The organism is Prosthecobacter fluviatilis (assembly GCF_042655725.1).
In the GTDB taxonomy this organism is placed as follows: domain Bacteria; phylum Verrucomicrobiota; class Verrucomicrobiia; order Verrucomicrobiales; family Verrucomicrobiaceae; genus Prosthecobacter; species Prosthecobacter fluviatilis.
This window is the reverse complement of record NZ_JBHSMQ010000003.1, coordinates 57,106-114,776: the sequence shown is the minus strand read 5'-3', so window position 1 is coordinate 114,776 and position 57,671 is coordinate 57,106. Positions and strand designations below refer to the sequence as shown.

Below are 57,671 nucleotides of genomic sequence, written 5' to 3'. Positions count from 1 at the left end.
GATGTGTTCGGCCAGCAGCCGGTCAATGTCATCACCACCGAGCTGCGTGTCCCCGGCGGTGGAAAGCACCTGAAAGGTCCCCTCGCGCATCTCCAGCACCGAGATGTCAAAGGTGCCGCCACCGAGATCATACACCGCTATTTTTTGATGCTCCGCCAGCTTGTCCAGTCCATAGGCCAGCGCTGCGGCTGTGGGCTCGCTGAGGATGCGCACCACCTCCAGCCCGGCGAGCTCTCCCGCCCGTTTGGTGGCATTGCGCTGCGCGTCGTTGAAATACGCAGGGACAGTGACCACCGCCCGCGTCACCGGCTGCTCCAGCGCCCGTTCCGCCACGGCTTTGAGGTGCTTCAGGATCTCTGCCGAAACCTCGACCGGAGATGTTTTCAGCTCACTGAGCGTGTAAGGCGGCGTCCATCCCGCCTCGCCCGGCCGCCGTCCGATCAGGCGCTTCACCGAGGTGATCGTCCTTGCTGGGTTCAGGGCCCGCTGCCTCAGCGCCGTGGCACCGACCATGATGCTGCCATCCTGCGCCACGCTCACGGCGCTTGGCGTGCTGCGGCAGCCTTGCTCATCGGCCAGCAGGATGGGAAAGCCGCTGTCCACCACGCCGACGAGCGAGTTCGTGGTGCCGAGGTCGATGCCGAGGATGGGGGAGTTTGTATTCAACGTTTCGAGAGGTTCACACGGGTTGGCTTGCTAAACACTGCCCTCTGGTCAAAATCAAATCATGGAATCACTCACTCAAAGCTTGGCCCGGAAAACTCACCTCAGCAGCGCCCAGATCGCGGAAGCGACGGCCCTGCTCGTGGACCCCGAAGTCACCGCGGCGGCCAAAGCCGGTTTCCTACGCGCTCTGGCAAAAAAGGGTGAGACCCCGGCGGAGATCGCCCTGTTTGTGCAGGAGTTCCTCAAACTCGCGGTCGATCCCGGCATCGACCGCGCCAGGCTCCCCGGTCCGATGCTGGATGTCGTCGGCACCGGAGGCGACCAGTTGCACCTCTTCAATGTGTCCACCACCGCCATGTTCATTCTGGCCGCCGGCGGCGTCTGTGTGACCAAGCACGGCAACCGCGGCATCACCTCCAAGGCAGGTGGTGCCGACGTGCTCGAGGCCCTCGGCATCAAGATCGATCTCCCCAGGGAGAAAGTTGTCGCGGGTCTGGAAAGCACCGGCCTAGGCTTCTTCTTCGCGCCGCTCTACCACCCCACCTTCAAGGCCGTGGCCGAGGCCCGCAAGCTGCTCGCCGCAGAGGGGCAGCGCTCCATTTTCAATGTGCTCGGCCCGCTGCTCAATCCCGGCCGCCCCGACTACCAGCTCATCGGCGTGTTTGACCCCAGTCTCACGCGTGCCTTTGGCGAGATCCTCGTCCAGCTCGGGCGCAAAGGGGCCTGGGTCGTGCACGGCACCGCCGCAGGCGGCCAGGGCATGGACGAGCTCTCCACCCTCGGCGTCAATGATGTCTGCCAGCTGGCGGGAGGTACGCTTAGCGAAATCAAGATCGACCCCAGGGATCTCGGATTTGGCAAGGCTGCTCTGGCAGATCTCGTCGGTGGAGATGCCACGGAAAACGCGGGCATTCTCGAGGGCGTGCTCTCCGGAACCATCAAGGGGCCCAAGCGAGACATCGCAGTGTTGAACGCTGCGGCAGGTTTTGTCATCACAGGCAAAGCCCCCGATCTGGTCACAGGCCGGGATCAGGCCGAGGAGCTGCTCAGTCGAGGCGCGGCCCACGCCCGTCTGCGGGCCATGCAGGCCCTGATCTAGGAGCCATTTCCTGCAAGACAGGCAGGGGAAAGATGTTAAGCTGTCCTAATCATCTCTCTCCCCATCGTTTATGCCTCACCCGAGTGAAGTGCTCCAATACGCCCAGAAGGTGCCTCACAGCATGTGGGCCACCATCGCGATCGTGGGCTTCATCGCTTTCGCCGCCGGGCTGGCCTTTGCCAGAGGGGTGGTGCAGCAGATCATGAATGTGCTGACCCTCGCGGCATGTGCCTGGGCGGCTTGGTATGTCTTCATGCACCGGGTGCAGATTTTTGGCGCGGCCGGCATGCACATGACCACCAACCGCCTGATCGTCATGTCCGGGCTCGCTGCGGTGCTGATGTTTGGTGTGTGCAAGGTGGGGAAGTACTTTCTGGCGGCCTTTGGCCTCATGCGGATGCTGGGCGGGCTCACAGGCTGGAAAGGCCTGATCGTCAGCATCATCCCCTCAGGCGGTCTTCTCTGGCTCGGCAGCATGGTGCTGCGCGTCGTGGGCAGCCTGTATGGCATGGAAAACGCGGCGGACATTGTCAAAAAAGGCGGTGCCATCGAGAGCCAGGCAAAGTCCGTTTTTTACACCCTGAGCCAGAAGATCGACAACAGCATCATCGGCGGTCTCGCCAAAAAGCTGGACCCCTACGACATCAAGCCCACGGCCAACCTCGCCCGCTTGCTCATTCTCTGGCCCGAAGGCGCCATGTGGCAGCGCCTGGCGGAGCAAAGCCCAAGAATCGCCAACGCGTTGAACAATGATCAAATCGTCAAGCTTGGCTATGACCTTGAGGTCCGGGAGGCCATCAAGAACAGAGATTTTGCCGGACTCATGCAGATGCCCAAGATCGAAAAAGTGGCCAATCACCCCGATCTCCAGCCCATCCTCAGCGACATGTCTCTGGAAGCCGCCATGGACTCCGTGGTCTACCGCCAGCCCCCGCCCCCGCAGCCAGTGAGATTGAATTGATCAAAGCGCCATACTATGCTTTAAAAATGATCATGAGAAAACCGTCAGGAATTGTCTTTGTCCTCGCCCTTCTTTTGATCGCTGGCAGCGCAACTGCACAAACAACATCCATTCAGGAAGCGGCCGAGTTGCAGGCCAAATTTGAAGAGAAAGTGCGGCTTGAAGTTTTGCGCCCTCACGAACTTGCCGTGAAAGACCTGAATGCAAAGTTTGCCGCCGCATTGGAACGTGCTCAGGAGGCTGCGCAGTCGGCAGGAAATCTGGACGAGGCCTTTGCCGTCAAAGGGGAGAAAGAGGCCGCTCTGGCAGGAGGTTACACTCCGGCCTTGGATGACGCAAAGACTCCCGCCAGCCTTAAAACCATGCGTTCCACCTACCGTACTGCCCTGGCAAGGCTGGAGCTGGACCGTGACAAAAAGCTCCGCCCGCTGAAGGATGCCTATGCCAGATCGCTCGAAACTTTGATGGTGACCATGACGAAAGGCGGCCGCCTGGAGGAGGCGATGGCCTTGAAAAAAATGCGCGAAGATCTGCTCGCAAATGCAGCTTTGCCAAATGCCGCAGTGCCGGCCGGTGCAGGCGCGGCGATGGACCTGAGCGGCCAGTCCCTCACCAACAGCCTCGGAATGAAATTTGTGCCGGTGAAAGGCACCAAGGTGCTTTTTTGCATCCACGAGACACGCTGCAAAGACTATGCCGCCTACGCCTCTGATGCTCAAGACGTGGATGGCACATGGAAAGACCGGAAAAACGATGCGGGTTTGGTTCTGGACCGTCCGGAAGACCATCCTGTGTCGAGAATAAGCTGGGAAGATGCACAAAAATTCTGTTCCTGGCTGAGCAAAAAGGAGGGGAAAACCTATCGGCTGCCCACAGATCAGGAGTGGAGCTACGCGGTCGGTATCGGTCGTGACGAGAGATGGAACAAAGACACCACGCCTGCCACGGTCGTCCGGAATGAGACGGACTTTCCCTGGGGCAAAGACTGGCCGCCCCCCAAGGGTGCCGGAAATTACTCTGATCTGAGCCGCAAAAACAAGGCCCCCGCGAACAAATCCCAGTACTTCGAGGATTACGACGACGGCTTTCCCACCACCTCACCGGTGATGAGCTTCCCCCCCAACAAACTCGGAATCTATGATCTGGGCGGCAACGTCTGGGAATGGTGCGACGACTGGTTCGACAGCTCGAAAACCGACCGTGTTTTGAGAGGCAGTTCATGGACTCATTGGGAAAAGGAGAATTTGCGTTCTTCATTTCGCGATCATCACAAACCGGACGAGCGTCTTGGCCTCGGATTCCGGATCGTCTTGGTCCCGGCCTCGTAAATTGGAACCGTGAAGCCTTGCTTCTTGAAATGATCGCCGGGTTGATCCGCATGCCAAAGAATGAACCGGGGCGTATGCTGCGTTCACCGCTGAACCAGACAGGCCATTCACCCAGGCGCACACCTCTGCCCATCCTTCATGAATAAATCCTCTGCTTTCGCGATCATCATCATGGTGGGCATGTGTGCCTCTGCTTCCACGTCGGCCCAGGACGCAGACGTGGGAGATCCGGCGGCGCTGCAGAGTGCCTTTGAAGAGAAGGTGAACCTTGAGGTTCTCCGTCCTCATCGCTTGGCTGTGTCTGATCTGAACGCCAAGTTTGCAGCCGCACTCGACAGGCTGCAGCAGGCCGCCCAAAAATCAGGAAATCTGGAGCAGGCTCTGGCCATCAAAGCAGAGAGGGATGATCTTCTGGCCGGCAAATATGATCCGGACTCGGACGAAGCCCAAACAGCCGAAGTTTTAAAGCCGTTGCGTTCCACCTACCGGACTGCCCTGGGCCGCCTGGAGCTTGAAAGGGACAAAAAGCTGCGCCCGCTCAACGACGCTTTTGCCAGACAGCTCGAAACACAGCTGCTCGCTTTGACGAAGGCAGGCAGGCTGGAGCAGGCCGCGGCGGCTAAAAACATCCTGAAGGATCTGGCCGCCGCTTCTTCCCCCAAGGAAGGTGGTGCGGGGCAGGATTTCTCTGCAGTCAGGGCGTTCACCAACAGTCTCGGCATGAAGTTTGTGCCGGTGAAAGGCATCAAGGGGATGTTTTGCATCCACGAGACACGGCGGCAGGACTACAATGCCTATGCCAGTGACACATCGGCCACGGACAGCGGGTGGAAAAATGTCCGAAAAGAAGCGGTTCCCGTGGGCGCGGAGGAAAATCATCCGGTGGTCAGTGTCAGCTGGGAGGACGCGCAGAAGTTTTGTGCCTGGCTCAGTCGCAAAGAGGGCAGGACCTACCGGATGCCGACAGACGAGGAGTGGAGCATTGCGGTCGGGCTGGGCCGTTCCGAAAAACGTCCGAAAGGAACGACGCCGGAGATGCTGAACCAGAGAACGGGCAATGATTTCCCCTGGGGTGAGGGCTTTCCGCCCAAGACCAGCGACAAGGCCGGAAACTATGCAGACGTGGCGTGGCACGAGAAATTTCCATCCAATCCGTTCATCGAAGACTACCAGGACGGCTTCCCCACGACCGCGCCCGTCATGAGCTTTAAGCCGAACTCAGCAGGGCTTTTTGACATGGGCGGGAATGTCTGGGAGTGGTGCCAGGACTGGCTGAACGACGCGCAAAAAACGCACGTTTTGCGAGGTGGTTCCTGGCATTACTTTGATCGCGGGCACCTGCTCTCCGCCAGTCGGTACGCTCCGCCTCCTGGCATGAATTATGACTGCGGTTTTCGCTGTGTTCTGGAGTCCGGTTCATAGCACGCAGGGGTGAAAACGAGCGGCAGCTTCGCGCTTGCATCTGCCGGATATTTCGGCTTTGGCTTGCTGCATTCCGTCATGCCCAAATACATTGTCACCATCGGCCTCGAAGTTCATGCGCAGCTCACCACGCGCAGCAAGATGTTCTGTGCCTGCCCGGTGGAATATGGCGCGGAGCCCAACACCCACACCTGCCCCACCTGCCTCGGGCTGCCAGGTGCGCTCCCTGTGCTGAACCAGGACGCCATCGAAAAGACCATCCTCACCGGCCTCATGCTCGGTTGCACGACTCCGCCCGTCGTGAACTGGGACCGCAAAAACTACTTCTACCCGGACATGCCGAAGAACTACCAGATCACGCAGATGCCCTTCCCGCTCTGCCTCGGTGGTGGCGTCCCGCTGTATGACCTGGCTTATCCCAAGGACGCTCAGAAAAGCATCGCCAATCCTGGCAAGGTCGTGAAACTCACCCGCATTCACCTAGAGGAAGACGTCGGCAAGTCCACCCACTATGACAAGTTCAGCGCCCTCGACTTCAACCGCGCCGGCACCCCGCTGATGGAAATCGTCAGCGAGCCCGACATCGACAGCGCCGAGGAGGCCTTCGCCTACATCACCAGCCTGCGCCAGATCCTCATCTATGGCGGCGTCAGCGACGCCGACATGGAAAAGGGCAACCTCCGCTGCGACGTGAACATCTCCGTCCGCCCCGAAGGCCAGAAGGAGCTCGGCGTGAAGATCGAGCTCAAGAACATCAACTCCATGTCCGCCGTCCGTCGCGCCATCAAGGCCGAGACCGAGCGCCAGATTGATGTCCTTGAAGGCCGCAATCCCGAAAAGCTCGTCCAAAGCACCCGCCGCTGGGACGACGACCGTGGAGAGACCACCCTCATGCGCAGCAAGGAGGACGCGCACGACTACCGCTACTTCCCAGATCCCGACCTCCTGCCCGTGCGCACCGCCGCATTGGTGGAAAAGGTCCGCTCCCAGCTTCCCGAACTGCCGCATGAAAAGCGCGCCCGCTTTGAGAAAGACTACGGCTGCAGCGCCTACGACGCCGGAGTGCTCTCCAGCGAAAAAGAGCTCGCTTCCTGGTATGAGGCCGCCGTCGCCGCAGACACCAGGGTGCCCGCCAAGAAAATCGCCAACTGGGTCATCAACGACCTTCTGGGCGTCCTCAATGAGCGCTCCCTCACCATCACCGAATGCCCGGTAAGCCCGCAGGCGCTCAGCGCCCTCGTCGCCACCGTGGAGGCCGGCAGCATCTCCAACAACCAGGCCAAGGAAGTCTTTGCCGAGATGTTCGAGTCTGGCAAATCCGCCGCCGAAATCATCAAGGCCAAAGGCTTTGAGCAGGTCAGCGACACCGGTGCGCTCGAAGCCATCGTCGAACAAATTCTCGCAGCCAACCCCGACAAAGTCGCCGAAGTCAAAGGCGGCAACGAAAAGGCCATGAACTGGTTCACTGGCCAGGCCATGAAGGCCAGCCAGGGCAAGGCCAATCCCAAAATGGTCACCGAGATCGTGCGCCGGAAGGTGCTCGGTTGAGCTCCCCAATGTAAAACCCCTTGCATCCCACCCGCTGGCTGCTACCCTCTCCGCCCCTTTTCAGAACACTCAGCCCCTTTTAGAATCATGTCCCAGCATAGCAGCCTCAAGTCCTCCGGCTCCGTCGGCACCAAGCGCAGTGTCCTGAAGCGCGGCGAGCGCATCAAGCTCCTCCAGTCCCGTGGTCAGTGGAAGGAAGGCCGTCTGCCTCTCAATCTGCCCAAGACCAAGCCGGAATAAGGCTTCCCCGTGCGTCTTAACCGATATCTGAGCCAGTGCGGCGTGGCCTCCCGCCGCGGTGCGGAGGAGATCATCCTCGGCGGTCGTGTGTCCATCAACGGGCACATCGTCACTGAGCTCGCCACACAGGTCCAGCCCGAGGATAAAGTCGTCGTTGACGGCTCTCCAGTTCGCACTGAGACGCCCGTCGTTCTCGTCTTGAACAAGCCCAAGGGCTACATCTGTTCCCGTGGTGACAAGCATGAGCGCATGACGATCTACGATCTCCTGCCGCTCAAGTATCAGAATCTGCACCACGTTGGCCGTCTCGACAAAGACAGCGAAGGTCTCATTCTCCTCACCAATCGCGGAGATCTCTCCCACCGCCTCATCCACCCCAGCCAGGGTGCCGAAAAGGAATACGAAGTCGTCGTCGATCAGCCGCTGAACGCGGACGTCATGGCCAAGCTCGTCAAAGGCATGATGACCGAGGAAGGTTTCGCCCGTGCCGAGCGCACCTGGATGGACACCGACTACCGGGCGCATATCGTTCTCAAGATGGGCCTCAAGCGGCAGATCCGCATGATGCTCTACTACCTCGGTTACGAGGTCACACGCCTCACCCGCATCCGCATCGGCTGGCTCAAGCTCCACGGTCTTGCCAAAGGTGCCTACAAGGAGCTCACCCCCACGGAAATCGAGCGTTTCTTCAAGGAAGAGCCTGCAAAGCCCCGGCTGGAGCGCAAGTCCGCCGCCGAAGAAGATGGCGTCGAAGACCACCGTCCGGCGCGCAAGCGCAGCCCTGAGTCCCGTGAGCCGCGCAGTTTCAAGTCCGGTCCAGGCAAAAAAAGCGGTCCTTCCCGTCGCTTTTCCGAAGACAAGCCCTCCGGTTTCCGTCCCAAGTCCAAGTTCAGCCCACGCTCACGCTCAGGCGAAACGGAGCCGGGCGAAAGACCACGGGGGCGTTCAGGTCCGCCAGCTCGCCGTCCAGCTCCACGGGGGCCTCGGCGTGGTCCGTCGTCACGGTAAATTCCCGCGTCTGGATGTAGTCCAGGTATTCGCACTCCCGGTAGCCGTCCAGCAGCATGCCGCGCAGCAGCTGGATGAACTCCATCCCGCCTAGCCCGCGGAAAATCAGCAGATCCAGCATGCCATCTGTGTTGGAGGCATCCTTGAAGAGCGGGAAGGGGCCGCCATAATGCCTCCCATTCCCCACCAGCACCACCGTACCCAGCAGCGGTGCCTTGCCCTCGATGTGCACGCTCAGCGTCGGCGGCGTCCGCATCAGCACATTCACCGCGCTCATCACATAGCTCAGTGGGCCATACTTCTTTTTCGCCTCCCAGGAGGTCTCCTGCACGATCTGCGCGTCCAGTCCCACCCCAGCCAGCTGGGCAAAGTACATGTCGTTGGCCATCCACAGGTCCACCTCGCGCCGCTGGCCGCTGGTGATCTCCCGCCAGCAGCCCTCGATGTCACGCCCCGGCAGCTTCAGCTCCACGGAAAAGACATTCATCGTCCCCAGCGGCAGCACGCCCAGCGCCGTGTGCTTTTCGCCGGGCTTGCGCCGCGCATTGGCCCGGCAGATGCCCTGCAGCACCTCGTTCATCGTGCCGTCTCCTCCGGCGGCCACCACCAGTTCATGATTTTCCGCCAGTTCCTCGGCCATCGCCGTGGCATCTGCGGGTCCCTTGGTCAGGTGCAGTTCCGGCTCCGGGGACAGCTTGCGCAGCGCGTGTTCGAGAGAGGCCGCCTTCGTGCTGCGGGCGGCAGGGTTCAAAATGACCGGAATGGGCATGAGGGCGGCATTCATCGCACGTTGCGCGGACTTCGCAAAGCTTCATGGCCGGTCGCTTGTGAAACTTTTCACAAATTGCGGTTGCCCCTCTGCATGCGGCTCCGATAATCCGCTTCAGACCCTTTCCCCTTCGCTCATGCCTGCCCCCGCCGAAGCTCCCGCCCCTGCTGCCGCTCCTCCCCCGGTCGATCTTGTCAATGTCCAGATCGACGGCGTCTGGCACAAGTTCCCCAAAGGCACGCGCATGATCGAGGCCTGTAAGCAGGTGAAGAAGGAAGTCCCTCACTACTGCTACCACCCCAAGCTCTCTTCTCCCGGCAACTGCCGCATGTGCCTCGTGGAGATGGGCATGCCCCCGCGTCCCGCTCCTGGCACCGAGCCTGAGAAAGACGAGCACGGCATGCCCAAGATCGGCTGGATGCCCCGCCCCGTCATCGCCTGCGCCAACACCGTCGCTGAAGGCATGGGCATCCGCACAGACTCCGTTCTCACTCAAGAATGCCGCAAGGGCGTGATGGAGTTCCTCCTCATCAATCACCCCCTCGACTGCCCCATCTGCGACCAGGCCGGCGAGTGCCGCTTGCAGGAGTTCAGCGTCGAGCACGGCAAAGGCGAAAGCCGCTTCCGCGAAGACAAGGTCAAGAAGCCCAAGAACGTCGATATCGGCCCGCGCGTGCGTCTTGACGACGAGCGTTGCATCATGTGCAGCCGCTGCATCCGCTTCACTGCAGAGATCGCAGACGAGCCCGTCCTCGGCTTCACCGAACGCGGCAGCTTCACCACCCTCGCTGTGCATCCCGGCAAGCGCCTGGAGCACAACTATTCCCTCAACACTGTGGACATCTGTCCGGTGGGTGCCCTCACTTCCAACGACTTCCGCTTCCAGCAGCGCGTCTGGTTCCTCACGGAAACGGGCAGCATCTGCACCGGCTGCGGCCGCGGTTGCAACATGGACATCTCCGCCCGTGGCGACACCATCTACCGCCAGACCCCGCGCGACAACAACGACGTCAACTCCACCTGGATGTGTGACAGCGGCCGTCTCGACTTCCACTTCGTGAACAGCGAGTTCCGCCTGACCGATCCCATGATCAAATCCGGCGGCAAACACCAGATCGCCACCTGGAAGGCCGCGCTTTCCAGCATCGCCACCGCTCTTGCCGGCAAGAAGGGCGATGAGATCGCCATCATCGCCAGCGCCCGCATGACGAATGAAGAACTCTTCTTCGTGAAACATCTCGCCGCACTGCTCGGCACCACGAATGTCGATGTTATCCCCCGTTCCGGCGGTGCCGACAACTACCTCCGCGCCGACGACCTCAATCCGAACACCAACGGCGCCAAACTGATCCTTGGCATCGAGCCCGGTGCCAAGCTGGCAGAGATCACGGAAAAGATGAGCCGCGGCGGCCTGCGTGCCGTGCTCGCCTTGGGGGAAAACCTCCTCAAAGTCGGCTTCTCTCAGCGCGACCTCGAAAAGGTCCCCTTCATCGCCTCCCTGCACATCCTGGCCAACGCCAGTGCCGAACTCAGCGACGTCGTGCTCCCCGGCTCCGCCTATGCGGAAAAGCGCGGCAGCATGATCAACGTCACCGGCCGCCTCCAGCGCCTGAACAAGGCCGTCAAATCCCCCGGCAACGCCCACGACACCTGGGAAATCCTGCGCGATCTCATCGTCGCCTGCGGCGGCTCGAACGGCATCCACACTGTGGAAGACGTCTTCAAGCGCCTCAGTGCCGAAGTTCCCGCCCTCAATGGCCTGACCTTCTCCAAGATTGGTGACCTCGGCGTGCCAGTGCTGGAAACCGGTGAGAAGATCCCCCTCCTTGAGCGCGAGAAAGAGCGCAAGGCCAAGGGCATCATCGTCGGGTAGCAGCCTGAGCTGACCAAGCTCCCGAAGCATTCGTCGTGACACCCACCCCCATGCAGTCCATCCTTTTGGGGTCTGGTGGGATGATCCTGTTGCTCTCTCTCTTTGTTCTGGATGTTCTGGACCCGCCAGGGATGCTGACGGCGGCCAGTGTCAGGGTGGTCACCGGCAGACTCGTCAAGGCAACCGAGACTGGCGGCAAGAGCAAGGACCTGGATGTGTGGCTTGAGGGCCAGGAACTCCCCTTCCGCAGCTTTGACAGCGTCTATCCGCGCAGTTTTGACGGCCAGGTTTTGGCCACCCTGCGGCCGGGCATGGAGGTGCGGGTGAGCGTGAGGATCCGAGAAGCCAATTCTCCCCGGCGCAATCTGGCGCAGAACCAGTCGTTCTATCCTTTGGTGGCGCTGGAACTCGATGGCAAGCCCGCGCTGACATTGGCCGCGTATAACCAATGGTCCGTCGAGAACCAAAAGGTGGCGCAGTGGTTTCTGCCGCTGATGATGTGCCTATGTGGCTACTTGGTTTTTTCAGGGATCAGGCTAAGGCGGGCAGGTTCTTGACCAAGATGCTGGGGCAATTGCATTGATTCACTCGATGGCATTTTAAAAGAAAAATCGTGGATTCTTTCAGATGGTCTCTGACTGATTTCTGAAGGTTTGGCTGAGCAAAATTGGCTGGTTCAGAGGAGCCGCGAAGGTATTCGTTATGCCCCCCTTTTTTTTCGTGCTGCGGCACGAACGCAAAAAAACTTCCCCATCCCATCATGTCTGTGTTCTTCACGCAGGGCGTGCGCTTTGCCGTGCTCCTGTTTTCTCTCGTGGCCGTTGTCTCGTCCCCTGCTGCCACGCTCTATTGGGATGCCAATGGCACGGCTGTGTCTTCTGGCAATGCCGGAGGCGTCTGGGGCGTGGACAGCTTTTGGAGCACGGATGCACGTGGGCTTAGCAGCACCGGAGCCTATGTCACGGGCAGCGATGTGGTCTTTGCCGCAGGCGTTGACGGTACAGGCACTTACACAGTCACGCTCTCTCCTGGTCAGTCTGCCAGCAGTCTCAATTTCCAGGAAGGCCACGTCACCATCGCCCCCGGCACGGCTTTTGTTTCGTCCCCAAATAACTTCACTTCCGTCGAGATCCTCACTCTCACCGGCACCGCCCCCGTCGTGAACGTCCAGAACATGGACGTCACCATCACAGCCCGCATGAATTCCACCGGACTCACCAAAAACGGCCTCGGCAAACTCACGCTCGACTTCGGTGCCTCCGGCAACGCCAGCTTCTTCAATCTCGGCAGCACACCCATCACCATCAATGCCGGCACTTTCGAGCTCAAGGGCACAGGCGGCAGCGCCAATCAGCTCGCCACCTCGGGCATTGTCATCAACAGCGGCGGTACCTTCCTCTGGAACACCAACGCCAACAGCGTCGGCGACAGCGCCAAAATCACCGTCAACGTTGGCGGTGTCCTCAACACCAAGGTCTCCGACCAGGTCGGCACCATCGAAGGCGGCGGCCTCATTCTCATGCGCAATGCTTCCCTCAATCTTGCCCAGGGTGGCGTCAGCACCACCTTCTCCGGCATCATAGCAGGCAGCGGCACGCTGCAGGTGAATGGCGGCACAGGCTTCGTCACCCTCACAAATGCCAATACCTTCGCTGGCACGCTCAGTGCGCTCAATACCAGCACCGCCACCGGCGGTTTTGTTCTCGGGCACGCCCGTGCGGTCCAAAATGCCACCATCAATCTCGTCAACTTCGACGTGAACACCAAGAACATCAGCTTTGCCTCCGGCATCGGCACCTTCATCACCGGCGGTCTTCAGGGCACCAGCAACCTCACGCTCCAGGATGCTGGCGGCAGCGCCATCACCCTCCATACCGGCAACAACGACAGCACCACCACCTACCGTGGTGCCCTCAGCGGCAGCGGTGGCCTCACCAAGATCGGCACGGGAACCCTCACCCTCAGCGGCGAACAAATCACCGTCACCCGCACCACCACCTCCTCCGGCGCAGTCACCGCCACCTACGTTTCCAGCACCTCCAACACCTACACCGGGGACACCACCATCCTCGGCGGCTCTCACAACCCCGTGAATGGCGCCCTCACTCAGACCAACGCGAGCGGCATCAAGCTCGACTTCAACTCCACCGCCATTGCACCGGCCACCTCGGGTACCAACACCTACACTTACACCATCACCGCTCCCACTGCTGACATCATCAGCGCCTCCAGCCGGCTGGTTCTCGGGGGTGGCAAGCTCACCGTCGCCGGTCGCAACACCACCACAGGAGCAGCCCCCGTCTCTCAAACATTCAATGGCACCTACCTTCTCGCCGGGCGCAGCTACGTCACCGTCACTCAGGGCACGGCCAACACCGACACCGTCGTGAATCTCGGCAGCATCTCGCGTGATCGCGGCAGCATTCTGGAGTTCACGCCCGCCGCAGGCACGCAAAGCGCCACCAACGGCATCACCACCACCACGGCCAACGACGCCAGCGGTATCCTCGGCGGCTGGGCGCTCTTGGGCAATGACTGGGCCGTCAAAAGCACCGCAGGCCCAGCCCTCGGAAATGTCGTCGTCGCCACCACCCAATACAGCACCTATGCCGGTGGAGACATCGTCAGTTCTCCGGCCTCCAACTTGCTGATCAGCGACAGCAGCACCTCCATCACCACCGCTTCCGGGGTCACCACTCTCAACACCATCATGGTGCGCAATGACGCAGGCAACGGCAATGCCGCCCTCAACCGTCTCATCGACATTGCCGCAGGCGAGACGCTCCGTCTGGGTGCCACCGGCTCCATCTGGAACCAGGGCAGCCAGGTCACCTCGGGCGTCCCCACGCTCACCATCGGCTCTGCCAGCAGCGTTGGCACCCTCACCGCCGGTGGCGCGGACAACACCGCTGGCGAGCTCATCATCAACAATTCCGGCTCAGGCGAAATGCTCATCCGCTCCTCCATCACCGACAATGGAACCGGCGCCGTCACCCTCATCCGTACCGGCTCTGGCAATCAGGTCGTCTTCAGCGGGGTGAATACCTACACCGGAGGCACCATCATCACCCTGGGCCGCAACCGCTTCGACAGCGTCGGCAGCCTTGGCAGCGGCGCCGTCACCGTCACTGCCGGCGGTCAGCTATGGCTCAATGCCGGAGGCTCCTATGCCCAGACCTTCAACCTTGCAGGCACCGGTTATGGCGAAAACGGCATTCCCGGCGCCATACGCTTCAGCGGCGGCCAGACTCTCACCGGCCAGATCAATCTCACGGGCGATACCCGCCTCGGTGCCGTCAATGCCAGCAACGTCACCACCTTCACCGGAAAAATCACCGGCGACTACGCCCTCGATCTCTCCGGCGGCGCAGGCGGCACCAACATCATCCAGCTCAACAACACCGCCAATGACTTCACCGGCAACCTTTCCATCAACACCAATTTTGGCACCAGTCCCACCGCCTTCAACAGCGCCAATGTCACCGTTCGTCTCGGTGCCTCGGAGGTCATCCCCAACGGCCTCGGCAAGGGCAACGTCATTCTGAGTGGCAGCAGCAGCACCAGCCCCGTCACCCTTGACCTCAACGGCTTTAGCGAAACCATCAACTCCCTGATCTCCTATGGCACTCATGCCAACACCGCCATCACCAATGGCAAAGCAGGCACCACCTCCACCCTCACCATTGGGGATAACAACTCCAGCACCCTCGTCACGGACACAGCCGCAGCCACAACCTTCTTCGGCGGTGTCATCAAGGACACCGGCACCGGTATTATGGCGCTGACCAAGATTGGCGAAGGCACCCAGACCTTCACAGGCGCCAACACCTACAGCGGTGCGACGACAATCAGCAAGGGCATCCTCATGGCCGGTGCTGTTAACACCCTGTCCGCCAGCTCTGCGGTGACCCTCGCCAATGATCCCACCGCCATGCTGGCTTTGACCAATGGCCTCGCTGATTTTTCACAGACCATCCTGTCTCTTGCAGGCGGTGGCACCGTCAATCTGGGCACCATCGCCGCTGCCGACACCATGGCCACGCCGGGCACCCGGCTCACCACTGGCAGCAGCGCAGACACCACCTACTCCGGCACCATCGCCGGTGCCGGTGGTTTGGTGAAACAGGGCTCTGGCACCTTCACCCTCACCGGTGCCAACACCTATGTCGGCACCACCCAGGTGACCGCAGGCAATCTTCAGGTCGGTCAGGCGGGCACGGGGCAGAGCGGCAACGGAGCCGTGGTTGTCAGCAGCGGTGCCACCCTCTCCGGCTCCGGCACCGTGCAGGGTGCCACCGTCATCAATGGCCTGCTCAGCGCTGGAGACAGCGGCGGCACCGGAATCGGCCGGCTGACCTTCACCGATGTCACTACCGGCAGCCTCACCCTGTCTGGTGGTGGGAGTTCGCTCGCACCGCGGGTGCTGTTCACTCTCGCCGGAGCCACTGGAAACGATGCCAGCCCCGCCGATGGCATCCAGACCGCCGGACTTCTCAACGGCAGCTTTGGCAATCATGACGCCCTCGTCGTCCAGGGAACCCTCACCCTGGCCGCCGGTAGCACCATCAAAGTGGAGCTCGCCAGCGGTTATGATCCCACCTTTGGCGATGTCATCAACCTCATCGACTGGGGCACCGTCAATGGCGGCGCGTCCGCCATCGTCGCCGGCGGATTCAATGCGGCCAGCACCGGTGGAGACCTCGATCTCCAGCTCGGCGCTTCCATGATCGCCAACGGCTGGTTTTGGGATACCGACCAGTTTTTGACGGACGGCATCATCTACGTCGTGCCGGAGCCCGGCCGCGCCATGCTGCTGCTCCTGGGTTTGGGCCTGGGGTCCTTCCGTCGCCGCAGGCGCTGAAGGCGGCAAATGCTGAAGCATAATGCCTGCAAGGTCCGGAAATCAGGGTAATGTCTTCCCCCCTGCCGTGACTTACTCTCCCTCCATGCCCAAACCCGAACTTTTATCTCCTGCCGGAAACTGGGAGTGCGCCCGTGCGGCCGTGGCAAATGGGGCGGACGCGATCTTCTTTGGCATGCCGCGCTTCAATGCGCGCCTGCGCGCTGACAATTTCACCGAGGAGGATCTGCCGGAGCTCATGAAGTTCCTCCACGAGCACGGAGTGAAGGGCTACGTCGCCTTCAACACTCTCATCTTCACCCGGGAGCTGCCAGATGCCGAAAAGCAGCTCCGCTATCTCGAAGAGTGCGGCGTGGACGCCGTCATCGTCCAGGATCTCGGTCTCGCCCGCATGGTCAAGGAGCTGGCCCCGGGGCTGCGCCTGCATGCCAGCACGCAGATGACCATCACTTCTCCAGAAGGACTGGAGTTCGCCAAAAAGCTGAACATCGACCAGGCGGTCCTGGCGCGTGAACTTTCCCTGCGCGAACTGGAGCGCTTCAAGACGGCTCAGGTGCCTCTGGAAGTCTTCGTCCACGGCGCCCTTTGCGTGGCCTACTCCGGCCAGTGCCTCACCAGCGAATCCCTGGGCCGCCGCAGTGCCAACCGTGGCGAATGCGCCCAGGCCTGCCGCATGCCCTATGAAATGATTGTCGATGGCGAGCCGCGCGACCTTGAGGACAAACGCTACCTGCTTTCTCCGCAGGATCTCGCGGCAGTGGATGAAATTCCGCGCCTCATCACGCTGGGCATCAAAAGCTTCAAGATCGAAGGCCGCCTCAAGACGCCGGAATACGTCGCCGCAGTGACTCAGGTGTATCGCAAGGCCATTGACCGCGCCCTGGCGAACCAGCCTGCACCTGCGAGCGCGGAGGACCGCTACGCGCTGGAGATGACCTTTTCCCGCGGCCTCTTCACCGGCTGGATGCATGGTGTGAACCATCAGGAGCTGGTAGGCGCTTATTACGGCAAGAAACGCGGCCCTTACGTCGGGAAGATCACACGCATCCTCGGCGCGGACACGCTGGAGCTGGATGAGCTCAACATCGGCATCAAGCCGGGGGACGGCGTGGTCTTTGAAAACCTCGCCGACACCAATCAGGAGCAGGGCGGCAGCGTGTATGAGGTTCGTGGTCGTGTGCTCAGTTTCCGCCACGGCCACCTGCGCATGGAGAATCTGTCTCCGGGCACCCGTGTCTTCAAAACCAGCGATCCTGCGCTCAACCGCGCCCTGCGTCAGTCGTTTGAAGGAGACATCCCCATCCGCAAGCAGCGGAAGCTGGACATCCACGTCACAGGCAAAGTCGGCGAGCCCCTGTGCGTGCAGTCTGGCTCCCATGCGGTGACTTCCACCATGCCGCTGCAGGCCGCCATGAAGCGCCCGCTCACACCGGCAGCCTTCATCGAGCAGTTCAGCCGCCTCGGCGGCACCGAGTTCGAGCTTGGAGAAGTGCAGTTTGACGTGGCCGGCGAGGTCATGCTCCCGATCAGCGAACTGAACCGCATGCGGCGCGATCTGATCGCCTCATGCAGTGGCGAGAGTTCATCGCCAAAAGCCATCGCCAAAAGCACGGTAACTCTGGAGTCGCTGATGCCATCCCGTGGCCGGGTCGATGAAACGCTGCCCATGCAACTGCACGCGCTGTGCCGTACCCAGGCGCATGTGGATGCTGCATTGGTCCTCGGCGTGCCGCGCCTCTACCTCGACTTCGAAGACATCCGCCTCTATGCCGACATGGTGCGGCAGATCAAGGAACGCAGCGACACCGCCCAGGTCTGGCTGGCCACGCCCCGCATCCAGAAGTCCGGCGAGGCCGGCTTCTTCAAGCTCATCCAGCGCGCAGAGCCGCACGGCGTGCTCATCCGCAATCTCGGTGCCATGTCCTTCTTCCAGGACGCCGGCATCCCGATGACCGGAGACTTCTCGCTTAACGTCGCCAATCCCCTCACCGCTGAGATTCTGAAAAACGCCGGGTTGGAGCGTCTGACCATCAGCTACGACCTCAACATCGAGCAGGTCGTCGATCTCCTTGCCGCTGCGCCGCCTTCCTGGTTTGAGCTCACGCTGCACCAGCACATGCCCATGTTTCACATGGAGCACTGCGCCTTCGCCGCCTTCCTCAGCAACGGCACCGACTTTACCAACTGCGGCCGCCCCTGCGACCGGCACCGCGTGCACCTCCGCGACCGTGTGGGCATGATGCACCCCCTCAAAGCCGACGTCGGCTGCCGCAACACGCTTTTCAATGCCGTGGCGCAAACCGGCGCGCAGTTCTTTGATGAACTCCGCGAGCATGGCCTGCGCTGCTTCCGCGTCGAGCTGCTCGAAGAAAATGCCGACGAGGCCATGATCGTCCTGCGCACCTATCAGGAACTCCTGGCCGGCCAGCGCGATGGCGACGAAATCTGGCGCGACCTGAAGGCTCACAGCCAGCTCGGCGTCACCCGCGGCACCTGGGCGGAGCTCGCCTGAGGCAACGGGGGCGGACACGCTTGACCAGAGGAGCGCGGACACTCTTGTCCGCCTCATGCTTCCCTCTCCAAAAACTCAGCAGAACTTGTCATGAACAATCTTCTGGATCTCTGGCGATGCCGGCAACTGGTTCTGATAAAACGTGTATGAGTTGATGGCCGTGAGGTAGCCGTCGTTTTTCGTGGCGGAACCGACCCAGGCACCCTCCGGCAGCCTGCCGACGGACCTTTTGACAAAGTCCGCATGGGAGAGGGACACATTCGGGGTGAAGTGGGTCACTTGGCCATTCTGAACGATGATCAGGAAGTAGAGTCCCTCGCCGACGACGATTTTATCCTGTCCTCTTGCGGGCTCTGCCGATCTCATTCGCCAAGCTTGGAATCTCTGCAGGCTGGCGTCAACCAGTTGAGGCCATGGTTTGATGGACTTAGAGGAACTTCCTTGAACGCCGGCGGTTTAACCGCCAGATTCTCAACGCCATGTCCAGGCACGTCTTCGACGATTTTAGTTTCCTGCCGACCGTCGATTCGACGGATGGAGAGGTTATGGAGAATGAGTTGCCGAAATCCACGCCGGAGGTAAGCCAGCAGGAATGGACTGAGCCCCTGCATGAAGAGGCGGCCAGTCAGGCCTCTGCAGATGAGGCGGTGCATCAGGAGGTGACCAACGAAGAGCAATCCCTTGAGGCGGCGCCCCCGCCCCCGTCTGAACAACCGTTCTTTCTCCAGACACCGGAGATATCGCCTGCGGCTGAGCTGGGTGCCGTGCAGTCATTCTCTGAAGTAGAACAGGGCGTGCAGGGCCGGGAGATCGGACCGGAACTGCCCTCCACCAGGCTTCTGCCTCTGGAGCACAAGGAGGATCAAACCGGGCGAGACCGGCCTGAAGCAGTGCCAACACCCCGCCTACCTCAGGCAGCCTCGGAGGCCAGGACAAAGGTGGAGAAACAACCTGCGGACCATGCACCGCCTGAGGACGTGACCGCTAAGGGCGATGATGCTAAGCCGGCCCAAAATCCAAAGCCTTTCATCGCCCCCAAGCCACCCCCTGAAGAGCCTCTGGATCCTGATCAGGAGAAAAAACTGCGCTGGCAAAAGCTGGCGGACAAGATCGGCCTTCGCACGCTCGGCATGAGCTTCGGCGTGCACATGTTCCTGCTGCTCATCGCCGCTTTCATAGGTGTCAGTCAGGTCATGGACCCGCAGGTGGACTTTTTGCCCGGCGGCAGTTCACCACATTCACAGGCCGCTGCTGCGGAGCTGACCCACAAGATTCAGAACAAGAAAAACCCCTGGCTCAAGGCCAGGCCGGTCCAGCGCAAGATCACGGTGCAGACTCTGTCCTCTAACATCGTCATGCCTGAAATGGCGCCCATGGAGGTGCTGGACTTTGACAAAATCAACAACCGTATGGACCTCAGCAAGGCACCCGCTTCGGGATTAAGCCAGCCGATGGGCCTCGGAGGAGCGGGTGGCGGCCTTGGTGCCGGCATCGGGCGCGGCGGCAAATTTAGCTTTGTCGGCCAGACTGCTGTCGGGCGCCGCGTGATTTTTGTGGTGGATGTCTCCGGCTCCATGTCTCAGCCTCTCAAAGGAGATGGGCCTAGGATGACCCGCTTCGAACTGCTGAAAAAGGAGCTGATCAAGGCGGTGCGGCAGATCCCTTTTGGAACGGCATACCAAGTCCTCTACTTCTCCGACTTTGCCTGGCCTCACAACGAGGTAAGCAGCCAGAATGGGGAGGCATTTGCCAAATACACCTGGAACATCAGGCCGGATGACTACAAGGAGGTGAAAATTCCCACCTTCAAATACATCCAGGCCAGTCCGTTTACGATTCAGGAAAGTGTGGACCTCATTCAAAAGGCGGACAATCCCGGGCTCACCAACTGGGGATCCGGCCTGCTCATGGCTTTGAATGCGAACCCCAAACCGGACGTCATTTTCTTCATGACCGACGGCGAGCGCCAGGACGAGAACGGCTGGATCGACATCGTGACCGCCGTGAACAAAAGCAAGCTGCCCATGACCGTCATCCACACCAGCGTCATGGCCCAGGTGGATGCCGCACGCGAGATGGACGCTCTGGCCAAGCGTAACAACGGCAGTTTCTCCGTGGTCGCCGGAGAAGGCAAAGTCATCAAGGGCGAGGAATTCTTCAAAATGAAGTAGCCTCAGCTCTGCAGCTCACGCAGCGCCGCAGCCACCTCATCCACCGGCAGGCCGACGACGTTGGTGAATGACCCCGTCATGTGGTCGAGCAGCATCTCCGTGCACTCCTGAATGCCGTAGGCCCCCGCCTTGTCGAGCGGGTTCACCCGGGCGTGATAGGCGCGGATCAGCTCGTCCGTCAGCGGCTTGAAGGTGACATGCGTGATGACGTGCAGCTCTCGAACTACGGCGCCATCACAGGCAAACGCCACTCCGGTGCAGACTTCGTGGGTCCGGCCCGAGAGCCGGCGTACCATGCGGAGCGCTTCCTCCAGGTCTGCTGGCTTGCCCAGCGGATCGCCATCCACGTAAACCAAGGTGTCAGCACCGATCACAAGCGCACCGGGCTGTGTGCGGCTGACCGCAAGAGCTTTCCGTCGCGCATTCTCCACGGTCAGCTGCTCGGGGGTGAGTGAGGCATCATGGGCCTCATCGACCTGCGGCAGGATGACTTTGTGGCCAAATCCTGCCTGGCTCAGGAGTTCCACCCGGCGCGGTGAGGCGGACGCCAGAACGAGCGGCCTCCCGCTCACGCCCGCTTTTCCACGATGGTTGCCACATCATCCGCACGGATCACGGCGTCCCGCTTGTCCGGCGTGCGGTAGCGGTAGTAGCCGGTCTTTTCCTGATACTGCGGCGCGCCTTCACACGGCACCTCACGCCCGTCCTTGAGTTTGATTTTGTGGGGCGTGGTGGATGCAAACATGTCCGGCATGGAGCAGGAAACGAGGGAAATGGCTGGCAGGAGCAGCAGGAGACGGCACATGGCGTTCATGGCGGGGGAATGGGGAATTAACGATGATGTTAAGACACGACTTTCGGCGTTTTTGTTCATCCTTCAGACAGGTGACATTTTCAAGCGACACAATGATGTCAGTTGAAGCAGCCTTCATGCCTCCTACCCTGCCTGGATGACCCCCAATCTTCCTCCTGCCATCGGCATCATCGGTGGCTCCGGCCTGTACGACCTCGAAGGCTTTGAAAACCGCGAGGAAATCAGCGTGGAGACGCCTTATGGCCCCCCCTCGGATGCACTCGTGACGGGCACGCTGGCCGGGCGCCGCGTCTATTTCCTGCCACGCCATGCCAAAGGCCACCGCATTCTGCCCACAGAGCTGAATCATCGCGCCAATATCTGGGCGCTGCGCAGCCTGAATGTGCGCTGGATCATCGCCGTGACTGCCGTGGGCAGCCTGCAGGAGCAGTACCATCCGCGCGATATCGTGCTGCCGGACCAGTTTTTTGACCGCACCAGCCGCCGCGACCAGCACACCTTTTTCGGCAAAGGCATCGTGGCACATGTGGCGTTTGGAGATCCTATCTCGGCGGGGCTGCGGGGGCTGCTGCACGACGCCTGCGTGGCACAAGGGCGCAAGGTGCACAATGGCGGCACCTATGTGTGCATGGACGGCCCCGCTTTCTCCACCCGTGCGGAGTCGAATGCGCACCGGCAGCTGGGTTTTGACGTCATTGGCATGACGAACCTGCCGGAGGCCAAGCTGGCGCGGGAGGCCGAAATCGCGCTGGCGACGCTGGCGATGGTGACGGACTACGACTGCTGGAAGGTGGAGGAGGAGGCGGTGACGGCGGAGTCGGTCATCGGGCATCTGCATGCGAATGTGGCGGCATCCAAGGCCATCCTGGCGCAGGTGATTCCCAGCATTCCCACGGAGCCGTCCTGGCCGGAACACCGCTCGCTCGACAGCGCTCTTATGACGGATCGCAAGTTGTGGCCTGAGCAGACGGTGGAAAATCTGCTGCCAATCCTGCAGCGCTTTCTTTGAGCTGCGTCAGTCTTCCATCAGTTTCACTGCCAGGCGGCGCATGAACTGGCGTTCTGTCAGCAGGCCGAGGCGCTCATAGGCTTCATCCAGATTGCGCAGGATGCGCAGCAGTGTGGCTTCGGCGGTGGCGGGCTCGTGAATGAGGTCCTCCATGCCGGGATTGGCGGCGGGGTGGTGCTTGGCCACGTCTGCGGCCAGCATGAAGCGGCCGCGGTTGAAGCAGTCGACCAGCCAGGTCTTTTCGTGATGTTTGACGCGGGAGAGAAAGTGGCCGGGGAAGTTGCAGCCTTCGATTTCGAGGCCAAAGCGTTGACCCAGAAGGCGGTAGAGGCAGCAAAGGCTGATGGGATTGCCCAGACCGGTGTCGAGCACCCAGAAGAGGTTGCTGTTGGCGGGGGAGTAGTAGTCTTTGCTGTTGCCGCGGAAGCGGGTGACGCCGTTGTGCGAGGCGAAGAGCCATTGTGCGAGCTCATGCGCGTCCATGCGTCCTTTTTCCGCGAAGGCTTCCTCGGTGAGGGCATCGAGGCGCTTGGCGAGGTCTGAGGACTGGGTTTTCCAGCCGTTGAGGTAGGCGGAGAGCTGGCTGAGGCCTTCTTCGAGCTGGGCGTCGGGGCCCTCCATCCAGCGCCAGCGCATCCAGGTTTCCTCCAATTCGCCACGCCTTGCGGGTTCCAGCAGCTGGGCGACGAGTTTTTCCTCCTCTTGCGAGAGGGGTGTCTCCAGGGTCTCGATGTGGCGGGGGAGCTCGCGGCGCATGCCGGTGAGCTCCTGCCGGACTGCGTGGCGGACGACTTCGGAGTCGTCGTCGAGCAGCTTGATGAGATGGCTCAGATGAGCACTGGGAGGCATTTGGTGGTGATACCACGCAGGGCGTGGCAGTTGCAATCACGAAATGTGGAAACGAACTACAGGCGGATTTCCATGGCCTGGGCGGCGCGGTGGGCTTTGGCGCGGGCTTCGTTGATGGTTTCGGCGCGGGCGAGGGTGACGGCCATGCGGCGCTGGCCGCTGACGGTGGGCTTGCCGAAAAGGCGTACTTGTGTGTCGGATTCGGCAAGAACCTGGTCCAGGGAGCCAAATTGGACGTTGGCGGACTCGCCTTCGACCAATACGGCGCAGCTGGCGCTGGGGCCGTGCTGGCGGATGTTGGGGATGGGGAGGCCGAGGATGGCGCGGACGTGGAGGGCGAACTCGGAGAGGTCCTGGGAGATGAGGGTGACGAGGCCGGTGTCGTGGGGGCGGGGGGAGACTTCGCTGAAGATGACGTCGTCGCCTTTGACGAACATTTCGACGCCGAAGAGGCCGCGGCCGCCGAGGGCTTCGGTGATGGCGCCGGCCATGTGCTCGGCGGCGGCGAGGGCTTTGTGGGACATGGGGTGGGGCTGCCAGGATTCGCGGTAGTCGCCTTTGATCTGGGTGTGGCCGACGGGGGCGCAGCAGGTGGTGCCGCCGACGTGGCGGACGGTGAGCATGGTGATCTCGTAGTCGAAGTCGACGAAGCCTTCGACGATGACTTTGCCTTTGCCGGCGCGGCCGCCTTCCTGGGCGTACTGCCAGGAGTGGGGGATGTCGGCCTCGGTTTTGACGACGCTCTGGCCTTTGCCGGAGCTGCTCATGATGGGCTTGATGACGCAGGGCATGCCGATTTTGGCGATGGCGGCGCGGAATTCTTCCTCGGTGGAGGCGAAGATGTAGGGGGAGGTTTTGAGGCCGAGGTCTTCGGCGGCGAGGCGGCGGATGCCTTCGCGGTTCATGGTGAGCTTGGCGGCGCGGGCGGTGGGGACGACGCGGAAGCCTTCGGCTTCGAGCTCGAGGAGGGTGTCTGTGGCGATGGCTTCGATCTCGGGGACGATGCAGTCGGGCTTTTCGAGTTCGACGAGGCGGCGGAGGGCGTCGCCATCGAGCATGGAGATGATGTGGCTGCGGTGGGCGACCTGCATGGCGGGGGCGTTGGCGTAGCGATCGACGGCGATGACTTCGCAGCCGAGACGCTGGAGCTCGATGACGACTTCCTTGCCGAGCTCGCCGGAGCCGAGGAGCATGACTTTGGTTGCGGAGGAGGAGAGGGGGGTGCCGATGCGGGACATGGATGGGACTTTGGCGCGGGGAAGCGGGGGTTCAAGTTTGCGGTGGTTTGGAGATGGGAGATGGAAGATGGGCGGCGGAATGACGAATGAGTAAATCCGAATGACGAAATAATGTCGAATGTCCAAGCTCGATGGGCAGAGATCAGGGTGGCTGGCGATGCGTGGGAACAGGGACTTTGTGCCGTGGAGGGACGGGAATGAACGGGTCGCAAGGAGGGATGGGTTGGTGAAAGATTTTGAGGGGTTGGTGAGAGGAGAATGGTAGAAAGATTTTGGGTGGAAAAATTTCAGAGAGGGATGAGTTGTCGCAGCTGGAGGGGAGGGATAAGAGGTGGAGCGGGTGACGGAGATGCATCTGTGCCGGGGTTGCCGCTGCCGGACGTGGCGGATGAGCTGGCGCTGAAGCTGAATGTGGTGCAGGGACTGTGGTGGTATGGCCGCACAGACGCTCACTGCGGCGTGAGGAAGCGGAGGGGAGACTGTGCGGCGCTGCGGGAGCAGGCAGGGCTGGCGCTGGGAGTCGGCTGAGGCGACGTTTTCACGAGCCGCGCTGGACGAGGAGGTGCCGCAGCCGGTGCTTGCTCAGATGCTGGGTGTGCGGATCCAAGCGCTGAGGCAGATCGTGGCGCTGTATGGCCCGGTGCGGTGACGAAGACGAAGGCAGATGAGCGTGGGCCAAGGCGAGAGCCGTGTTTTACGCCGTAGGAAGTTGCGGCGCTGGCAAGGAAGCTGTGGGGGTCGTTCTTCTCCAAGGGACCGGCAAAGAAGTGAATAAAGGTGTAGCACCCGCCTGGGCGAAACTAACCCACGGTGGCACACGCAGCGCTAAAACACGTTGCGCAAGAGAAAAACAGCCCAAGCATAGTGCTGACTATTATGAAGCAGATATTTATTTCCCATGCCACGGCAGATTCTCATGTTGCCAATAAGTTGGCGGAAGATCTTAAGATGGCGGGACATGAAGTGCGAATTGATACAAAAGACCTAGGCTTAGGCGATGATGTGGTCGAATTCATGGAAGACGGAATCAATAGGGCCAGCGCAGTAATTATCCTACATTCAAAAAACTCAGCCCAAGCAAAATGGCAAAAAAAAGAAATAAATGCAGCTATTTGGAAGGAGGTGGCAGATTCGGGAGGAACTTGCATTGTAATTAAACTAGATGATACGAAAATCAGCACAATGCTTGGTCCGAAGGTATGGGGAACTCTTAATTTGCAAGATACAGAAGGTTACAAGAATCTAATTGAAAAAATATGCAGTAAATTGTTACCATCTGAGACTGCAACTTCTGTTGTGAATGCTGCACTGAAGTTAGACTCTCCGAATCCCTTTCGTAGGATTAGAGCTGAATATTTTGAAGAGAGAACAGATCTTTTGAGTCGTGCTTTCGCATCTCCAGATGCATCAAAAACCGGAACACTGGAAGAAATTACCCCCTGCTTTCTCGAGGGATCGAGAGGTACTGGCAAATCAATGCTTTTGTTATCGTTAAGAGCTCGAGTGTATATCTCCAGGCAAAAATCGTCATCCGATCGGCATAAAATATTTGGGTTTTATCTAAAGTTTACTCGGGGTGCATTTTGCAATATCGGAGTTTCTCAACAAACGGATAATGAGGGAAGTGGGTCTGATATTCTCAAAGCTTATCAAGAAGAAATCGTCGCAGATATTGGCGCTCAAGAGTTTATTGTTTGTTTATTGGAGAGCTTATTTTCAGAACTTCATCAGTGTTCATCGCAAAATTTGTTGCAAATCAACGGGACATGCGAAGCTGCTTTAGTGGATGACGTTTATAAATATGTGTTCGTCGAGCAGGTGCTGCCTCCTCGAACTTTCCTCGACTTGATGGCTATTTTTGCGAAATTGCATAGATTGATAGCTGACTTCATCAGGCGTAAGTTTATCTATCAAGAAAATACCAAGGTGCCGATAGCCTCACTCGACCTCGAAGCCCTAAAACACGTTATTGAAATCGTCAAAAGTCACATTCCAGAAATTAAGAATTCGCTATTTGTGGCTCTTCTTGATGAATATGAAAACCTATTCCCATTCCAACAACGTGTGGTAAATACTTTTGTAAAACTGGCTGCTCCAGCACTGTCAGTTAAAGTGGCCAAAAAGCTCGGAACTTCTGAAATTTCAGGGACTACAATTGGCCAAGAGTTGCAAGAGACGCATGATTATACTCGCATGATGTTAGTATATGACGTGGAGGATCCAGCTAGTTTTAAAGTATATAGAGACTTACTTGAGCATATTGTAAAAAATATTTTAGACAGCGAGGGACTCTCGATTTCCATTAACGAATTGCTCCCAGATTTCCAAGATGACGAAGTACCAAGCGAAGGCCTAATCCGCAGAGTCGCGGAACTTGCAAAAATGACAACAGAAGAATTGGCAAATTTGCCTGATAAAGAGCGAAGAGAAAAAACGGTTTATTATCGCGAGGCTGCAACCTACAGAGAGTTATATGGTCAAAAAGGAGCGCACCCAGAAAAGCGATTCGCCGGATTCAAAACTTTATCACTCCTTAGTTCAGGGGTAATCAGATACTTTCAAGAAATGCTGGCAGTTGCCTATTATCTACGTAATTCCTCGGAATCCACCGGATCAAAATTACTCACTTTAAAAGCTGAAGTTCAAACAAAAGCGGCCCACTTAGTATCCAAGCACAATTTAACCACGCTTGGTAGAAACGTGGAATCTGACGGAGAGATGTTGAAATTTTTCCTTTTAGATTTAGGCGATTGTTTGAGGCATAAATTGCTTAAACATGGCAGTGAACCCGAGGCCGCTCGCCTTACTATTGTCGATCCCGAAAATTTAGAGAGACCAACATTTTTAACCCTGAGGCGCATATTAAACGTTGGGACAAGGGAAGGAATCTTTCAAACAAGAGAGGGGCGTCCCGCGTTTAAACCCAGACATAGTTCAGATCCACAATCTGCGGAGTTTAATGTCTCAAGAATTTTTGCTCCTGTCTTGCAGATAAGTCCAAGACTTCGCTGGAGAACGTCTGTGCACGGCGATGATTTGAGGCAGCTTCTCGATCCATTGACAAGAGCGCGCGCAAAAAGGTCTCTTATGAAAGCGTTGGAAGGTGGGTCAGCCGCACGCAATGATCGCACTCTCTTGTAACTTATGAAGAAGCCTTTTTCATGTCATGATCTCTCTAAAGGAGGAATTCTGATCACTTGTTCAAGTCATGAGGGAAGATGCAAGGGGATAGTGGCAGCGTTGGAGAAGTCCCCTCTTTCTAACGCTATTGTGTTTCATTACGACGATGTAAATGATCGGCGAGAAGAGCATCACAGTGAAATGATTCGTGCTTTGGAATTTCAAGGCGCAAAAGTAAATGAATTAATATTTACGGAAAGCTGTGCGGTGCAAAGCCTGCATAATAACATGGGCGCGCTTAAAAAAATAATATCTTTGAATCCCTCAGCCCCGATATTGTTGGATATCACAGTTTTCACAAAGCGTCATCTTTTAATGATGTTAAGATGGCTAGACGATAATGGCTGCTGGGATCGCCTATTTATTGCCTATACGGAACCCGATGAGTATGATGTGTCAGAATATGTGCCATTATCATTTGGTCTAAAATCAATTGAGCAAATTCCAGGCTTCTCGGCTTGTCCTGATATGAGCAGGCCTACTCACTTAATGCTTTTTTTGGGCTACGAGGGTGATCGTGCACTTGCGGCATACGAACATGTTCAGCCGATGTGTCTTAGCATTGCGATTCCATATCCACCCTATAAACCTAAATGGAGTGGTCGCACCGAACAGCTAAACAAAGAACTGCTAGCTCTCGTCGGTGGGAATTCACTTATTCGTGTTGATGCTGTGGATCCTGCTGGGACGGTTGATGCTATGAACAAAACATTTGGAGATCCAAAAGTTCGGAGTGAGTATTCAAGAATTGTTTGTCCGATTGGAACCAAGCCACAAACATTTGGGATGTACTGCTATATTCGTGAATGCGAAGACCCGCCTGCGGTCTTGTACCCAGCTCCATTGCGGCACAATCATGGCTTTTTTTCGCACGGAATTGGTCCGTCATGGACCCTAAAGGGGGGGGAAACGGAATGAGGATTCCCACATACATTGATCGGTATCCTGCAAAAATGGTTTCAAAGCTGGCGTCTCGCCTCATCGAACGATATGCGAAGGATGGGGATAGTGTTTTCGATCCGTTTTGTGGCTCATGTGCGGTCTTAGTTGCCGCCAAAGATAAAAACATGAGAGTTTCAGGGGTGGATGTTAATCCTGTAGCTCCACTCTTTGGTCGAGTAAAATTAAGTGGCTTCGTTAAAGAGCATGCTTTGGAATTATTTGACTCGGCACTCAAGCGGGTAGCCTCATCCGGCCCTATGGTGATAAAATGGGAAAAAAAGAATTTTTGGTTTAGTGCGGCAACTATCCGTAAATTCGAATTTATTCGGGCTGCGGTTGATAGTATTCCCAATCGACAAGAACCGGAATATTCGGCAATTTTATTAGCTCTTTATTTATCTGTGCGTCTTTGCTCACGAGCCGATCAAAGAAGTCCTAAACCATTTATTTCAAAAACAGCGACTCAGGATCGACGAGGAATACACTACGATCCGATTAAAACCACAAGATATTTGATAGAAGAGCTTAGCTATTATTATTGTGCAGACAACCGAAGGTCCAATAAGTTTGATGTGCTGACAACTACTGATGTGAGTCGCAAGGGGGCATTAAAGGGATTAATGAAAGCGCATTCCCATGTCATTACATCTCCCCCATACATTAATGCGCAAGACTATTATAGAAATTTTAAATTGGAGCTGCACATTTTGGAGGATGTGCTGCCATTTAAAATCAGGGATATTAAAGAGAGGTTTATTGGGACCGAACGAGGTGATTTAATGCTTGGAGTGGAAGACGAGGAGGTCATTGCGTCCAATGCGTTAGTGCCTCAGTTGCGTGCTATAGAGGCGGTTTCCGTTCGGCATGCAAACGTGGTGCGTCGCTACTTTTGCGATATGCGAAATGCTCTAGTGAACGCTATCAGTGTATTGAAACCAGATGGAGTTTTTGTTTTGGTGTGCGGGGATAACCTAGTTTGCGGCAAAAAGATACAGACTTGGAAGATACTTTCGGAAATAATGAATGGGATCGGAATGACTCTTTTCGACAGCTTTGCAGATCCGATTAAAGACAGAATGTTGGCGCCAAAAAGATCTGGACACAAAGGACTTATTAAAGAAGAAATGGTTTTAGCATTTCGGCGTGATCGTGTATGAGATAGCGAAGTGGTGTCTTGGTTGTAAAGGGTAGGCTGCGCCTTTGACGTTAGGTGTTTTGGCGAAGGCCGACGCAAATATCCGCGAATTTTTGGGAATGCGGGATCGTGGATGGGAATTTAGGTGCGGGAAGCGGGTTGGGTTTGACTTGGGTGTAGGTATTTCTAGGCTGGAGAATGGCGTTTCCGGGTCCACCAAATCCTAGAGGTGTGCAGAGGTGGCTGGGGACGGTGTGGGAGGCGTGGGTGGATCTGGTGTTTCCGAGGCTGTGCTGTGTGTGCGGGGTGCCGGTTGGAGAGGGGTGGTTTTGTGCGGGGTGTGAGGACTCGATGCCGTGGGTGGTGGCGCCGTATTGCGGGGTGTGCGGGGAGGTGTATGAGGGGGCGGTGGAGGGGGTGTTTCGCTGCATGAACTGCAGCGGGCGGAGGCTGCATTTTGAGTTTGCGGTGGCGGCGTGCCGGGCGGAGGGGGCGGCGCGGGAGCTGGTGCATCGCTTTAAGTATGAGCGGCGGCTGCATCTGCGGGGTGCGCTGGCGAGTGTGATGCTGAGGACGCTGGAGGAGCCGAGGCTGGCGGGGGAGGACCTGGGGGAGTGGCTGCTGGTGCCGGTGCCGCTGCATCGGGAACGGGAGGGGGAGCGGGAGTACAATCAGAGCTGGGAGCTGTGCGAGCGGCTTTCCCGGCTGACGGGGATCCGGGCGGTGAGGGCGCTGGTGAGGACGCGGGAGACGGTGCAGCAGGCGGGTCTAGACCGGGAGGAGCGGCTCCAAAATTTGCGTGGGGCGTTTGGGCTGAGGCGTGGGGGATGGTGGGGCGGCGGGCCGGGGCCTGGGGGGCTGAAGGGGCGGCGGATTTTGCTGGTGGATGATGTTTTCACGACGGGGGCGACGACGAGCGAGTGTGCGCGGGTGCTGCGGGGTGAGGGTGGGGCTGAAAAAGTGGTGGTCATCACGGCAACACGCGGCTAGGATCGGCCCCGCGTCCGACTTTGGCCGGGCCTGACAGTGCGAACGTGGGGTGGTTTTCCGCTCTGCAACTCCCGCGACATGCTAATCGGGGAGCGCACGGGAAGGCCTGCCTGTGCCGAACGCGCATACCGACTGACCTACCATGGGATTTTTCAAAAAACGTAACATTGATGCTTTAGGCGAGAAGAAACGTGACATGCCGGAGGGGCTGTGGACGAAGTGTCCTTCGTGCGGGGAGAGCCTGTTTGAGCAGGCGCTGGCGAAGAACCTGAGGATCTGCACGAGCTGCGGGTATCATTTCACGATCGGCTCAGAGGAGAGGATCGCGAGCCTGGTGGACGAGGGGAGCTTTGTGGAGATGGACAAGAGCCTGGACTCGGTGAATGCGCTGGGCTTCAAGGGCTACCTGGACAAGGTGAAGGCGTACCAGACGAAGACGGGCCTGACGGAGGCGGTGGTGACGGGGCGTGCGATGATCGAGGGCCAGGCGGTGCTGCTGGCGATCATGGATTTCCGTTTCCTGGGCGCGAGCATGGGGAGCGTGGTGGGCGAGAAGATCACGCGGGCGATCGAGGTGGCGACGGCGGAGCGGAAGCCGGTGATCGTGTTTTCGGCGTCGGGTGGTGCGCGGATGCATGAGGGGATTTTGAGCCTGATGCAGATGGCGAAGACGAGCGGTGCGCTGGCGCGGCATGCGGAGGCGCGGCTGCCGTATATCTCGGTGCTGACGCACCCGACGACGGGCGGGGTGACGGCGAGCTTTGCGACGCTGGGGGACCTGATCATTGCGGAGCCGAAGTGCATGATCGGCTTTGCGGGGCCGCGTGTGGTGAAGGAGACGACGCACGCGGATCTGCCGCCGGGTTTTCAGACGGCGGAATTCATGATGCAGCACGGGCTGGTGGACATGATCGTGGACCGCAAGGAGATGCGGGGGACGCTGGCGAAGGTGCTGAGGTATATGGCGGGCTCGAAGTAGAGTTGGCGGTGGTTTGCGGTGGTTTGCAATCGTTGAGGCGGGGTGTGCGCGCGCTGGGTGTGTGTGCGTGGGCATGAAAAAGGCCGGGGTGTGTGGTCCCCGGCCTGATGTGGTGGTGTGATGGGTGAGGCGGTTACTTGGTCTCTGCGAGGACGCGCTTGATGTCGGCGGCCTGCTGGTCGGTGGAGGCTTTGTAGTCCTGCCAGATGACGTTGCCGTCTTTGATGAGGAAGCAGGAGCGCTTGGCGAGGGAGAGGAGGCCTTTGGCCATTTTTTCGACTTTGAAGGCCTGGACGATCTTGCCTTCGGGGTCGGCGATGAGGTCGTAGGGGAGGGTGAATTTGTTTTTGAAGGCTTTCTGGGCGTCTGGTTTGTCGAAGCTGACGCCGAGGATCTGGACGCCGTCTTTGGAGAGGTCTGAGAAGGCGTCGCGGAGGGAGCAGGCCTGCTTGGTGCAGCCGGGGGTGTCGGCCTTGGGGTAGAAGAAGACGACGGTGGGGCCTTTTTTGTAGATGTCTGCGAAGCTGACGGTGGCGCCGTCCTGATTGATGCCGCTGACGGCGGGTGCGGGGTAGCTGACTTTTTCTCCTTCGCTGGCGGTGGCGGTGCCGAAGAGGGTGCTGAGGAGTGACATGGTGGCGAGGATGAAGTGGCGTGTTTTCATGGGGTGGGTACGGCTGGGGGTGCTTATTCGATGCTGACTTTGAGGCCGGGAATGGCGGTGGTGAGCTGTTTTACGCCGGCCTGGGTGGCTTTGGACTGCCAGAGGTAGAGGTTTTTGAGGGTTTTGATTTTGGCGAGGTGCTGGAGGCCGGTGTCTGTGATCTGGGTGCCGTAGAGGTTGAGGGTCTGGAGCTTTTTGAGGGTGGTGATGGATTCGAGGCCGGCATCGGTGACCTGGGTCTGGCGGAGGTCGAGGGAGATGAGGCGTGGGAGCTGGGCGATGGTCTTGAGGGTGGCGTCTGTGATGTGGGTGCGGCCGAGGTCGAGCTGGACGATGTTGTCTTTGAGGGGGAGGATGGCGGCGGCTTTTGCGTCGTCGCATTTGGAGACGCCGGTGAGGAAGTCGATGCGGAGGAGGGGGCTTTCGACTTTGACGGGGGAGACCTGGGCGCCGGCGGCGCGGGCTTTGGCGAGGGTGTCGTCTGGGAGGGGTTTGACTTCTTTTTCGAGGGCGGTGTAGAAGAGGTCGTGGGGGCGGGGTTTGTAGGGTTTGGCGGATTCGGTCATGGCGCCTGCGGGCATGCCTTCGACGCTGCCGACCCAGCCGCCGAAGTCGGCGCCTTCTTCGATCCATTTTTTGAGGAGGGCGATTTCTGCGGGGGTGAGGTCTTCGCCTTTGGAGGGCATGTGGGCGTCGTCGTCTTTGGGGAGGGTGACGGATTCGTAGATGCCGCTTTTGTCCGGGGAGCCGGGGGTGAGGACGGGGCCGTTTTCGCTGCCTTTGAGGATGGCCCAGGAGGCATCGAGGCGGAGGCCTGCCTTGGGCTCTTTTTTCTGGCCGTTTTCGGTGTGGGGCGCCTTGTGGCAGTCGAGGCACTTTTTGGTGATGGCGGGGAGGAGGTCTTTTTCGAAGCTGACTGCGGCCGGGGCTGGTGACGCGAGCAGACAGGCGAGGGCAAAGAGCGGGAATCGAAACGCCGTGGTGGACATGTGGATGGATGGGGTGATAGAACTAAAAAAGATTGCGAGGCGCGTCTGCTCGCCAATTTTGGGGCAGGGATAACGCTTGCTAGTTGTCCTTGTTTCAGAGAATTAATGCCAACCAACGCAGGACCATGAGCACCCCCCCTACTGTAACGGCACCTCCACCATCGAAAGTCCACATTGAAGCTGATACGCTGCTGCGAAGGAACACGCTGGCGATTGTGATGGGGGGCGGGGCTGGGACGCGGCTGTTTCCGCTGACGGAGAACCGAGCGAAGCCTGCGGTGCCACTGGCGGGCAAGTACCGGATCGTGGACATCCCGATCAGCAACTGCATCAATTCGGGGCTGAGGCAGGTGTATGTGCTGACGCAGTACAACAGCGCGTCGCTGAACCGGCACCTGGCGCGGACGTACCGCTTTGACCAGTTCACGCGTGGGTTTGTGGAGGTGCTGGCGGCGCAGCAGACGCCGGAGGGTGAGCGGTGGTACCAGGGGACGGCGGATGCGGTGAGGCAGAACCTGAGGTACTTTCTGGAGGGTGACTATGACTACTTTCTGATCCTGAGCGGGGACCAGCTTTACCGGATGGATTACCGGATGCTGATGCGCCAGCATGTGGCGACGAATGCGGACATCACGATCGCGACGATCCCGGTGGATGCGCAGGCGGCGACGTCGTTTGGGATCATGCATTCGGATGAGAACGGGAGGATCTACGAGTTTGTGGAGAAGCCGAAGGACCCGGCGGTTTTGGAGAAGCTGCGGATCCCTGCGAATACGCTGCAGTCGCTGGGGATTGACCAGGGGGAGGCGAGGTTTCAGGCGTCGATGGGGATCTACCTGTTCCACCGGGATGTGCTGATCGAGTGCCTGGACAACACGCTGAATGATTTCGGCAAGCACATCATCCCGACGGCGATCAAGAACAAGCGGGTGCACAACTTCAACTTCCAGGGGTACTGGGAGGACATCGGGACGATCCGCAATTTCTTTGATGCGAACCTGGACCTGTGCCGGCTGGTGCCGCAGTTTGACTTTTTTGAGAGCTCGGCGCCGATCTTTACGCATGCGCGCTTTCTGCCTGCGACGAAGATCAACGGGGCGACGATCCGTGGTGCGCTGATCGCGGACGGGAGTGTGCTGACGGATGCGCACATCGAGACGGCGGTGATCGGGCTGCGTGCGAAGATCGAGCCGGGGACGACGATCCGCGAGTGCATCATCATGGGTGCGGACTACTACGCGGGTGCGGTGGGTACGGACCCGAGCCGTCCGCCGCCCGGGATCGGCCGGAACTGCCGGATCGAGCGGGCGATCATCGACAAGAACGTGCACATTGGAGACAATGTGGTGATCACACCGGAAGGAAAGCCGGAGAATATGGACGGAGAGAATTTCTACATCCGGGACGGCATCATCTGTGTGCCGAAGGATGCTGTCATTCCCGCCGGGACGTGGATCTAATTTTTATGCTTCACAAGCGTTCATGGCTTCGATAAAAGAAACGCCATGAACCCAACCGCAAGAACTTTGCTAGTGCTGGGCCTGAGCCTTGCCAGCGCAGCCGCCGAGACGTCCCAGCTCCGGACCTTTACGAACACGCAAGGCAAGGCGGTGCAGGCAAAGCTGGTGGGGGTTAGCGGTGCGAATGTGACGCTGGAGACGGCGAACGGGCAGAAGTTCACCTTTGCGCTGGCGTCGCTTTCCGCGGCGGACCAGCAGTATGTGAAGACGATGGGCGGGAAGGCCGGGCCGAATGACAAGCTGGAGCCGGCGTCTGTGAACGAAGCGGTGGGGCAGCCGCTGTTTGGAGACGAGCCGCTGTGGACTTCGTCTGCCGAAGAGATCGCCGCCAAGCTGAAGATTCCGCAGGAGTCGAAGACGAAGAACACGAGCAGCTACCGCTCCTACACGAAGGAAGACTACATGATGTTTGGCGCGCATCCGTACTCCGTGGCGATGTACGGGGAGAATGACAGGGTGACGGGATTTTCGATCGTGTTTGCGAACAAGGGGGATCTTTTCAGCGCCAAGGGCAGCGGGGAGATGCACTTTGACAAAGACACGCCGCCTGAGGAGGCGGCGAAGATCGTGAAAAAGGCGATGGACAAGGACCTGGTGGCGATCGCCGACACGCTGACCCAAAAGCTGGGGGCGCCGAAGAAGGAGCGATTTGGAGAGAAGGCGGGGCGCATGAACATGCAGCGCTGGGACTGGCGCGGGCATGCGATTCTGCTGGCCGAGGCGGAAGGCGTGTATGTGGGGCTGCAGATCGTGACCACTGCGTTTGCGGATGCGGGCGGCAAGGTGGAAGAAACGGGTGACAAGGTGATCCGGGCGCGTGTGCTGGCCAACCTGGAGAAACGTGAGAACGGCGACGTGGTCGTGGGGGATCTGCCGATGGTGGACCAAGGGCCCAAGGGCTACTGTGTGCCGGCGACTGCGGAGCGCGCGATGCGCTACCTCGGCATTCCTGCCGATATGTACATTCTAGCCAACGCGGGGGACAGCGGCTTTGGCGGAGGCACGAGCGTGGAAAAGCTGCTGGAAGGTGTGGCACCGCAGATCCGGAGCAAGCGCCGCTCTTTTGACGCCTGGAAAGGGGAGATGAAGATGAAGGAGATCGCGAAGTACATCGACAAAGGGGTGCCGCTGATGTGGACGCTGTGCAGCACGAGCAAGTTCAACGAGACGGCGAACCAGCGGACGAAGGAGCGCAAGGGCGTGACCAACTGGGCTTCCTGGAAGGACAAGGTCACGAAGGAGTCTGCAAACAACGCGCTTCCGAAGGACAAGGACACCGCGCACATCGTGCTCATCATCGGGTACAACAAGGACACCAATGAGATCGCGTTCAGCGACAGCTGGGGCGAGCGCTACAAGGAGCGGTGGATCACGCTGCCTGAAGCGGAGCAGGTGTCCCACCAGAACTTTTATGTGGTGGGTTTTTGAGGGTGGGCCTTGGCACGAGGAAAGCCCCCCATGAAACTCCTCCGGCTGGTGTTGACATTTGTAGCCGGCGCGAGCCTCGGGGTGGCTTTGCATGCCCGGCTGTTTCCGGCGAAGTCTAACGCATCCGGGGCTGATGGAGCCCTCTCACCCGCATCTCTTTTTCAAGGGGTGCCGTACGTGGACCATGAGCTGGTTCCTTCCTCCATCCTCGGCCTGCTTGGAGTGATGAAAGACCGTGAGGATGATGTGCTGCAAGCTGCCACCATCCGGACACTGGCACTCAATCCTGAGGAAGTGCAGGCAGTCAGGCAGCATCTGAGAAAGCTCGCCGAGAACTGGGCCTACGCAGTCAACGTGCGAAGCATGAGGGACTCCCAATGGCAGCTTTCCTACCCTGCCACTGCTGCCAAAGCCCAACTGATGGAAGAAGCCCGCTGGGCGGAGCAGCTGCTGGGATACCAGCGCGCTTATCTTTTCATGGTCCTTATGGAGAAGGATTTCAGCGTTCTTTTTCTCAGGGATGATGTGAGCATCGAGAAAAAGACGGACTCCGAATGGAGCCTCATTGCCGGTCAGCGCGGGTTCTCTTTTGATGTGAGGCAGCTCCAGCCACATTCGCCGATGATCCGCCTTCAGTTCAAATGCAGCGCGCGGTAAAGCGACTCCTGAAATGATCGGCACAGAGAATGATTGCAAAGAAGGCTGCCACGCAAACACCCACCAGCTTGTTGAGGCAGGCAGCATGGTCACTTCTGATGTCGGCCATCGCCCCGGCCACTGTGACCACTTCTTCATGGAACAGCGGGCTGGCCTCTTTGAGGATGGCGAGGTCCGCTGCGGTGAAACAGCTGGCATCCAATCCTGTGCGCCGAAGGATGTCGGGCAGGGCTCGTGTTTTCTCGTTTAAAACGACCAGGCCCTGGCGGCGGATTTCCGGCTGCCCTTCTTCCTCATTGAGCAAAGCCACCACCTTCTGCCCCTTGCTGAGAAGCCTGTAGGTTCCCCAGTCCGGCTCCAGTTGAAGGTACTTGTCATGTTCGTAGCTGGTACCCAGCCGAAGCGTTGTGGCGCCAGCGAGTCCAGAAAGGGTTCCGTTCATCGTCTCGATTTGCAGGAGGCAGGTCTCTTCCAGCAGGATCTCCGTGGGTGATTGATGGACTTCCGAGGATGATGAAATCACCACTCCAGTGACCATCGCGCTGGCGGAGGTCAGAAATGCCTGACGCCTGGAATCGTCATAAACCTCCACCTCCCTGGGCGTGGTGCCCAATGGGATGACCGGCAGCGGCTGCGCCGGGCAGCAGGTCGTCACCCCGAGCAGCAGGAGCCACCAGCGCATGCCCTTACCCTCTCTGAGCGCGCTGGCGCAGGAAGTGGTCTGCGATGATGAGGTGGACCATGGCCTCCACCATGGGGACGGCGCGGGGGAGGACGCAGGGGTCGTGGCGGCCACGTGCGGCGAGGGTGGTGTCCTCGCCGGTGTTGGTGACGGTCTTCTGCTCGCGCAGGACGGTGGCGGTGGGCTTGAAGGCGACACGGAAGACGATGTCCTCGCCGTTGCTGATGCCACCCTGGATGCCGCCGCTGCGGTTGGTGCGGGTGCGGACTGTGCTGCCGTCCATGTAGAATTCGTCATTGTGCTCCAGGCCGGTGAGGGTGGTGCCGCCAAAGCCGCTGCCGACTTCGAAGCCCTTGCAGGCGGGGAGGCTGAGCATGGCCTTGGCCAGGTCTGCCTCCAGCTTGTCAAAGACGGGCTCGCCAAGTCCGGGTGGGACGCCGCGCACGACGCACTCGATGATGCCGCCGACGCTGTTGCCTTCGCTGCGGATTTTTTCGATGAGCCCGATCATCTTTTCCGCCGCCACGGGGTCGCAGGTGCGGACGATGTTGGATTCAATGAGCGCCGAGGTGAGATCTGCTGCGGCGGGGACCTGGGCCTCGATGTGCTGCACGGTCTTCACATAGGCCAGGCATTCGTAGCCGGTGAGGGAGTGCTGGAGGACTTTGCGGGCGATGGCACCGGCGGCGACACGGCCGATGGTCTCGCGGGCGCTGGAGCGCCCGCCGCCGGAGACGGCGCGGATGCCGTACTTAGCATCGTAGGTGTAGTCGGCGTGGCTGGGCCGGTAGGCCTGCTGCATCTCGGTGTAGGCGGAGGGGCGCTGGTCCGTGTTGCGCACGAGGATGCCGATGGGGGTGCCGAGGGTGAGGCCGTCGAGCACGCCGGAGAGGATCTCGGCCTTGTCGTCCTCCTTGCGGGGGGTGACGATCTTGCTCTGGCCGGGGCGGCGGCGGTCGAGCTCGGCCTGGATGTCCTCCACGGTGAGGGGGATGCGGGGCGGGCAGCCGTCGATGACGACGCCGACGCCGATGCCGTGGGATTCACCCCAGGTGCTGATGTGGAAGATTGTGCCGAGACTGCTGGACATGGGGGGGCATCATGGGGCAATCCGCCAAGGGTTCAAGATGGTTGTGCAACGTCGTGAAGTGGGCACACTGCGGGATGCATTTTCCCAGCTGGCTGCTCACGCTCTTCGGCTTTGCCACGCTCACCTCCCATCTGCATGGTGCTGAGACGGTGGAGCATGAGGGCGGGCGCTACCACCTGTACCGTGTGGACAAGGCGGACTGGGCGCGGCTGCAGCTTGCGTGGCTGGATGAAAGCGGCAGACCGCTGGGGGATTTCAACGGTCTGAGCAGGCAGCTGGCTGCGCGTGGGAAGAAGATCATCTTTGCGACCAATGCGGGCATCTACGAACGCGGACCCAAGCCCTGCGGGCTGACGGTCTGCGCGGGCAAGGAGCTGGTGCCGCTGAACCTCCAGGCTGGGGACGGCAATTTTTTCCTGAAGCCCAACGGTGTGTTTTACCTCGACGACAAAGCCGGGCCGGGTGTGATGGAGGCGGCGGAGTTTGGCCAAAGCGGGCTGAAACCGCGGCTGGCCACGCAGTCGGGGCCGCTGATGCTGCGTCAGGGGGTGATCCACCCGGCCTTTCAGGTGAACTCGCCCAACAAAAGGCTGCGCAATGCGGTGGGGGTGCGCAGGAAGGACGGGCAGATCATTTTTGCCATGAGCGACCGCGATGACCCCGTGAAGGGCCGGGTGACGTTTCACCAGTTCACGCGCCTTTTCCTGCACCTGGGCTGCGAGGATGCGCTGTATCTCGACGGGGACATCTCCAGCATGGCGGTGGATCCGAAGCCGGAGGTGAAATTCACCACCAACACCTTTGCCGGAATGTTTTTTGTGGCGGAGTGAGGGTCAGGCCTCGACGGGCTTTTTCTCCTGCATCATCACCGGGGCGGTGGAGGGAGTGGGGGCGAGCCAGGTGGTGATTTCAGCCTTGAGCCAGACCTTGATGCCGGCCCAGAGCAGACGCGAGGCGGTGAAATCCGGGGAGAGGCTCATGTGGGGCATCCAGACGTGGCCGTTGTTGCAGCGGCCGTAGATGCCTTTGCGCCGGCGCTCCTGGGCGAGGTGAACGAAGCGGCGGTTGTAGAAGGCCATGAACTTGCCAAAGAGGGCGCCTATGGGCCCTTCGTAGGGCATGTGCTTCCACTCAACCTCGGGAGTGACATAGACCCCGCGCACGGGACCAAGGAAGTAGGCGGAGAGGTCGAGCAGGAAGGTGGCGTTGATGAGCTCCGCATCTCCCATGTAGGAGTATTTGTCCTTGTAGAGGGAGTTGAACCAGAGGCGCCAGCTGCGCGGGTAGGCCATGTTCAGGTAGTCGGTGATCTTGGCGGTGTACTCACCGGCCAAGTTTCTCCGGACGAGATCGGTGGCGGCTGACACGGTGTAACCGCAGAAGTCGAGACCGTGGCTGTACAAGGGATCCATGAAGCCGGCGGCGTCTCCGACCATGACCCAGCGGTTGCCGGCGATGCGTTCGGAGCGATAGGCGAGGTTCTTGTAGTAGAAGGTGTCGTCGGCGTCCGGGACGGCGTTTTCAAACATGAGCCGGCCGATGGGGTGAGTGAGCAGATGGGCCTGGAGGCGGGCGAGGAGGGAGGGCCCTTCTGGCAGATTGTAGAAACGGCGGTCCCAGGTGACTCCGGCGCTGAAGCTGCCGTCGGAGAGGGGGATGATCCAGCACCACCAGCCGTGGCCCATGAGATGGTTGGTGGCGGTGGTGCGGAGCTGGTGAACGTTTTTCAGCAGGCTGGGGTGCAGCTTGCGGCTTTTGAAGCTGTCGAGGCCGTTGACGTTGCGGAAGCGGCACCAGATGGACGAGGTGGGGTGCTCCTCTTCCATCGTGCGCTGAAGGCCGAGCTTTTTGGCCAGGACGGCGGCCTTGCCGGAGGCATCGATGAGCCAGCGTGTGGTGACGGTGCGCATCTGGCCTTCCTGCGGCATGATTTCCAGCGTGTGGGGCGCTTCGTCTTCCGAGAGTGAGATGGTTTTGATGGTGGCCGGCCGGAGGAGCTCGCAGCCGAAATCACAGGCTTCCTTGAGCAAATGCTCGTCGAGGATGGCGCGGTCGAGCTGAAAGGTGGGCAGACGGGACTGGTAGCGTGGGCCGACCTCGGTGAGGCTGCCGACGTCGTCGTCCGGGGTCTTGCAAAACCACATGCGGAGGCCGTGCTTCTGGTAGTGGTGGGCACTGAGGTGATGCCCCTGATGGAGGACACGGGTGAGGAAGCAGCCCGCGACTTCAGAGGTGCTCTCCCCCACTTTGCGGTCAAACTGCACCGTGCGCTCGACGATGAGGATGCGCATTTCCGGGTGTTCGCGCTTGAGGAGCATGGCGGCAGAGGCGCCAGCAAATGCACCGCCCATGATGACCACGTCATAATCTGTGCCAGGAGGGGTCATGAGTGCAAGAGGTGAAAAAGTCAGTTGTCGGAGGCGGTGCGACGGTCGAAACAGAACGTCTCCCCTTGTTCCAAGTACGCCTTTAAATAATGCCATCCGCTGATTCTGCAACCCGCCAGCCGAATACGCACACGCCACCCCAGCCCATGGGACTGCATGACGCATGCTGGACACGGGTGATCCTGTTTTTCATGCGGTGGCTGCCGGCGCCCGTGTTTACAGTGATGGCCTACCCTTTCACCGCGATAGGCTACCTGCTGGCGGTGACGCCGCGAGAGGCGCTGAGGGCAAACCTGGGCGCGCTCCTGCCAGGGAGAGGCTCGAGCTGCCTGGCGGGTTTTCAGGTGTTCATCCAGTTTGCGCTGACCTACCTGGACCGGCTGTGGTACCTGCATTTCCGCCGTGAGATCGACTGGGAGATCATCGGGCGGGAGGATTTTGAGGCCTTGCAGAAACACGCGGACGGCGCGCTGATCTTCACCGTGCACTCGGGGAACTACGACATCGGGGCCAGCCTGTTTGCGCGCAAATTCAGCCGGCCCATCCATACGGTGCGCATGCCCGAGGCCTCGGACTCGCTGAAAAAGCTTCGCAGTGAGGAGCTGAAGGAGGAGGAGAGGCGCGAGCCCAACCTGCACATTCACTACAACGAGCCCGGAGGGCACCTGGGCATGGAGCTGTGCCGCAGGCTGCTGGCGGGGGAGGTGGTCTGTGTGCAGGGGGACCGTGTGATCGGGGATGTGGCGCCGACGCAGGCGAGCATCGACGGGGTGACGTACCGGATCCCGCGCGGTCCGCTGATCCTGGCCGAGGTGACCGGCGTGCCCTGCTACCCGGTGTTTCTCACGCGGCGCGGACGGCTCTCGTACCGGATTGAGATCGGCAAACCTTTCTTTGAAGGCGGGCGCAAGCCCAAGGCGGACGAGATCAGCGCGGCGTGGCTGAAGGTGATGCATGGCTTTCTGCTGAAACACTGGGACCAATGGTTCGTGTTTGAACCGCTCGTGACCCGCGACCCTCCATGAACCCGGCCGTCCGTGCATGCGCCCTGAGGCGCGCGTACCTCCGCATGGCGCTGGGGCTGGCCCCGGTGCCGGTGGTGGTCTGGCTGGGCTGGAACGGACGGGGGGCGGAGGCGCTTGCGCTCTTTGCGCTGGTGCTGACAACGATGATGGTCGGCACGCTGGTGCCGCGTTGCGCGCTGTTTGGCCGGATGATCAAAACACTTCCCGAGGCCGGCGGGCAGGTGCTGCTGACGATCGATGACGGGCCCCACCCCGAGCACACGTCTGCGATCCTGGACATCCTGGACCGGCATGGGATCAAGGCGCTGTTCTTCCTTGTGGGAGAGCGTGCCGCACAGCACCCGGACCTTGTGCAGGAAATCATGGCGCGGGGGCACGAGATCGGGAATCACACACAGACGCACCCTGCCACGACCTTCTGGATGCTGCGGCCGGTGCGGCTGTGGAGGGAGATCGCGGGATGCCAGGAGACTCTGAGCGCGCTGTGCCCGGGCCGCCCGCCGCGTTTTTTCCGTCCACCCGCCGGGCACCACAACCTGTTCACGGCGCTGATAGCGGAGGTGCTGGGGCTGAAGATGATGCTGTGGAGTGCACGGGGTTTTGATGGTGTGCTGCAGGAGGTGCCTGCGATCACGGGGCGCATCTCCCGCAGGCTGAAGGCCGGGGCGATCGTGCTGATCCATGAAGGGACGCCGGTGGCGGTCGAGGTGGCAGATGTGGTGGCCGGGATGCTGAAGGCGAGCGGTCTGAAATGCGACACGCCGCCCACCTCACTGGCGTTCGGCGACGATGAGGTGATTGTTGAACGGGGTGCCGCCCCATAGCGGGCGCACCTGCACACGCAGTCCGGCGGCGGCGAGGGTGGTCTCGAACAGCTCACGGTCCGGGTAGCAGAGCGGGGGGGCCTTCATCCAAAAGGTCAGCCTGGCCAGCCAGTCTCCAGCCACGGTGATGCGGAAGCGTGGGGAGTCGTCACGGAGGCCCGAGCGGATGACAAGCCTGCCGCCTGGCGCCACGCGAGCCGCCGCTGCGGTGAGGAGGGCGGTCTGCTGATCCCGCGTGAAAAACTGCAGGATGTCGAGGATGACCACATGGCCTGCGGCTTCGGGCAGCCCGTGGCGGGCGTCTCCGTTCATGAAATGAAGGCCGCTGTAGTCGCTGCGTGCGACCATGCTCTGTGCGCAGGCGATTTTATTCGGATCGTAATCAAAGCCTGTGATGGCAGAGGTGTAGCCAGCCTCCCGCAGATAGAAGGCGAGCAGGCCGATGCCGCAGCCGATGTCCAGCACCGGCAGGGAGGAGCCTGCGAGCAGCTGTGCCACCGCCGCATAGACCGGGTCTGAGCGGAGCTTTACCTTGGTGTAGTAGCGCTCCCAGCGCTTGGTGCGGAAGCTGCAAAGCCGGGAGATGCGGCGCAGGGACTGGGGGGAGAGGGGAGCGTTCATGATGTGCCGATCCATTTGCGAGGGACCTCCCAGGGGGCGAGCAGGGAGCAGGCTTTGATTTTGAAGGCGGCGTCGATGCCGGCCTGCGGCAGCCCGACCTCCGCGACGATGTCCTGGCAGCGTTCGGGGTCGCGGCTGGGGACGCCATGGATCCGAACCGAGTCGGTGTGTGATGCCCGCGTGATTTTTTCAGCGATCTCCACCGGGCTGAGCTTGCGGCCGGCGACATTGATGCCTGCGCCCAGGGACTGCCGGAAGTGCAGGCGGGACCCGTGCATTTCGACCTGGTCGCAGGTGGTGAAAACGCCGCTGCCGTAGCGCTCGTGGGGCAGGGGCTCGTCGTAGCCGAGGCCCACGGAAGTGCTGCTGACGACGAGGCGGCCAGCGTCGTCTGTGTGTGCCTGGACGCCGGGGAGAAGGGTGCCGAGGGAGTCCCCGTCTGCGCGGAGGCCGGGTGTGGCGTCCCAGGAGACGGCGCCGCATTCGCTGGCACCGTAGAGGTTGTGAATTTTGAGTCCGTGCTGCTCCAGAGCCAGGCGCTCGAGGCTGAGGGTGAGGGGGGAGCCTGCGGAAATCGCCAGCGAGACATTTTCCAGGCGCACACTGCCATTGAGCCAGGCCTTCCACAAGGCGGGGACGCCAGGGAGGAACACCCGGGGGTGGTGCTGCATGGCATCCATCAGAGGCTGGGCAAAAGGCTGGGGTGCGTGGCAGGTGGGCACGCCGTTGAGGAGGGTCTGCAGCAGCGTCATGGTGAGGCCAAAGGAGTGCGCGCAGGAAATCGCGGCGACGCCGACACCGCGTGAGCCGAGGTCCAGCGCGGAGTGGAGCCGGTCCACATCTGCGGCGATCTGGGCGAAGGTGAAAAACTGGCAGCGGCGGACGCCGGAGCCGCCGACGGCCTGCTTGATGAGGGCGGTGCCGTGCGGGGGCTGGGAGGCGGGGACGCGGCGTGAGCGGTCCTTTTCCACCATCTGCACGGGGATGCCGTGGAGAAAGCCTGCGAGCAACTGGCGCAGAAGCTGCGGGACATCGCCCTGTGCGAGCACGTGGTCGCCGGAAGGGCGGAGGGCACGTGCCTCGGCGTCCAGCTGGCGGAAGGTGGTGGCGCTGCCGTCTGCAAGATACAATGCGTCCTGCGCGCCGCGCTCAGCCACAATACGATCCCAGCGTTCACCAAACATTTGCAGTCCTTGCGGCGAAGCGTAAACGATGTGCTGCGCCGTGCAGCAGAATGACCACTTGCGTGGGCAGTTCAACCCTCCAAACAACGAATCTCATCGAGACCTCTTCCCCGCCCTCACCTTCAAGACAGCGAATCGCCATCACCGGAGCGGGGATCGTCTCGCCGTTGGGTGCTGGCTGGCAGGCCAATGAGCGCTCTCTGGCGGCAGACCGTACTGCGTTCAGGCCGGTGGAGCTGTTTGACACGAGCGAGATGATCGCGAAGACCGCGGGTGTGGTGGATCTGCCAGTGGAGAATTTTTTCAGTCGCACGCCGGCGCACAAGCAGACATTCATTGACCGTGGTACGCAGATGCTGCTGATGGCGGTGCGCGAGGCCCTGGCGCAGGCGGGAAGGCAGGGCATGGAGGGGATCGACGCGATGGTCATCGGTACGTCCGCCGGTGCGATGCCGCTGGGGGAGTCCTACTTTGAGCATGCGAGGCATGAGGCGGGGCGTGTGCCTTCGCAGCTCTCGCGTGCGGAGCACTACCAGCCGCAGCGGCAGATGAGCAGCCTGGCGGCCGAGTTTGACTGGCGCGGGCCGGTCATCATTGTTTCCAATGCCTGTGCCTCCGGGGCCAATGCGATCGGCTGGGCGGCGGAGATGATCCGGTCCGGCCGTGCGAAGCGTGTGCTGGCGGGCGGCTACGATGCGCTGGCGCGGCTGGTGTTTGCCGGTTTTGACAGTCTGCATGCGCTGGCGCCGAGCGGCATCCCGCGCCCGTTTGATGCGCAGAGGGACGGGCTGGCCCTGGGTGAAGGGGCTGCGGTCATGCTGCTGGAGGCGGAGGATGTGCGCCAGAGCGCGGCGCTGGCAGACGTCTCCGGCTACGCGACGGCGACGGACCTGCACCACCTGACGCAGCCTGATCCGGCGGGCCGTGCGGCGATCCGCACCATGACTGCCGCGTGCAAGCAGGCGGGAGTTTTGCCGGAGCAGATCGGCTACATTAACTCCCATGGCACGGGGACGCCGTTTAATGATGTGGCTGAAGCGGCCGCGATCGCCGCGTGGGCGGGGGATGCGGTGGCGGGGATCCCCGTGAGCTCCACGAAGTCCGCGATGGGACACCTGCTGGGCGGTGCGGGAGCCGTGGAGGCGGTGATCTGCCTGATGGCGCTGCAGGGGCAGTGGCTGCCGGCGAGCCTGAATGTGCGTGAGGCCGATGCGGCGGTGCGCTTTGACCTGGTGCGCCAGTTCCGCCGGGCCTCGCTGGATTATGCGCTGACCAACTCTTTTGGATTTGGCGGTACGAACGCAACGCTGGTGCTGCAAAGGAGGTCGGCATGAACATGGACAAGATCTGCATCCGCGGAGTCGGTGCGGTGAGCTCTGCCGGCTGGAACGCAGCGGCGCTGCACGAGGCCGTGCGGGCAGGAAGGCCGCTGCCAGCCCAAACATGCGCGCGTCCTGGGGATGGGAGGAACTGGCCATGTGAATCGCGCTTTGCGCCGGCTTCGCCGCCGGAGAAGGTCGCGCGGCATCCGCGCCTGCGCCGCTCCAGCGCGATCACGCGCTACTCCGTGGCAGCGGCGATGGAGGCGCTGGCGGATGCAGGGCATGACCCGGCGGCGCCGCCAAGCGGTCTGGGCATCCTGTTTGTGATGATGAACGGGTGTGTGAACTACACCGGCCGCTTTTACCACGAGGTGCTGCAAAATCCGGCGCAGGCGAGCCCGCTGATTTTCCCTGAGACGGTGTTTAACGCGCCGGCCTCGCACCTTGCCTCCTTCCTGGGGGTGGACGGTGCGGTGAGCACTCTGGTGGGCAGCCCGAACTCGATCATGGAGGCGCTGGACACCGCGGCGTTCTGGATCAGGAGCGGGATTGTGGAGGAGTGCCTGGTGCTCGCCGCCGAGGAGTGCGACTGGCTGAGCGCGGAGGCGCTGACGTATTACCATCCGAAGCTCGTGGCGTCCGAAGGCGCGGGGGCGCTGCTGCTGGCTGCGGGCGGCGGTGGGCCGCGTGTCAGCGAAGTGACAGGGCCGCTGGCCTACCTGTCCTGGGAGGAGCGCTGTGGACTGCTGCCGGAGCTTGCAGCGAGGACGCTGGCGCGGGTGGAGGGGCCGGCGACGCTGATCAATGACCGGACGGGAATCTCCAAAATCGACCATGCCGAAGCCGCCGCCTGGGCGGTGCGGCCATGGGAGGCGGTGCTGAGCCCGAAGCATGTGCTGGGGGAAAGCATGGGGGCGGGGTGCGCCCTGCAACTGGTGCTGGGAACTCTGGCGGCGAGGCAGACGCAGCGCCCGGTGGTGATCTCCATGCCGGGGGCAAACACCGCCGCCTATGCGTGCGTGCTGGAACCGTAGGCTACTTCGGCAGGGCTGGCATTTTCATTTCGTTGTAGCCGGCAGGGGGGACGAAGTCCTTGGCATCCACGTCCTGCTCTTTGGCGGAGACGAGCAGGGAGACCACGTTTTTGCCCATCATGGTCATCTCTGACTTCACGACCATGCCGTCAAAATCGGAAGCTTGCGGCGAGAGGCTGGACATGGCGCCACCCACGACCTTGCCGAGCTTGTCGTTGGCGGCGCTGAGCTCCTTGTAGCCGGGGAAATTTTTAGCCACCCAGAAGCGGCCTTTGGCCATGGAGCTCTCCCAGGTGTAGATTTCGGTCTCCCATTCGCCCACCTTTTCCTTCTGCCCGGTGGCCACGGGTTTGGCGACGGGGCCGCCGGCCATCTTGCCGGCCATGCCTGCAGCGGATTTGAGCGCGGCAGGGTCCATCTTCATGAGCATCTTCTGCTCGTGCATGAGCATGGTGATGCCCTCGGCACCCACGATGACGGTCATCTTCTCCCCCATGTCCACGCGTGCCTGCTCGCCTTTGATCTTGGTGGTCACTTCGCTGGGCTGGCCGGCGGTGTCCACCTTCTGCACCATCACCCAGTCGGCGCTGGCAAAGGTGGCGGTCAGCAGCAGGGCGATGCAGGAAAGGGCTGGAGTTTTCATGGCGGTCAAATCCTAGCGCGATTTCACGGCGGCGGTCAATGCTGAACGTCTCCGGTCTTGAACTGTGCGGCTGATCCTGATTTGATTCTGATTTCCCCATGAGCCGCCCCACAGCCAACATACGACACCGCTTCGCCGGCTCCGGCATGCTCCTCGCGCTGCTGCTGCTGTGCGCCTTTTTCAGCGTTGCCACCTGGACGCGGCAGTATCCGCAGGATGAGGCGGCGGCCAGAGACGTCGCTTCGCAGATTGATCCGAAGGCGAAAGTGCTGATCGCGGTGCGCCCGACTGCGGCAGACGCGGGCTTTGCCGAGGCTCTCAAGGCAGAACTCGGAGCACGTGCCGAGGTGGTGAGAGGGGAGCCCCGGGACGCCCGAGCCGCGCTGGAGCGTGCGGCTGCGACGGGCAGCGGGCCGGACGTGATCGCCTGCAACCGGGCCACCGCCGCGTGGCTGGTGTTTGCCAATCTGGGCCGTGATTTTCCTGCGCTTAAAAACGCCGTGGTGCTGCAGCCCCGGGCGCATGCGTGGCCGGTTTTTCTGAAGACGGACAATTTGCTGAACATCGCCAATCAGATCGCGGTCATCGCCATTCTGGCCATTGGCATGACGCTGGTGATCATCACCGGCGGCATTGATCTGAGCGTGGGAAGCCTCATCGCGCTGTCGGCAGTGGTGACGACCCTCTTTGTGCGGGATGTGTGCGGCGGCACGCAGGCGGGCGTGGGTGGCATGCTGGCGGCGGGGCTCTGCGGCATCGCGCTGAGCGGGGCCTGCGGGCTGGCCTCGGGCGTCTTCATCACGGGCCTGCGCATGCCGCCCTTCATCGTCACGCTGGCGATGATGCTGGTGGGCAGCGGGCTGGCCTACCGGCTGGCGGAGAACCAGTCGGTGTACCAGGTGCCGGATTCCTTTGTGTGGCTGGGGCGCGGTGCGGACCTGCTGGGGCTGCCGAATGCCGTGGTGCTGATGCTGGTGCTGTACGCCGCCGCGCATGTGATGATGACGCAGACCCGGCTGGGCAGAAACCTCTATGCGGTGGGCGGCAATGTGGAGGCTGCGCAGCTTTCCGGCGTACCGGTCCGGCGTGTGGTCCTGACAGCCTACGTTTTGTGCGGGCTGCTGGCGGGCCTCGGCGGAGTTGTCACGGCTTCACTGCTGAAAAGCGGCTCGCCGACCTATGGGCAGATGTATGAGTTGTATGTCATCGCGGCCGTGGTGGTGGGTGGGACCAGCCTGAGCGGCGGCCGGGGCACCATGGCGGGAACCTTGATCGGGGCCTTCATCATCGCGGTGATTCAAAACGGCATGAATCTCACCAACGTCGAAAGCAACACGCAGAAGATCGTGCTTGGACTGGTGATTTTGGGGGCCGTGCTTGTGGATCGTGCCCGAAGATAGGCATGATTTTTATCCATTTTTGAGCAAAACAACGGATTGATTTAAAGTTTGATGCTTGATGTGTTCGGGGTGATTCACTATCTCCATGTCATAGCATGGGAAAACCGATTAAAATCAGCAAGCTGGAGAGGCGTGAGCGGCCGCAGGAACGGGTGAATGTCCAGGAGGCGGTGCTTGAAGAGGCGCTGACCCACTATGAGCGGGGGCAGTATGTGGAGGCGTATCAGAGTGCGCTGAAGGCGGGACCGCTGGACCTGTGGCGGGGGGCCAAAGCGCAGACTTTTGGATACCGGCTGGCCGGAAATCTGGGAGCGGGACGCCTGGCGTCTCTGCTGATCTGCCGGGCTCGGCATGAAGACCGGCAGAGTACGGAGGCTGCGGTGCACTATGGTTTTTACCTGCAGCAGCGGCGGGGTCCGCTGCCTGCGTGGCGGCATTGCATGGCTGCGGAATCCATGACGGCTCTCATGCCGGTGCAGCTCTCAGATTTCAAGGCGATGCGGGCGGTCATCGCCGCAGGGTACCGTGACTTTGACACGGCCTGGCAGCTCTGGCACGAGGCGGTGGCGGTGCATGAGCCCAGTGCGTGGCTGCAGGTGGAGAAGTGCAGCATTTTGGCGAGTGAGGAGCGCCGGGAAGAGGCCCTGGAGGCGCTGGACGAAGCGCTGGTGCTGCGCCCGTGGTTCCGGCCCGCAGTGCAGTTTCGCGCGCGCATGCTGCACCTGCTGGGGCGCCGGGATGAGGCGGTGGGCTTTCTCACTGCGGCGATGGGAGAGATGCAGTCGTGCGCCATCGCGGCGCAGCTGATGGCGCTGAAACGGGAGGATGACGATCACGCGGGCATGGAGGAGCTGGCAGACGCCTACGAGAAGCTGGCGGTGCTGTCTGAAGCGGACAGCCGGGAGTGGCTGGCTGCGAGGCGGGTGGATCTGCTGACCCTGAGGGGGGATTTCAAAGGGGCGGCGGTGCTTGCCAGGGGGATCCAATCTGATTACTACAACGCGCTGGCAAAGCGCCTGGAAGCTCCTGATGCCACGCATGTGCGCGAGCGGCTGCCTTTTGAGTTTGTGCACCAGAAGCACAACACCTGCGCACCTGCGACGCTGGCAGCCATGGCCCATTTCTGGGACAGGCCTGTGACGATGGAGCAGATTGCCGAGGCCATCTGCTATGACGGCACCTACGACCATGGCGAACGGGCATGGGCGCTCGCGAACGGTTTCTTTGTGCGCGAATTCACCGTCACGCTGGAGGCGGCCAGGCAGCTGATCAGCCTGAAGGTGCCGTTTGTGCTGCGCACTGTGGAGGCGGGGTCCGCTCACGCTCAGGCAGTCATCGGGTATGACCTGCTGCGGGAGACGCTGTTCATCCAAGACCCGTCCGAACCGCACTACCGGGAGATCGAAGCCGCCGAGTTTTTGGAGAATTACAGGCTGACGGGCCCGCAGGGCATGGTGATGGTGCCGCCGGAGCAGGCAGGGCAAATCAACGGGCTGAACCTGCCTGACAGCGGGCTTTATGACATCAACCACCGCTTCATCAGCGCGCTGGCCGAGTATGACCGCACTGCCGCTGCCGCCGCGCTCAAGGAAATGGAGATGCTGGCGCCGGAGCACCGGCTGGTGCTCGTCGGGCAGATGTCGCTGGCGAACTTTGACGGCAATGAGGTGGAGCGCCTGCACAGCATCAACCGGCTGCTGGAAAAATTTCCGGGAGACCCACGGCTGGTGCACTGGAAGAACGCCGCGCTCCGCTCCATGGGCCGGCGGGCTGAGCGGCTGCAACTGCTGCGCGAGGCGGTGAAAGAGGACAAGGCGCCTGTGACGCTGTACAAAAACCTCGTGGACGTGCTGATGGAAGACGCACGTGACTGGGATGAGGCGAGGCTGCTGGCGTGGCGTGTGCATGCACGGATGGCGGGAGATGCGGGCAGCGTGGTGAGCCTGGCGGAGATGCTGCGGCGCACACAGCGTGCGCCGGTGGAGGAATGGCTGACGTTTCACCGTTTCGCGGCTTCGCTGGCGGACAAGGTGGAGAACGTGGTGCAGACGTGGTTTGCGCATGCGCAGACCCAGGGGCACACGGAGAAAGCGCTGGAGTGGCTGAGGCAGCGCTGGCGCCGCTATGGGGCTAGGTCCGGAGGGCCGGCGCTGACGCTGGCGCAGGCGCTGGACTCGATGTGCCTGCCAGAAGCGGTCGATGTGATGCGTGCTGCGGTCCAAAGCCGGCCGGATGACGGCGAGCTGCTGATCCAGCTGTCGCGCATCGAGGCCCGCCTGGGGGAGCAGACGAAGGCCTGGGAGCTGCTGCGGCGTGCGGAGGGGCGGTGCTCGCCGGGCCAGTGGCTGCGTGCCTGTGCCGCGCTGCACCGGCGGTTTGGAGATCACGCCAGTGAGATGGGGGTGTGGCGGCAGATTCTGGAAAAGGAACCGCTGGCGCTGGACGCCCATGGCTGGATCGTGCGTGAGCTGGCGGCCACGCGGGGGCAGAAGGCGGCTCTGAACCATCTCGCGGAGGTGTGCGCGCGCTTCCCGCACCACCACGATCTGGCGCAGCTCCACATCCACTGGCTGCGCGAGGAGGACTCCAAGCTGGCGGAAAGGGAGGCCAGGCGAGTGGCGGCGCTGCACCCGGAAGATCCGTGGGCATGGCGGGAGCTGGCGCTGATCCTGCGTGACGGGGGGCGTGCCGAAGAGGCTGTGGAGCCGGCGTCGCAGGCGGTGGAGGTGGCCCCCGACCAGGCAGCCAGCCATGGAGTGCTGGGGCTGGTGCTGGCCGGCTGCAAGCGTGAGAAGCAAGCCGCCGAACATTTCCAAACTTCCATCCGGCTGGATGTGAACTTTCCTGCCTCCTTTGAAGGGCTGCTCTCGCTGTGCGAGGACACCGCCGCCAAGCGTGAGGGGCTGGCTTTCATCCGCCGGGAAATGATCCGGCAGGTGCTGAATGGGAACGCGCTGCATGCCTACCGGGAGCTGGCCTTCACCGTCCTCTCCCAGGAGGAGCTGCTGGCGGAGCTGCGTGAGATCTGGCAGGCGCGCCCGGACCTGTGGGAGGCGTGGTCTGTGCTGCTGGCGCAGATGATTGACTCCGGCCACAAGCACGAGGCGGTGCTGCTGGCGCAGGAAGCCACGCAAAAATTTGCGCTCACACCCGGCTCCTGGCGTGACATGGCGCTGGTGTGGCGGGCACTGGAGCGTCCGGATGCCGCCATCGCCTGCGCGAGGCATGTGGTGAATCTGAACCCTGACTGGACGGATGGCTGGTGCCTGCTGGCCGAATGTCTGGAGGACAACGGCAAAGGGGGCGAGGCGATCGAAGAACTCCTGCGTGCACGCACCCGCCTGCCCCTGGACATGACGATCCGGCGAGCGCTGGCCCTGCTGTTCTGGCAGACGGACCGACGTGAGGAGGCATGGCAGCTGGCGGAGAACGCCGTGAAGGAGGACCCGGGGCAGAACTGGGCGTGGGGCTGCATGCAAAACTGGGCGGAGACGCTGAGGAAAAGGGACCGGCTCATCGAGGCTGCGACGGGCCTCACAGAGACGCGGCCTGATGAAGCGCGGTCATGGCTCATCCTGGCCAAACTCCTGCCGCTGGCAAAAATCTCCTCGATACTCAGCGCGCTCGACCATGCGACGGGGCTCAATCCGTGGCTCTTGGATGCCTGGGATTACCGGATGGAAATCCTGGCGCAACTGGGCCGACTGGATGAAGCGATGGCGGTGCCGGCCAAAGGACCGTGGGGCAGTGAAGTGCCCTACACGGTGCAGGGGCGGCTGGCCTGGCTGCGCGCCGTCCGGGGCAACGTGCCCGAAGCCATGCGCCAGATGCGCGCCATCCTGGACAGGCACCGGGACTATTACTGGGGCTGGGAGATGTATGCGCAGTGGGCGGAGCAGAGCTCAGACTGGACGGCGCTGCAGCAGGCGGCCACGGAGATGGTGCGCCTGGCGCCCCGCTCTGCCGGTGCCTACTGCGTCGCGGCAGATGCGGCTCTGCGCCTGGGAAAACGCGAGGAGGGAATCCAGCACCTGAAGCAGGCGCTGCATGTGGCCCCCTCCAGCCCGTATGCTGCCGAGCGGCTGCTCGGCCTCTACTGGGAAAAACGAGATGTGGATGGGCTGCGTGCTGCGGCGGCGCTGCTGCCAGGCATCGGCCAGCCGGCGCTTATCAGCCGTGTGTATCTCATGCTGGCAGCCGCCAGCAAGGATGATGTGGAGCAGGTGCGCAGGGATCTCTCCGCGCTGGCCGTGCACCCAGACATGATGGGAGGGCTGCTGCAGCTCATTCTCGATTACTTCACCGACTCCAGGCGCAAGTTTGCCCTGATGCTGGACCAGACGCTCAACGCTGCTGCGGAGAGCAACACGCTCGGGCCTGCCTTTGCCATGCTGTGGGTCCACCGGGAGGCCCAGAACCGGCGCTGGCAGTGCTGGAGCCGGCTGGTCGAATGGCTGCCGAGGCTCGGGGCCAGACTGGATCCCGCCATTTCGCTCTACCTTGACCTAATCGGAGAGGCGCAGGCGGCGAAACCGCACGTGATCAACTTCATCCAGGCCTGCGAGCCGCAGCTGCGCCAGCGCGGGGAGATCTGGGGCAAGGTGAGCTACGCGCTCGCCAGGAGCGGGGAGTTTCAGGCCTGTGCAGACTGGCTGGAGCCGGACTACCTGAGGGATGATGCGGAAGGCTGGGTGCTGTGGAATCTCGCCGTGAGCCTGCGCGAGCTGCTGCGCCCGGAGCGTGCGGAGGAGGTCTGCATGCATGTGGTCACGAAGGGAATCCGCGATTCCACGTGGAACCTGCACTCGGTGATCGCGGCGCTGGGGTGTGCCTGGAAGGAGGACTATGACCAGGCGCTGCTGCTGCTGAAAGACACGGACATCAACGACGATGTGGAGTCGCCGGTGCGGCTGCCCATGTACATCACCCGTGCGTTGTGTGAGGTGATGACGAAACCGGCCGCCGCAGGGCGGGAGCGGTACAGGAAATTCCTGGCCGACTGCAACCAGTACTTCATGAAGCAGGCGGTCTCGCTGCAGGCCAAGCGCGACTTTGAGCGCGCCATGAGGCTGATGCGCGAGCACACCGGCGCAAGCGTGCTGCCCTGGCAGCAGCCAAAGCCGCGAACGGAGGCCATGCCGCAGACGAGGGGCCGCACCGGGAGCTGGGAGCAGCGGCCCGCATCGGGCGGTGGATTTTCCAGGGCGGCCTTTGTCTGCGCGGTCATTTTTTCGATCAACGTGCTCCGCCATTGCGGCTCATCCACGACGCCGTCGCGAACACCCATCTACGAGCTGCCGTCGCGGGCCATGCCTTACACGCCGCCTGTCGAGCGCCCTGGCAAATCTGCCGGAGATCAGGATCTTGAAAAAAGGGTGGAGGATCTGCTGCGCAGATCCCAGACGATGCCAGCCCCGCTGAGGCAGTGAACGGAGGCCGCCGGGTGTGCAGATGGCGTCAATGGATGACAGTCTTTATTGGCGCTGGAGCGTACCATGGGTGACTTCTGTGCGCTTTCCCCACCATGTTTGACTCCTGGCTTCCCGACTCCAAAGACCACCTGCCGCTGACGTGGTGGAAGACACACCCTGTGTATCTCGCCGCCATCATCGCCCTTGTGGGGGTGGCGAGCATTGTTTTGACCTCCATCCTGGGCATCGCGGGTGCTCCATGGCTCATCTACACATACCACAATGCATTCGTTGAATGGCGGTTTTGGACCTTGTTCAGCTACGTCCTTTTCAATCCGCCGGACATCTGGGTCGTGCTGGGCTGCTACATGCTTTGGAATTTTGGGGAGGCTGTGGAGCGGCATCTGGGCAGGCGTGCCTTCATCAAGCTGCTGATCCTGCTTTGGCTGACGCCTCCCCTCCTGGCCACATTGCTGGGGCTGGCGGGGTATCGCGGGCCTTTCGGGATGTCCATGATGCTGGGCCTGCCCTTTGCCGCAGGGATCCAAATGCTCGAGTTTGGCGTGTTCAACGCCTTCGCGGCGCTGTATGCCCGCGCCAAAATATCGCTGCTCGTGATCACGATTGATGCCTGGCAGCTGGCGGCCATTTTCAACGCCGTCTATGCCCTGCAGCGAATCCTGGTGCGCGACTGGGCCGGTTTGCTGATCCTCCTGGGGTGCATCGCCGTGGCCTGGCTTTTCATCCGCTACGAGACCGGCGCGCTCAAGCTCCCCTCCCGGCCCAGACGTGCGCCATCAGCCGCACGGGCCGCCAAAGCCGCGCCCAAAAGCAGCAGCGTGCCCACGGTGGATGAAATCCTGGACAAGATCAGCCACAAGGGCATGCACAGCCTCAGTGCCGAAGAGAGGCGCATCCTGGACAAGGCGAGCGAGGAAATGAAGCGGCGGGCCAACTGACCTTTTCCATGAATCTGGTCCGCTGCTTTCCGGTGCTTGCAGGCCTGTTTGTCACCACCTCGCGCCAATCACTGGACCTCTCAGGCTGGTCCGTTCGCTGGGTGGAGCCGAAAGGCTGGCGTGGCACTGAAAGGCTCCGCCTTTTTGGCATGACGAAGGAGGAGACTGCGCAGTTTGAACTGGCCAGAAAAGCCGCCGCCAGGCATTGATCCCGCCGCAGGGCAGCCCGTATGATGCAACGGGTGTCCTGACATTTCGCACGGACCCTCTGCCTGACCATGCCCACCAAACTCCATCTCTGCCTGCTGCTGCCTGTCTGCCTCGCCGCCTGCCAGCTTGTGAAAAAGCAGCCTGCCGCACCGGCATTCAGGCATCCTCGCTGGCACATCGATGAGGAACGGTGTGCCGCCACCAAGCCAGGCAAGGTGCGCATGGACATCTCGCTGGCCAGCCAGACGGCACAGCTGCTGGACGAAAATGCGTGTGTGCTGGTGGAGATGGATGTGTCTCCCGGGCTGCCCGGCCATGAGACCCCGACGGGTGACTTTGTGGTGAAGGAAAAACTGCCGCTCAAGCGCTCCGATCTCTACGGCCAGTACGTCAGGACGGATGGCGGAGAGGTCGTGGTGGCGCGGGCCTGGGAGCACCAGGGGCCGAAGCCTGCGGGCACCAAGTATCTCGGCATCGCCATGCCGTTCTGGCTGCGGCTGACTGACGACGGCGTGGGCGTACACGTCGGCGGCTTTGAGCGCGGCTGCTGTACCAGCCACGGCTGCGTGCGCTGCCCCGAGGCACCGCAGCAGAAATGCTGGGAGCTGTGCAGGCCCGGCGTGCATGTGCACATCCACAAGGCCGCTCATGCGGCCCCTTCAAAGCTGGACCCGTAGCCGGCTAGCGCAGCACCACGCGGCAGGGGGCGCCATCTGCGCCTTCGATTTTGAGGGGCAGGCAGATGAGCTCGTAGTAGCCGGGTTTGATCTCGGCCAGATTGAGGCCTTCGATCACCCAGATACCAGCGCCGAGCATGATCTGGTGCGTTTCCACCCCGTCCTTGTTGAAGCCGCCGATGCTGAGGTAGTCAACGCCCACGGTGGTGACGCCCTGGTCGACCAGATACTGGGCGGCATCAGCCCGGATGGAGACAAAATCCCTGTCGAACTCGTTCATGGCCCAGCTGCGGGTGGAGTTCCGTGTCTTGAAGAGCAGGCGCTGGCGCGGGGCGATCTTGAGCTTTCTGAGGTCGTCGGCGGTGATCTGGTCTTCACAGTCGAGCTCATAGACGCGGCAACGGCCTATGACGGGCTCCAGCGGCATCTGCTCCATGGTCATGCCATCGGCGACGAAATGACGCGGGGCGTCCATGTGGGTGCCGGTGTGGGCGCTCATGGAGAGGTGGGTGAGATTGCATACCGCACCGTCGTCCATGCTGACTACGCGTTTGATGTGGCACTCGGGATCACCGGGCCAGTGTGCCATACCATCGCGCAAGGGAACGGACACGTCTTTCCAAGGTCGTTTCATAAGGACTAATACGAGCCTGAGGGCAGGCTCTAAGCAAGAGGTTGTTTTTATTTTGCGTTTTCTTGGGATGTCCCAGCTTCCTCGTCGTCAGTTTGTTAAATCCACTGCAGCGGCCGTTTTCGGCTTTCAAATCGTGCCTCGCCATGTCATCGGCGGTCCGGGCTTCACGCCGCCGAGTGAGAAGGTGAACCTCGGCTGCATCGGCATCGGGGGGCAGGGCGGGGGAGACATTCGGGACCTGGACGACTCCGGCCTGGCGAACATCGTGGCGCTCTGTGACGTGGATCTGGACCATGCGGCAGGCACCCTCAAAAAGTACCCGAATGCGAAGCTCTACCGCGACTACCGCGAGCTGATCGACAAGCAGAAGGACATCGACGCCGTGCTCGTCGCCACGCCCGACCATGTGCATGCGCCTGCGAGCATCATGGCCATGCGCGCCGGGCGCCATGTGTATGTGGAGAAGCCGCTGGCGCACACCATTGCGGAAGCCCGTGCCATGCGCGACGTGGCGGCGGAGACCAGGCGTGTGACGCAGATGGGCAACCAGGGCCACGCGAGCGAGGGCATCCGCCTGACGCGTGAGTGGATCCAGGCCGGAGCCATCGGCAAAGTGAGCGAGGTGCATGTGTGGTCTGATCGACCTGGCAAGTTTTGGGACTCGCAGGGCAAGGCCTACCCGACGGACGCGCCGCCCGTGCCCAAGAACCTCGACT

49 protein-coding genes (2 of these 49 only partly in view) are annotated in these 57,671 nt (G+C 61.0%); 33 read left to right on the top strand and 16 right to left on the bottom strand.

Annotated features, from left to right (window positions below):
* A protein-coding gene (locus tag ACFQDI_RS09310; protein WP_377165756.1) for an Hsp70 family protein crosses the window boundary here: on the bottom strand, positions 1-666 show its 5' end (the start). It extends 1,071 nt beyond the left edge of the window; only the first 666 of its 1,737 coding nucleotides appear in the window; it begins with the start codon at positions 664-666; the stop codon falls past the left edge of the window.
* A gap of 82 nt (positions 667-748) precedes the next feature.
* Between ACFQDI_RS09310 and trpD the strand changes: the two genes are divergently transcribed.
* The 7 genes from trpD to ACFQDI_RS09275 all read left to right on the top strand — a co-directional run bounded on the left by trpD (position 749) and on the right by ACFQDI_RS09275 (position 8,272).
* A complete protein-coding gene (gene trpD / locus ACFQDI_RS09305; protein WP_377165754.1) occupies positions 749-1,765 on the top strand; it encodes an anthranilate phosphoribosyltransferase in 1,017 nt (338 codons plus the stop codon).
* 70 nt (positions 1,766-1,835) lie between these two features.
* On the top strand, positions 1,836-2,726 hold the full coding sequence (locus tag ACFQDI_RS09300) for a hypothetical protein (protein WP_377165752.1): 891 nt from the start codon (positions 1,836-1,838) through the stop codon (positions 2,724-2,726).
* 32 nt (positions 2,727-2,758) lie between these two features.
* Complete coding sequence (locus ACFQDI_RS09295; RefSeq protein ID WP_377165750.1) at positions 2,759-4,054, top strand: formylglycine-generating enzyme family protein; 1,296 nt, start codon at positions 2,759-2,761, stop codon at positions 4,052-4,054.
* Between the two features lie 138 nt (positions 4,055-4,192).
* Positions 4,193-5,476, top strand: coding sequence for a formylglycine-generating enzyme family protein (locus ACFQDI_RS09290; RefSeq protein ID WP_377165748.1), 1,284 nt, complete (start codon positions 4,193-4,195; stop codon positions 5,474-5,476).
* A gap of 78 nt (positions 5,477-5,554) precedes the next feature.
* Positions 5,555-7,024, top strand: coding sequence for an Asp-tRNA(Asn)/Glu-tRNA(Gln) amidotransferase subunit GatB (gatB, locus tag ACFQDI_RS09285; RefSeq protein WP_377165746.1), 1,470 nt, complete (start codon positions 5,555-5,557; stop codon positions 7,022-7,024).
* An 87-nt stretch (positions 7,025-7,111) separates the two neighbouring features.
* Entirely contained in the window at positions 7,112-7,264 is a 153-nt protein-coding gene (locus ACFQDI_RS09280) for a small basic protein (protein WP_377165744.1), read from the top strand.
* 9 nt (positions 7,265-7,273) lie between these two features.
* Complete coding sequence (locus ACFQDI_RS09275) at positions 7,274-8,272, top strand: pseudouridine synthase (protein WP_377165742.1); 999 nt, start codon at positions 7,274-7,276, stop codon at positions 8,270-8,272.
* On the opposite strand, the gene ACFQDI_RS09270 is transcribed toward ACFQDI_RS09275, so the two are convergent.
* Positions 8,154-9,041 carry a diacylglycerol/lipid kinase family protein gene (locus ACFQDI_RS09270; RefSeq protein ID WP_377165740.1) on the bottom strand — a complete coding sequence of 296 codons (888 nt, stop codon included), beginning with the start codon at positions 9,039-9,041 and terminating at the stop codon, positions 8,154-8,156. The genes ACFQDI_RS09275 and ACFQDI_RS09270 overlap by 119 nt on opposite strands.
* Positions 9,042-9,177: 136 nt before the next feature.
* Between ACFQDI_RS09270 and ACFQDI_RS09265 the strand changes: the two genes are divergently transcribed.
* From ACFQDI_RS09265 to ACFQDI_RS09250, 4 genes are all read left to right on the top strand, one after another.
* Positions 9,178-10,914 (top strand): NADH-quinone oxidoreductase subunit G, encoded by a 1,737-nt coding sequence (locus ACFQDI_RS09265; RefSeq protein WP_377165738.1) that lies wholly within the window; start codon positions 9,178-9,180, stop codon positions 10,912-10,914.
* 50 nt (positions 10,915-10,964) lie between these two features.
* Positions 10,965-11,471 carry a hypothetical protein gene (locus ACFQDI_RS09260; protein WP_377165736.1) on the top strand — a complete coding sequence of 169 codons (507 nt, stop codon included), beginning with the start codon at positions 10,965-10,967 and terminating at the stop codon, positions 11,469-11,471.
* Between the two features lie 203 nt (positions 11,472-11,674).
* On the top strand, positions 11,675-15,775 hold the full coding sequence (locus tag ACFQDI_RS09255; protein ID WP_377165734.1) for a beta strand repeat-containing protein: 4,101 nt from the start codon (positions 11,675-11,677) through the stop codon (positions 15,773-15,775).
* Positions 15,776-15,860: 85 nt separating this feature from the next.
* Positions 15,861-18,287 carry a U32 family peptidase gene (locus tag ACFQDI_RS09250; protein ID WP_377165732.1) on the top strand — a complete coding sequence of 809 codons (2,427 nt, stop codon included), beginning with the start codon at positions 15,861-15,863 and terminating at the stop codon, positions 18,285-18,287.
* 75 nt (positions 18,288-18,362) lie between these two features.
* Here ACFQDI_RS09250 and ACFQDI_RS09245 read toward each other — a convergent pair whose 3' ends face one another.
* Positions 18,363-18,653, bottom strand: a complete 291-nt coding sequence (locus ACFQDI_RS09245; RefSeq protein ID WP_377165730.1) for a hypothetical protein — start codon at positions 18,651-18,653, stop codon at positions 18,363-18,365.
* Between the two features lie 113 nt (positions 18,654-18,766).
* On the opposite strand from ACFQDI_RS09245, the gene ACFQDI_RS09240 reads away from it, so the two are divergent.
* Positions 18,767-20,458, top strand: a complete 1,692-nt coding sequence (locus ACFQDI_RS09240) for a vWA domain-containing protein (protein WP_377165728.1) — start codon at positions 18,767-18,769, stop codon at positions 20,456-20,458.
* A 2-nt stretch (positions 20,459-20,460) separates the two neighbouring features.
* Here ACFQDI_RS09240 and ACFQDI_RS09235 read toward each other — a convergent pair whose 3' ends face one another.
* Together ACFQDI_RS09235 and ACFQDI_RS09230 are read right to left on the bottom strand one after the other, a co-directional pair.
* Positions 20,461-21,030 carry a Maf family protein gene (locus ACFQDI_RS09235; RefSeq protein WP_377165726.1) on the bottom strand — a complete coding sequence of 190 codons (570 nt, stop codon included), beginning with the start codon at positions 21,028-21,030 and terminating at the stop codon, positions 20,461-20,463.
* Complete coding sequence (locus ACFQDI_RS09230; protein ID WP_377165724.1) at positions 21,027-21,272, bottom strand: DUF903 domain-containing protein; 246 nt, start codon at positions 21,270-21,272, stop codon at positions 21,027-21,029. Before ACFQDI_RS09230 ends, ACFQDI_RS09235 begins: the two co-directional genes overlap by 4 nt.
* 136 nt (positions 21,273-21,408) lie before the next feature.
* On the opposite strand from ACFQDI_RS09230, the gene mtnP reads away from it, so the two are divergent.
* A complete protein-coding gene (mtnP, locus tag ACFQDI_RS09225; protein WP_377165722.1) occupies positions 21,409-22,281 on the top strand; it encodes an S-methyl-5'-thioadenosine phosphorylase in 873 nt (290 codons plus the stop codon).
* Positions 22,282-22,287: 6 nt separating this feature from the next.
* On the opposite strand, the gene ACFQDI_RS09220 is transcribed toward mtnP, so the two are convergent.
* Together ACFQDI_RS09220 and purT are read right to left on the bottom strand one after the other, a co-directional pair.
* Positions 22,288-23,130: a transglutaminase-like domain-containing protein gene (locus tag ACFQDI_RS09220; RefSeq protein WP_377165720.1), complete on the bottom strand. Its 843-nt coding sequence runs from the start codon at positions 23,128-23,130 to the stop codon at positions 22,288-22,290.
* A 56-nt stretch (positions 23,131-23,186) separates the two neighbouring features.
* The gene (gene purT / locus ACFQDI_RS09215; protein ID WP_377165718.1) at positions 23,187-24,368 is read right to left on the bottom strand and encodes a formate-dependent phosphoribosylglycinamide formyltransferase; all 1,182 of its coding nucleotides are present in this window, start codon (positions 24,366-24,368) and stop codon (positions 23,187-23,189) included.
* A gap of 366 nt (positions 24,369-24,734) precedes the next feature.
* Between purT and ACFQDI_RS09210 the strand changes: the two genes are divergently transcribed.
* The 6 genes from ACFQDI_RS09210 (at position 24,735) to accD (ending at position 31,594) form a co-directional block, all read left to right on the top strand.
* Positions 24,735-24,896 (top strand): hypothetical protein, encoded by a 162-nt coding sequence (locus ACFQDI_RS09210; protein WP_377165716.1) that lies wholly within the window; start codon positions 24,735-24,737, stop codon positions 24,894-24,896.
* Positions 24,897-25,178: 282 nt separating this feature from the next.
* Entirely contained in the window at positions 25,179-27,509 is a 2,331-nt protein-coding gene (locus ACFQDI_RS09205; protein ID WP_377165714.1) for a toll/interleukin-1 receptor domain-containing protein, read from the top strand.
* A 3-nt stretch (positions 27,510-27,512) separates the two neighbouring features.
* Positions 27,513-28,466, top strand: a complete 954-nt coding sequence (locus ACFQDI_RS09200; protein ID WP_377165712.1) for a hypothetical protein — start codon at positions 27,513-27,515, stop codon at positions 28,464-28,466.
* On the top strand, positions 28,355-29,647 hold the full coding sequence (locus tag ACFQDI_RS09195) for a DNA methyltransferase (protein ID WP_377165710.1): 1,293 nt from the start codon (positions 28,355-28,357) through the stop codon (positions 29,645-29,647). Before ACFQDI_RS09200 ends, ACFQDI_RS09195 begins: the two co-directional genes overlap by 112 nt.
* A 209-nt stretch (positions 29,648-29,856) precedes the next feature.
* Positions 29,857-30,615 (top strand): ComF family protein, encoded by a 759-nt coding sequence (locus tag ACFQDI_RS09190; RefSeq protein ID WP_377165708.1) that lies wholly within the window; start codon positions 29,857-29,859, stop codon positions 30,613-30,615.
* Positions 30,616-30,757: 142 nt separating this feature from the next.
* Entirely contained in the window at positions 30,758-31,594 is an 837-nt protein-coding gene (gene accD / locus ACFQDI_RS09185; protein ID WP_377165706.1) for an acetyl-CoA carboxylase, carboxyltransferase subunit beta, read from the top strand.
* Between the two features lie 133 nt (positions 31,595-31,727).
* On the opposite strand, the gene ACFQDI_RS09180 is transcribed toward accD, so the two are convergent.
* Positions 31,728-32,258 (bottom strand): peroxiredoxin, encoded by a 531-nt coding sequence (locus ACFQDI_RS09180; protein ID WP_377165704.1) that lies wholly within the window; start codon positions 32,256-32,258, stop codon positions 31,728-31,730.
* Positions 32,259-32,281: 23 nt separating this feature from the next.
* Positions 32,282-33,247 carry a c-type cytochrome domain-containing protein gene (locus ACFQDI_RS09175; protein WP_377165702.1) on the bottom strand — a complete coding sequence of 322 codons (966 nt, stop codon included), beginning with the start codon at positions 33,245-33,247 and terminating at the stop codon, positions 32,282-32,284.
* A 125-nt stretch (positions 33,248-33,372) separates the two neighbouring features.
* On the opposite strand from ACFQDI_RS09175, the gene ACFQDI_RS09170 reads away from it, so the two are divergent.
* Genes ACFQDI_RS09170 through ACFQDI_RS09160 form a run of 3 tightly spaced genes read left to right on the top strand, consistent with a single transcriptional unit; the run spans position 33,373 to position 36,852 of the window.
* Positions 33,373-34,707, top strand: coding sequence for a glucose-1-phosphate adenylyltransferase (locus ACFQDI_RS09170; protein ID WP_377165700.1), 1,335 nt, complete (start codon positions 33,373-33,375; stop codon positions 34,705-34,707).
* A 45-nt stretch (positions 34,708-34,752) separates the two neighbouring features.
* A complete protein-coding gene (locus ACFQDI_RS09165) occupies positions 34,753-36,195 on the top strand; it encodes a C39 family peptidase (protein WP_377165698.1) in 1,443 nt (480 codons plus the stop codon).
* A 30-nt stretch (positions 36,196-36,225) separates the two neighbouring features.
* A complete protein-coding gene (locus ACFQDI_RS09160) occupies positions 36,226-36,852 on the top strand; it encodes a hypothetical protein (RefSeq protein ID WP_377165696.1) in 627 nt (208 codons plus the stop codon).
* On the opposite strand, the gene ACFQDI_RS09155 is transcribed toward ACFQDI_RS09160, so the two are convergent.
* Positions 36,833-37,534 (bottom strand): hypothetical protein, encoded by a 702-nt coding sequence (locus tag ACFQDI_RS09155; protein ID WP_377165694.1) that lies wholly within the window; start codon positions 37,532-37,534, stop codon positions 36,833-36,835. The genes ACFQDI_RS09160 and ACFQDI_RS09155 overlap by 20 nt on opposite strands.
* A 4-nt stretch (positions 37,535-37,538) precedes the next feature.
* A complete protein-coding gene (gene aroC / locus ACFQDI_RS09150) occupies positions 37,539-38,624 on the bottom strand; it encodes a chorismate synthase (protein WP_377165692.1) in 1,086 nt (361 codons plus the stop codon).
* Between the two features lie 74 nt (positions 38,625-38,698).
* Here aroC and ACFQDI_RS09145 point away from each other — a divergent pair, with 74 nt between their 5' ends.
* Positions 38,699-39,454: a phosphodiester glycosidase family protein gene (locus tag ACFQDI_RS09145; protein WP_377165690.1), complete on the top strand. Its 756-nt coding sequence runs from the start codon at positions 38,699-38,701 to the stop codon at positions 39,452-39,454.
* A gap of 3 nt (positions 39,455-39,457) precedes the next feature.
* Here the strand turns inward: ACFQDI_RS09145 and ACFQDI_RS09140 are convergent, their stop codons facing one another.
* On the bottom strand, positions 39,458-41,011 hold the full coding sequence (locus ACFQDI_RS09140; RefSeq protein WP_377165688.1) for an NAD(P)/FAD-dependent oxidoreductase: 1,554 nt from the start codon (positions 41,009-41,011) through the stop codon (positions 39,458-39,460).
* Between the two features lie 146 nt (positions 41,012-41,157).
* Here ACFQDI_RS09140 and ACFQDI_RS09135 point away from each other — a divergent pair, with 146 nt between their 5' ends.
* On the top strand, positions 41,158-42,036 hold the full coding sequence (locus ACFQDI_RS09135) for an LpxL/LpxP family acyltransferase (protein WP_377165686.1): 879 nt from the start codon (positions 41,158-41,160) through the stop codon (positions 42,034-42,036).
* On the top strand, positions 42,033-42,860 hold the full coding sequence (locus ACFQDI_RS09130; protein ID WP_377165684.1) for a polysaccharide deacetylase family protein: 828 nt from the start codon (positions 42,033-42,035) through the stop codon (positions 42,858-42,860). Before ACFQDI_RS09135 ends, ACFQDI_RS09130 begins: the two co-directional genes overlap by 4 nt.
* On the opposite strand, the gene ACFQDI_RS09125 is transcribed toward ACFQDI_RS09130, so the two are convergent.
* On the bottom strand, positions 42,807-43,481 hold the full coding sequence (locus ACFQDI_RS09125) for a class I SAM-dependent methyltransferase (RefSeq protein ID WP_377165682.1): 675 nt from the start codon (positions 43,479-43,481) through the stop codon (positions 42,807-42,809). The two genes, ACFQDI_RS09130 and ACFQDI_RS09125, sit on opposite strands and share 54 nt — an antisense overlap.
* Positions 43,478-44,665, bottom strand: a complete 1,188-nt coding sequence (locus tag ACFQDI_RS09120; protein WP_377165680.1) for an AMP-binding protein — start codon at positions 44,663-44,665, stop codon at positions 43,478-43,480. Before ACFQDI_RS09120 ends, ACFQDI_RS09125 begins: the two co-directional genes overlap by 4 nt.
* 62 nt (positions 44,666-44,727) lie before the next feature.
* Here ACFQDI_RS09120 and ACFQDI_RS09115 point away from each other — a divergent pair, with 62 nt between their 5' ends.
* Positions 44,728-45,999: a beta-ketoacyl-[acyl-carrier-protein] synthase family protein gene (locus tag ACFQDI_RS09115; RefSeq protein WP_377165678.1), complete on the top strand. Its 1,272-nt coding sequence runs from the start codon at positions 44,728-44,730 to the stop codon at positions 45,997-45,999.
* Positions 45,996-47,021: a beta-ketoacyl synthase N-terminal-like domain-containing protein gene (locus ACFQDI_RS09110; protein ID WP_377165676.1), complete on the top strand. Its 1,026-nt coding sequence runs from the start codon at positions 45,996-45,998 to the stop codon at positions 47,019-47,021. Before ACFQDI_RS09115 ends, ACFQDI_RS09110 begins: the two co-directional genes overlap by 4 nt.
* A 1-nt stretch (position 47,022) precedes the next feature.
* Here ACFQDI_RS09110 and ACFQDI_RS09105 read toward each other — a convergent pair whose 3' ends face one another.
* Positions 47,023-47,664: a DUF4412 domain-containing protein gene (locus tag ACFQDI_RS09105; RefSeq protein WP_377165674.1), complete on the bottom strand. Its 642-nt coding sequence runs from the start codon at positions 47,662-47,664 to the stop codon at positions 47,023-47,025.
* A gap of 98 nt (positions 47,665-47,762) precedes the next feature.
* Between ACFQDI_RS09105 and ACFQDI_RS09100 the strand changes: the two genes are divergently transcribed.
* From ACFQDI_RS09100 to ACFQDI_RS09080, 5 genes are all read left to right on the top strand, one after another.
* Positions 47,763-49,064, top strand: a complete 1,302-nt coding sequence (locus ACFQDI_RS09100) for an ABC transporter permease (protein ID WP_377165672.1) — start codon at positions 47,763-47,765, stop codon at positions 49,062-49,064.
* 95 nt (positions 49,065-49,159) lie between these two features.
* A complete protein-coding gene (locus ACFQDI_RS09095; RefSeq protein ID WP_377165670.1) occupies positions 49,160-54,493 on the top strand; it encodes a C39 family peptidase in 5,334 nt (1,777 codons plus the stop codon).
* A gap of 95 nt (positions 54,494-54,588) precedes the next feature.
* Positions 54,589-55,434, top strand: a complete 846-nt coding sequence (locus ACFQDI_RS09090; RefSeq protein WP_377165668.1) for a DUF6576 domain-containing protein — start codon at positions 54,589-54,591, stop codon at positions 55,432-55,434.
* Positions 55,435-55,442: 8 nt separating this feature from the next.
* Positions 55,443-55,643, top strand: a complete 201-nt coding sequence (locus tag ACFQDI_RS09085) for a hypothetical protein (protein ID WP_377165666.1) — start codon at positions 55,443-55,445, stop codon at positions 55,641-55,643.
* A 69-nt stretch (positions 55,644-55,712) separates the two neighbouring features.
* Positions 55,713-56,321 (top strand): L,D-transpeptidase family protein, encoded by a 609-nt coding sequence (locus ACFQDI_RS09080; protein WP_377165664.1) that lies wholly within the window; start codon positions 55,713-55,715, stop codon positions 56,319-56,321.
* A gap of 4 nt (positions 56,322-56,325) precedes the next feature.
* Here the strand turns inward: ACFQDI_RS09080 and ACFQDI_RS09075 are convergent, their stop codons facing one another.
* A complete protein-coding gene (locus ACFQDI_RS09075) occupies positions 56,326-56,955 on the bottom strand; it encodes a cyclase family protein (protein ID WP_377165662.1) in 630 nt (209 codons plus the stop codon).
* A gap of 133 nt (positions 56,956-57,088) precedes the next feature.
* On the opposite strand from ACFQDI_RS09075, the gene ACFQDI_RS09070 reads away from it, so the two are divergent.
* On the top strand, positions 57,089-57,671 hold the 5' end (the start) of the coding sequence (locus ACFQDI_RS09070) for a Gfo/Idh/MocA family protein (RefSeq protein ID WP_377165660.1). The gene runs 692 nt beyond the window's last position; 583 of the gene's 1,275 nt are visible here — the first part of the coding sequence; it begins with the start codon at positions 57,089-57,091; its stop codon lies beyond the right edge, outside the window.

Coding starts and splice junctions, on each gene's coding strand:
- ACFQDI_RS09300 (WP_377165752.1), top strand. CDS start 1,836: ATGCCTCACCCGAGTGAAGTGCTCCAATACGCCCAGAAGGTGCCTCAC.
- ACFQDI_RS09295 (WP_377165750.1), top strand. CDS start 2,759: ATGAGAAAACCGTCAGGAATTGTCTTTGTCCTCGCCCTTCTTTTGATC.
- ACFQDI_RS09290 (WP_377165748.1), top strand. CDS start 4,193: ATGAATAAATCCTCTGCTTTCGCGATCATCATCATGGTGGGCATGTGT.
- gatB (WP_377165746.1), top strand. CDS start 5,555: ATGCCCAAATACATTGTCACCATCGGCCTCGAAGTTCATGCGCAGCTC.
- ACFQDI_RS09280 (WP_377165744.1), top strand. CDS start 7,112: ATGTCCCAGCATAGCAGCCTCAAGTCCTCCGGCTCCGTCGGCACCAAG.
- ACFQDI_RS09270 (WP_377165740.1), bottom strand. CDS start 9,041: ATGCCCATTCCGGTCATTTTGAACCCTGCCGCCCGCAGCACGAAGGCG.
- ACFQDI_RS09265 (WP_377165738.1), top strand. CDS start 9,178: ATGCCTGCCCCCGCCGAAGCTCCCGCCCCTGCTGCCGCTCCTCCCCCG.
- ACFQDI_RS09260 (WP_377165736.1), top strand. CDS start 10,965: ATGCAGTCCATCCTTTTGGGGTCTGGTGGGATGATCCTGTTGCTCTCT.
- ACFQDI_RS09255 (WP_377165734.1), top strand. CDS start 11,675: ATGTCTGTGTTCTTCACGCAGGGCGTGCGCTTTGCCGTGCTCCTGTTT.
- ACFQDI_RS09250 (WP_377165732.1), top strand. CDS start 15,861: ATGCCCAAACCCGAACTTTTATCTCCTGCCGGAAACTGGGAGTGCGCC.
- ACFQDI_RS09245 (WP_377165730.1), bottom strand. CDS start 18,653: ATGAGATCGGCAGAGCCCGCAAGAGGACAGGATAAAATCGTCGTCGGC.
- ACFQDI_RS09240 (WP_377165728.1), top strand. CDS start 18,767: ATGTCCAGGCACGTCTTCGACGATTTTAGTTTCCTGCCGACCGTCGAT.
- ACFQDI_RS09230 (WP_377165724.1), bottom strand. CDS start 21,272: ATGAACGCCATGTGCCGTCTCCTGCTGCTCCTGCCAGCCATTTCCCTC.
- mtnP (WP_377165722.1), top strand. CDS start 21,409: ATGACCCCCAATCTTCCTCCTGCCATCGGCATCATCGGTGGCTCCGGC.
- ACFQDI_RS09220 (WP_377165720.1), bottom strand. CDS start 23,130: ATGCCTCCCAGTGCTCATCTGAGCCATCTCATCAAGCTGCTCGACGAC.
- purT (WP_377165718.1), bottom strand. CDS start 24,368: ATGTCCCGCATCGGCACCCCCCTCTCCTCCTCCGCAACCAAAGTCATG.
- ACFQDI_RS09200 (WP_377165712.1), top strand. CDS start 27,513: ATGAAGAAGCCTTTTTCATGTCATGATCTCTCTAAAGGAGGAATTCTG.
- ACFQDI_RS09195 (WP_377165710.1), top strand. CDS start 28,355: ATGCGAAGACCCGCCTGCGGTCTTGTACCCAGCTCCATTGCGGCACAA.
- accD (WP_377165706.1), top strand. CDS start 30,758: ATGGGATTTTTCAAAAAACGTAACATTGATGCTTTAGGCGAGAAGAAA.
- ACFQDI_RS09180 (WP_377165704.1), bottom strand. CDS start 32,258: ATGAAAACACGCCACTTCATCCTCGCCACCATGTCACTCCTCAGCACC.
- ACFQDI_RS09175 (WP_377165702.1), bottom strand. CDS start 33,247: ATGTCCACCACGGCGTTTCGATTCCCGCTCTTTGCCCTCGCCTGTCTG.
- ACFQDI_RS09170 (WP_377165700.1), top strand. CDS start 33,373: ATGAGCACCCCCCCTACTGTAACGGCACCTCCACCATCGAAAGTCCAC.
- ACFQDI_RS09165 (WP_377165698.1), top strand. CDS start 34,753: ATGAACCCAACCGCAAGAACTTTGCTAGTGCTGGGCCTGAGCCTTGCC.
- ACFQDI_RS09160 (WP_377165696.1), top strand. CDS start 36,226: ATGAAACTCCTCCGGCTGGTGTTGACATTTGTAGCCGGCGCGAGCCTC.
- ACFQDI_RS09155 (WP_377165694.1), bottom strand. CDS start 37,534: ATGCGCTGGTGGCTCCTGCTGCTCGGGGTGACGACCTGCTGCCCGGCG.
- aroC (WP_377165692.1), bottom strand. CDS start 38,624: ATGTCCAGCAGTCTCGGCACAATCTTCCACATCAGCACCTGGGGTGAA.
- ACFQDI_RS09145 (WP_377165690.1), top strand. CDS start 38,699: ATGCATTTTCCCAGCTGGCTGCTCACGCTCTTCGGCTTTGCCACGCTC.
- ACFQDI_RS09140 (WP_377165688.1), bottom strand. CDS start 41,011: ATGACCCCTCCTGGCACAGATTATGACGTGGTCATCATGGGCGGTGCA.
- ACFQDI_RS09135 (WP_377165686.1), top strand. CDS start 41,158: ATGGGACTGCATGACGCATGCTGGACACGGGTGATCCTGTTTTTCATG.
- ACFQDI_RS09130 (WP_377165684.1), top strand. CDS start 42,033: ATGAACCCGGCCGTCCGTGCATGCGCCCTGAGGCGCGCGTACCTCCGC.
- ACFQDI_RS09125 (WP_377165682.1), bottom strand. CDS start 43,481: ATGAACGCTCCCCTCTCCCCCCAGTCCCTGCGCCGCATCTCCCGGCTT.
- ACFQDI_RS09120 (WP_377165680.1), bottom strand. CDS start 44,665: ATGTTTGGTGAACGCTGGGATCGTATTGTGGCTGAGCGCGGCGCGCAG.
- ACFQDI_RS09110 (WP_377165676.1), top strand. CDS start 45,996: ATGAACATGGACAAGATCTGCATCCGCGGAGTCGGTGCGGTGAGCTCT.
- ACFQDI_RS09105 (WP_377165674.1), bottom strand. CDS start 47,664: ATGAAAACTCCAGCCCTTTCCTGCATCGCCCTGCTGCTGACCGCCACC.
- ACFQDI_RS09100 (WP_377165672.1), top strand. CDS start 47,763: ATGAGCCGCCCCACAGCCAACATACGACACCGCTTCGCCGGCTCCGGC.
- ACFQDI_RS09095 (WP_377165670.1), top strand. CDS start 49,160: ATGGGAAAACCGATTAAAATCAGCAAGCTGGAGAGGCGTGAGCGGCCG.
- ACFQDI_RS09090 (WP_377165668.1), top strand. CDS start 54,589: ATGTTTGACTCCTGGCTTCCCGACTCCAAAGACCACCTGCCGCTGACG.
- ACFQDI_RS09085 (WP_377165666.1), top strand. CDS start 55,443: ATGAATCTGGTCCGCTGCTTTCCGGTGCTTGCAGGCCTGTTTGTCACC.
- ACFQDI_RS09080 (WP_377165664.1), top strand. CDS start 55,713: ATGCCCACCAAACTCCATCTCTGCCTGCTGCTGCCTGTCTGCCTCGCC.
- ACFQDI_RS09075 (WP_377165662.1), bottom strand. CDS start 56,955: ATGAAACGACCTTGGAAAGACGTGTCCGTTCCCTTGCGCGATGGTATG.